We start from the raw sequence: 57671 nt of genomic DNA, 5'->3' as shown, positions 1-57671 counted from the left end.
CAGACTGATGAGGATGGTGATGCGCGAGCCGAGTTTCTGATCGAGCCGTCCGGCAGCAAAGCAGCCTGCGATGGCGACGACATTGAGCAGAATGCCGAAGAGGCCGATTTCCATCGTCGCCCAGCCGAACATGCCGGCGGCGAAGGCTCCCCCCAGAATGAGAACACCATTGACGCCATCCTGATAGAGCATGCGTGCTACCAGAAACCGCAACAGCAAGGGGCGGTATCGCAGTTCGCGCAGCGTGATCTTCAGTTCCCCCAATCCCGAGCGGATGGCGGCTGCAAAGGGAAGGCCCTTTTCAGCGTCAGGGGTTAACAGGAACATCGGCAGAATGAAGACGAGATACCAGAGTGCGGCAAGTGGGCCGGTTATTCTGGCATCCTCGCCGGTGGTCGGGTCTAGACCGAAAAGCGGCTTGATGCCGGCGATGGTCAGTCCCGTCTGCGGGTTGGCAGCCAGAAGCGTTACCACGACGATCAGCACTACCATGCCGCCGAGATACCCCAGCCCCCAGGCGAGATTGGAGATGCGTCCGACATTTTGCGGATTGGTCAGCCGCGGCATCATGGAATCGTTGAAGACAATCGAAAATTCCGCCGCGATGGAGGCGAGGATCATGCAGATTACGGGCAAGATGATCGGCGAACCGGGTGCGGCAAACCAGAGAAAAAAGAGGCTGGTGATCTTGATGATCGCAAAAAAGGCAATCCATGGTTTGCGCGCGCCGGATTGATCGGCGATGGAGCCGAGAATGGGGGAGAAGAGGGCGATGATGATCGACGACACCGTCGCCATGTTGCTCCATGTCGCCTGCGCCGAAATAGGGTCATCGGTGAGGCGGGCAACGAAATAGGGGCCGAAAATGAAGGTGGTGACAACAGTGAAGAAGGGCTGCGCCGCCCAGTCGAACATAATCCATCCCCATATGCCGCGTTTGGCAACCACTGTTTCCGCGTTCGGGGAAGGGGCAGTCATTTAGACTCCTATCGGTAGATAGTAGAGATTTGGCATGTGCGGAGACGGTAGCGTATCGGAATTTTTGCCGCCACCCGGAAGATATGCACCGGGTGGCGATTAACTTTATCGATCAACGTGCCTGAACGATATCGGAAAGCAGCCCGGCCGCCACGGTAAGGCGGGCAAGGTTGGTGTCGCCACTTTCGCTGAGCGCGCCGAGTTCGGAAACGATGCGGTTGACGCGCACGCGGTCAGCCGCATACCAGGCCTGAACCGGGTCCTTTTCCTTGGCATACTCGGTAAGGGCCGAGATGACGATGCGGCGTCTCGACGAGGAGATCTGGTCCTGGCTGCGCAGGAGAGCCAGACTCTCATAATGGTCCGCCGGTGTGATGCGCTGGCTTGCATCCAGCAGACGCGCGACGCGGAAGGTCGAGGAGACGGTGGCATAGCTTTCGGCGGCGCGCGCAAGCGTGGTGCCCGCGCTTTCGGCGATGCGCATGATTTCAGGCACATAGACGAGCAGGGAAAGCGTATCCAGCTCCTCGAGAAGAGCGGAGGGCACACCCGCTATTTCCGTGAAGCCAAGTTCGCGGCGATATTTCGCCGCTGCCGGCGACAGCGTCTTGATCGCGGTTTTCAGACGATCGATCTCGCTCGCCATATCACCTGTCGCCGCGCCCGCGCTGCCGGTTTGCAGGTAAAGCCTGCTTGCGTCGGAAAAGATGCGGGTGATGGTGGCGTAAAGTCCGTTCTGGATCTCGCCGCCAATCTTGCCGTCAAGCGCATCGACCTCGCCCCACAGGCGTTTAAGGCCGAAACCATCCTCGACGATCACCGCCGCCTTCACGACGTCGGCGGCAAGCAGACCGCTCGCATCGGCAAGTTTCTGCACAAAGCCAGGACCACCGCGGTTGACCACGGCATTGGCGAGCGCGGTTGCGACGATTTCGCGGTGCAGGCGATGCCCCTTGATATCGTCCGCATAGTTCTTCTGCATCTTGGCTGGGAAATAATCTACCAGCAGATGCTGGAGATAAGGCTCATCCGGTAGTGGGCTTGCCACCAGCGCATCAAACAGGGTCAGCTTCGCATAGGAGAGGAGCACGCCGATTTCCGGCCGTGTCAGCGGTTTGCCGGTGGCATATCTTTCGCTGAATTCGGCATTGTTCGGCAGGGTTTCCACCTTGCGGTTCAGTTGTCCGGTCGCCTCCAGCGCGCTCATCAGGCGGCCGAGTTCTTCGCGGTTCGAAAGGCCCAGCCGCTCCGTCAGCGAGATCGCCAGCGATTGCAGGTAGTTGTTGCGCAGTACCAGCTGCGCCACTTCCGGTGTCATGGAAGCGAGAAGCTGGTTGCGCTTTGGCATCGTCAGGCGGCCGCTATTCACGGCGGAGGCGAGCGCGATCTTGATATTGACCTCGACGTCGGAGGAGTTCACCCCGGCCGAATTGTCGATGGCGTCGGAGTTGCATCGCCCACCCGCAAGCGCATAGGCGATGCGCCCCTTCTGGGTGATTCCGAGATTGGCGCCTTCGCCGATGACCTTGGCGCGCAGTTCCGTTGCATTGACGCGGATGGGGTCATTGGCCCTATCACCCACTTCGGCATTAGTCTCCACCGCCGCCTTGATGTAGGTGCCGATGCCGCCGAACCAGAGGAGATCGGTCGGCGCCTTCAGGATTGCAGTCATGATCTCGAAGGGCGTGGCGACTGACTTGTCGAGGCCGATGGCGGCCACGGCTTCCGGCGTCAGCGTCACCGATTTTTCGGAACGCGAGATGATCATTGCGCCGGCCGAGAGGGTTGAGCGATCATAATCCTGCCAGCTGGAGCGTGGCAGTTCGAAAAGCCGCTTGCGCTCGGCAAAGGACTTGTCCGTATCGGGATCCGGGTCGATGAAGATGTCGCGATGATCGAAGGCGGCGATCAGCCTGATCTTTTCCGAAAGCAGCATGCCGTTGCCAAAAACGTCGCCGGACATGTCGCCCACGCCCGCCACGGTGAAGGGCGTGGTCTGAATGTCGGTGTCCATTTCGCGGAAATGGCGCTTTACCGTTTCCCAGGCGCCGCGGGCGGTGATGCCCATCTTCTTGTGGTCGTAACCGGCGGACCCACCCGATGCAAAGGCATCGTCCAGCCAGAAGCCAGCCTCATGGGCGAGGCCGTTTGCGGTATCGGAGAAGGTGGCCGTTCCCTTGTCGGCGGCAACGACGAAATAGGGGTCGTCGCCGTCAAGCCGCAATGTATCGGCCGGCGGCACAATGGCGTCGTCAACGATATTATCGGTGATCGAGAGCAGCGTGCGGATGTAGGTCTTGTAGGCCTCCCGGCCAGCATTGAACACCTCGTCGCGGGAGCCGCCGGCAGGCAGGTTCTTCGGGAAGAAACCGCCCTTGGCGCCGACAGGCACGATGACCGCATTCTTCACCTGCTGCGCCTTGACGAGGCCGAGCACTTCGGTGCGATAATCCTGGCCGCGATCCGACCAGCGCAAACCGCCGCGGGCCACCTTGCCAAAGCGCAGATGCACGCCTTCGACCTCGGTGCCGTAAACGAAGATTTCGCGGAAGGGGCGGGGATCGGGCAGGCCGTCCAGATGTTTCGGATCGAACTTGAATGCCAGAAGGTCACGCGGGGTGCCGTCGGCATTTTTCTGGAAGTAGTTGGTGCGCAGCGTCGCATCGATTGCGTTGACGTAGCGCCGCAGCGTGCGGTCCTCGTCGAGATTGGGAACGCCGCTCAGCGCGGCTTCGATGGCCTTGTGAATCTCCGCGAGTTTCTTCAGCCGCTTCTTCTCTTCGATCGACGGATCGAAGCCGGCCTTGAACAGCGCGAAAATATTCCGGGAGATATCAGGATATTTATAGAGGGTTTCGGAAATATGCTCCTGCGAATAGACGATACCGGTCTGGCGCAGATAACGGGCATAGGCGCGCAGCACGGAGACTTCGCGCACATTGAGGCCGCAGGCCAGGATCAGGCGGTTGAAGTTGTCGTTGTCCACCTTGCCGGAGAACGCGGCGAGGAAAGCCTCCTCGAGTTTCGGTCCGTAGTGCGGCAGATCGAGCGTCGTGCCGGCTGCGACTGATAGTTCCATGTCATGCAGCACGATGTCGCGCTTTTCGCCTTCCGAAACGACACCAATATCGAAGGTTCGTTCGCTGATGACGTTAAAACCCAGATTTTCGAGCAGTGGCACACGGCGTGAAAGCGGCAGGTGGCCGTCACGGTGGAAGATTTTCAACGACAGCGTATCGGCTGACTGGCCCTCCTGCTGGTAGAACTCGATGCGGACCGGTTCACCCTTTGCCGCGCCCAGAATGTCAGGCATATCGCCGATCGCCTCTTCGGGCGTGAAGGCTTCCTGATAGGCCTGATCGACCTCCAGCACCGGCGCGCCCGGTTCGGAGAGAGCGACGAAATGATCTATCCAGCGTGCCGCGATATCACTGACGGCATCTTCAAGCTTGTCCTGCGCGATGCGCGGCGTCTTGCCTTCGGTGCGGCCGACGATGAAGTGGACGCGGGCGACGGCGCCTTCGGGAAAGGCGGGGTAATAGGCGGAAATATGCCCGTCATAGACCCTGCTCAGATAATCGCCGATCTTCTCGCGCACATAGGAATTATACTCTTCGCGGGGCACGAAAATTATGGCGGAAACGAAGCGGTCGAAACGGTCGATACGTGCAAGGACACGCACGCGCGGACGGTCGCTCAGTTCCATGATCTGCTCGATGAAGCGGATCAGGAGATCCGTCTCGATCTGGAAGAGATCGTCACGCGGATAGGCTTCCAGCGTGTTCTGCAGAATGCGGCCGGAGTGGCTGTTGGGGTCGAAGCCGAAATGCCGTTCGACATCCGCGACCTTGGCGCGGAGCAGCGGTATCTGTTTCACCGAACGTGTATAAGCAGTCGCGGTGAAAAGGCCGACGATGCGCAGCTCACCAACGACATTGCCGTCCTCGTCGAAGCGCTTGATGCCGATGTAATCCATATAGGCGCGGCGATGGACGATGGACTTCACATTCGCCTTGGTGACGATGAGGAAGTCCGGGCCGTCAAGGAAGGCTAGAATTTCCGGCGTCGTCGTCACCGCATTCTTGCCGAGGCGCAATACGCGCACATCGGGGTCGCTGAGGCTGCCGAGGCCGACGCCGTCACCGCGCTCGATCTTGGCGTTTTTGCCCTTACCGGAATAGGTGTAGTCACGCATGCCGAGGAAGGTGAAATTGTCGTTGCGAAGCCAGTTCAGGAACTCGACGGCCTCCGCGCGTTCGCTCTTACGCCGTGGAGATCCGCGTTTCGACAATTCATCCAATGCCTCGTCGAGTTTTGTAAGCATTGGCCGCCAGTCGCGATAGGCGGATTCTACCTGCTTCAGCACAAAGCGCAGCCGCTCTTCCAGCGCTGAAGCCGCCTGCTGCGAAAGCGGCGCGATATGCAGCTGGATGAGGCTGATGTTTTCGGCAGGATCATCCTCGGGCTCTGCCAGCCGGTAACCACCCTTTGTCTCGCTATCACGCACGAGAATAGGGTGCACGGCAAGGTAAAGGCCGCGATAGGTGCTGGTGACTTCGCCCATGACGGAATCATAGAGGAAGGGCATGTTGCGACCAATGATGGTCAGAATCGTTACGGGAACATCCCGTGGCGAAACGCCTTCCGCCTGGGAAATGCTGATATGAGGAGCCTCTCCGGTCCACTGCGAAAGCGCCTGGAAACTGTGGGCGGCACTCGCTGCCAGCATCTCCGCGGAATAATATTCTATATCGTCGGCACTTGCCCTTCCATAAAGAATACCGGGATCAAGAAATTCGACATTTTCGGCAATTGCCTGCTGGCGCGCTTTTTCGATCTGTTTTTCGCGTTTTGGATTGTTTCTGTAGCCCATTTGACGTGGATTCCTCCAAAAATCACACTTTAATATAAAAAAGCATCGCCAATTTGCGGATTTTGCCTTTTCGGTCGAATCGGATATTGGCGTGGAATTACGAAGAGTTTAAGAGGCTATCGTGTTTCTTCACTCGGTAAGTGAAATTTTTTTGCTTCTTTTATCGTAAGGCTCGGTCTAGAAGCAGACGACAGTATTTTTGCGGCTAATTTTTAGGCGGTTCTTGGACCGCCATGTGATGTTGCGGCCACGGTTGAAGCAAATTATTGATTTGCGCCTATTTTTGTGGTACACCAACGACACTGATCCACAGCGTGGCATTTGTGTGCCCAAAAACACCACGAAAGCAACACCTCTTTTGCACGCGGTTTCCGTGACATATCGAGCGTTTACGTTATCGAACCCCGCAAGACGGGTAGGTGTGTTTTTGCGTGCACGGCTGGACCAGTGCGGAGTCACCTGACGGTTCCCCCGTCTCATCAGGGCCTGACCGACCCAACCCCGGCATCCCCGGGTATGTAACAGGGAGTTTTTAGAACGAATGACGACCCAGCAGAAGAAATCTCCAGCACATCACGGCTTTAAAACCGGTGAAGCGATTGTGTATCCCGCTCATGGTGTCGGTACCATTTCTGCCATCGAGGAACAAGAAGTCGCCGGCATGAAGCTTGAGCTTTTTGTCATTGATTTCGAAAAAGACAAGATGCGTCTTAAAGTTCCCGTCGCTAAAGCTGTCAGCATCGGCATGCGCAAGCTTTCCGAAGGCGATTTTGTCGAGCGGGCGCTGAAAGTGGTGCAGGGCAAGGCACGTGTGAAGCGGACCATGTGGTCTCGCCGCGCGCAGGAATATGATGCGAAGATCAATTCCGGCGATCTCATCGCGATTGCGGAAGTTGTGCGCGATCTCTACCGTGCGGAAAACCAGCCGGAGCAGTCCTATTCCGAGCGTCAGCTTTATGAAGCTGCTCTCGACCGCATGGCGCGCGAAATCGCCGCCGTCAACAAGATGTCGGAAACCGAGGCTGTTCGCCTGGTGGAAGTCAACCTTGCCAAAGGCCCCAAGCGTGGCAAGGCTGTCGAAGAAGACGATTCTCAGGATGAAGCCGCTTAATAGGGGCCTTTTCCTTCTAAAAAAACCCGCCTTGATGGCGGGTTTTTTGTTGCCTGATTGGCTGCATTGTCCATCACAGAATACGGATTTTCGTACCCTTGTGAATATGGGGCAGGATGCGCCTCATGTCGCGCGGGTGGACCGCAACGCAGCCTGCGGTTGGCTCGTATCCCGGCCGGATCAAATGCATGAAGATCGCCGAGCCGCGGTTGCGGCTTCTCGAGGTGATGTTCCAGTCCAGAACCAGACAGACGTCATAGAGGCCGTCCTTGCGCATCATTTCTTCATGGCTTGGTGTAAAGGGCGCCTTGACCAGCCTATTATAATTGGGATTACGAGGTTCGTCGCACCATAGCATGGACTTCAGCGTTCGTTGCATCGGCAACGCCGTCGCAATGGCGGAAATGCGATCGCCGCGATAAAATCCTTGCAGCAGGCGGGTGACGGAAATCGGTGATTTACCGTCTCCCTCGCGTTTCAGCACGGTGCGGCCATGACGCCCAATGGCGGCGGGAAAAGTGAGATGTCCAAGTTGCACGATCGCGCGGCTGATTTTCATGGGAGCCGGCCGAACCATGAGTGTCGATACGCGTTTACGTTGTTCCGTGGGGCGTTTGCTCATGTTTTTCACGAGATTTTGCTTTGCAGGTTATTTAACGTGAAGTCATAGCACTTCATCATATGATGGCAATGGGTTGACCTTTTACCGGCAAATCGCTGAATTGGCTGACGATTAAAGTAAGAAAGGCTGAGAATCCGAATGACGGCTCGCACTATCCTTCTGGTGGACGATGACGACGATCTTCGGGAGACGCTGACCGAGCAATTGTCTCCCTATGAGGAATTCTCGCTCTTGAGCGGTGCGAATGCCGCGCAGGCGATGCAGACTGCCAAAAACGCTCAGGTCGATCTTCTGATCATGGATGTAGGCCTGCCGGACATGGACGGCCGTGAAGCGGTGAAGCTTTTGCGTAAGGGCGGCTTCAAGGCGCCGATCATTATGCTGACCGGGCACGACACCGATTCCGATACGATCCTTGGGCTCGAAGCGGGCGCCAATGATTACGTGACAAAGCCCTTCCGCTTTGCCGTGCTTCTTGCGCGCATCCGGGCGCAGCTGCGCCAGTATGAACAGAGCGAGGACGCGGTTTTCACCGTTGGTCCTTATCAGTTCAAGCCCAGCCAGAAGCTGCTGACAACGGAAGACGGCAAGAAAATCCGTTTGACGGAAAAGGAAGCGGCGATCATCCGTTATCTCTACCGTGCCGGCAGCACGGTGGTAACGCGCGATGTTTTGCTCGAAGAGGTCTGGGGTTACAATTCCGGTGTGACGACGCATACGCTCGAAACGCATGTCTATCGACTGCGCCAGAAGATCGAACGGGATCCGTCAAACGCCGAAATCCTGGTGACCGAGAACGGTGGTTACAAGATCGTTCCCTGAGCCACGCTGCCGTTTATGTCATGTTTGACAGCTCACGCCGCGTGTCGACAAAGACGCGCGGCGTTCTAACATCTTGTATTTTGAGGACCGATATTGGAAAACCGCTATAGTGATGCAGGCGGTTTTCCGGAGTAGTGATCGACATGGCCTTGACGGACGATATCATTCTGCTGGGGCAAGTGCCGTTGTTCGCAGGTTTCAGCGACGATCAGCTGCGGCTTATCGCCTTTGGTGCTGAACGTCGCCGCGTGTCGGCCGGGCAGACATTGTTCCGGGAACATTCGCCGGCCGAATGCGCCTTTGCCGTGACATCGGGTCATTTTGAACTGTTTACTGCCGGGCGGGATGGCAAACCCCTGTTGCAGGCGACGCCCGGCAAGGGTGCGCTGCTTTCGGAGCTGGCGCTTTTCACTCTCTGTGAAAGGAAGTTCACCGCCGTCGCCGCTGAAGATTCCGAAGTCATCCGGATAACGCGTATCCTCTTTCACCGGCTGGTGGAGGAGTTTCCGGAGGTTGCCGAGATCGTATCGGCGCGCATTCGTGACAATATTTCGTCGCTGGCGGCGGGTGCCGCCCGTTTGCAGAACCGCTTCGTCTGACGCCAGCGCCGTTATTCAGAAGCGAAAATGAGCCGTGACGGGGACGTGGTCCGACGGCCGGTTCCAGCCGCGGGCTTCACGCAATATCTCGATTTTTTCAAGCGAGGAACCGAGATCCTGCGAGGACCAGATATGATCGAGACGGCGGCCGCGATCAGCCGCTTCCCAATCCTTGGCGCGGTAGCTCCACCAGGTATAGATCTTTTCCGTCTCCGGTACGTTCAGGCGCATCAGATCGAGCCAGTTGCCCTGCTTCATTATATCAAGCATGCCCTCGGTTTCGACAGGCGTATGGCTGACGATCTTCAGAAGCTGCTTGTGCGACCAGACGTCATTTTCGAGTGGCGCGATGTTGAGATCGCCGACGAGAATGGACGATGTGCCGGGCACGCCATCGGCGCGCAGCGCCTTCATTTCCTCGATGAAATCGAGCTTGTGGCCGAATTTCGGGTTGATCGATCGATCCGGCTCGTCGCCGCCGGCCGGCACGTAAAAATTATGCAGCCGCACGCGGCGCGATCCGACCTGGAAAATCGCGGAGATATGCCGTGCATCGCCGACGCCACAATAATCCTGCCGGTGATCTTCGATCAGTGGGATTTTCGAAGCGATCGCCACACCGTGATAGCCCTTCTGGCCATGGATGATGACGTGTTCGTAACCGAGTGCCTTCAGCGGCTTCATCGGAAACTCGCCATTCGGGCATTTCGTTTCCTGCAGGCAGAGGATGTCAGGCTTGTAACGCACCAGAAACTGCTCGACGATCGGCATTCTGAGCCTGACCGAGTTGATGTTCCAGGTAGTTATCGAAAACGACATGCATGTGCTCCGCTTTTGCCGCCACGAACCGCGTGGCCGTGACATGTTTCCGGGGCGCAGGCTTATAACATCGCGACGAAAACGGGAACGTATTTTAGCGGCAAAATGAAAAAGGCGACCTGAGAGCCGCCTTCCGAAGAGCTTGCAGGGGCGAGGAATGTCAGCCGCCTCTGCGCACTTCCTCATAATTGATGTTGAAGACCCGCTCATCAAGGTTCACGCCGGTCTGGACGTTAAAAATCATGACGGTCGTATCCTTGTTCTGGGCGTCGGTCGTGGTCCATTGCCTCAGATCGAAGGTCTTCGGATCGAACATCAGCGTAATGGTGGAGTCGCCGAAAACGCTTTTGTCACCCAGCACGATGGTGGTCAGGTCCGATTCTTCCTTCACGTTCCGGACCTTCTGGTTGCTGAGATCGATCTTGTCGGAGAGAAGCAGGCTGAGCGGGGTCTTCGATAGCGGATAAAGATCCCATGTCTTCAGTTTCATGTTGCCGATGACGACATTCCTGCCATCGGAGATGACGCGCATGGGCGAGGGATCTTCATAATTAAAGCGAAGCTTGCCCGGCCGTTCGATGTAAAATTTGCCACCGGTTTGTTCGCCGCGGGGGCCGAACTGCACGAATTCACCCATCATGGTTTTGACCGAAGAGAAGTGATTGGCAATTTTTTGCGCCGTCGCGGTATTACTGGCCGCCTGGGCAAATGCGTCGAGTGGCGAAAGGCCGGCGATAACCGCAGCCATGGAAAACGCCGTCAGCACGCCACGTCGCGTCATGCCGTTTTGTGTGGCGTTTGCGGTGGCCGTGTCGCCGGTGGTGAGGTCGTTCATTCTATTCTCCTTCATCGCAGCGATTGTCCGCATAAAAGGCGGCGGCTTCATGACGTTGAAAGCGTGTAATAACGCTTCTTCGCCCTGCTTGGTTGCGGACTTACCGCTCGATGATATCTGCTTCTGTCGGTACGAGGATTTCGCGTTTTCCGGCGTGGTTGGCGGGACCGATAATGCCCTCCTGCTCCATCCGTTCGATCAGCGAGGCGGCGCGGTTGTAGCCGATACCGAGACGGCGCTGCACATAGGAGGTTGAGGCTTTGCCATCCCGAAGTACGACGGCCACGGCCTGATCGTAGGGGTCTTCGGAATCAGAGAAGCTGCCACCGCCGGCCGGGCTCGCGCCTGCACCGTCCTCGTCTTCTTCTTCGGTGATTGCTTCCAGATACTCAGGCGACCCTTGTGTCTTCAGATAGGAAACGATTTCTTCGACCTCGTTGTCGGAAACGAAGGGTCCGTGCACGCGCTGGATGCGTCCGCCGCCCGCCATATAGAGCATGTCGCCCATGCCGAGCAGCTGTTCGGCGCCCTGCTCTCCAAGGATCGTGCGGCTGTCAATCTTGGAGGTGACCTGGAACGAGATGCGGGTCGGGAAATTGGCCTTGATCGTGCCGGTGATGACGTCGACCGAAGGACGCTGGGTGGCCATGATGACGTGGATACCGGCCGCACGGGCCATCTGCGCCAGGCGCTGTACCGCGCCCTCGATGTCCTTGCCGGCGACCATCATCAGGTCGGCCATTTCGTCGATGATGACGACGATATAGGGTAGGGGTTTCAGATCGAATTCTTCTGTCTCGTAGATCGCCTCGCCGGTCTGGCGGTCGAAGCCGGTCTGTACCGTGCGGGTGAGGATTTCGCCCTTGTCGAGCGCCTGCTGCACGCGGCTGTTGAAGCCGTCAATATTGCGAACACCGATCTTGGACATTTTCTTGTAGCGCTCTTCCATCTCGCGCACTGTCCATTTGAGAGCCACGACGGCCTTTTTCGGATCGGTGACGACGGGGGAGAGCAGATGCGGAATGCCGTCATAAATCGACAGTTCCAGCATTTTCGGGTCGATCATGATCAGGCGGCACTGTTCCGGTGACATGCGGTAAAGCAGCGACAGGATCATGGTGTTGATGGCAACGGATTTGCCCGAACCGGTGGTGCCGGCAACGAGCAGGTGCGGCATCTTGGCGAGATCGGCGATGACGGGTTCGCCGCCGATGGTCTTGCCGAGCGCCATGGCGAGCTTGGCCTTGCTGTTTTCGAAGTCGCGGCTGCCAATCAGTTCTCGCAGGAACACGGTTTCGCGCGTCTGGTTCGGCAGTTCGATGCCGATGGCATTGCGACCGGGGACGACCGCGACGCGTGCGGCGATCGCGCTCATGGAGCGGGCGATGTCATCGGCAAGGCCGATGACGCGCGACGATTTGATGCCGGGTGCCGGTTCCAGTTCGTAAAGTGTGACGACAGGGCCGGGGCGGACATGGATGATTTCGCCCTTGACGCCGAAATCCTCGAGAACGCCTTCCAGAAGGCGGGCATTCTGTTCCAGCACTTCTTCGCTCAGCATGTTGTCGCGCACGACATTTTTCGGTTCTGCAAGAAGATGGACGGTGGGCAGCTGAAAACCATCGGCGGCGATGAAGGAGGTCTGCGCCTCCCTTGCAACCCGCTCGCTCGGCTTCGGGCGGGCGGAAGCAGCGGTTATTCTGGGCTGTCCACGTCCAGGGGCCTGACGCGGGATGAATTTCTCGTCGGATTCGTCGTCAGACAGAATGCCGTTCGGCAGGCGGCGTCCGTCCGCATCGAAAGGCGGCTCGTCATCAATGTCGCCGTCATGATCGAGCGCGATGGAGGGAGGCGACATTTGCCGGCGTGATGCGGCGCGCTCTTCGAAAGACGGTTCCGCACGCTGGTCGAGGCGATTGATCGCAGTCTTCAGGCGAGAGGGTTCGTTCAGCGTACCGAATTCATATTCGTTGAAGTCGTAGGGATGTTCGAATTCCTCATGCAGGGATTTCGACTTCAGGCCGAACAGGCGGCGGAAGCGTGCCTGGGTGATGTACCAGTAATGCGCCATGGCGCCGAAGGCGAGCATGTTGGCGAAGAAGCCTTCACCATCGTCTTCATCATCCTCTTCGGCTTGCCGGGCGGCGCGAGCCTTGCTGGTGGCGACCGGGGCGGCTTCTTCCCGCTCCAGTTCGTCGTCTAAACCGCCGACGATACCGGCGGCAAACAGCATCAGCCAAGCGGCAGGTGCGGCGAAAATCACGCCAAGTACCGTCGCGACGGTGCCTGTGGGGTAGGCGCCGATGAAAAGCGCGGGGAAGCGCAGAATCATGTCGCCGATGACGCCGCCGATGCCGTTCGGCAGTGGCCATGTGACAGGCGCCGGGAAGCAGCCGAGCGATGCGGCGCAGATGATGGCGCCCGCAACCCAGGCTACGAGGCGGGCGGGTATGCGATTGAACTTGCGTCCGGCGATGAGCGCGATTGCCCAGGCGATGATGGGCAGGAACGAGATGATTGCGGAAAGCCCAAGGAACTGCATCACGATATCGGCAAAGATCGCGCCGCTATAACCCAGAAGATTGGTGGGCTGGTTTCCCGTGGCGTAGGAGAGGCTCGGATCCGCCACATTCCATGTGGCGAGCGCGGCAATGCCCAGCGCAATCGTGGCTAAAAGGGCAAAACCGGCGAGAGCCATGATCTGACGCACGAAAAATGCCGTCAACACGAAACGCGTGTGACGACCATCGAATGTCGGAGAATGCATTCTGCCCATGTCCCTGAACCCGTTGCTTTTCTTGGTTTCGGCAAGATTCGGCTGGTGACCCAATCCCGGATTGACAGGGAAAACTAACCGGTTGCTGGTTAATGTCGTGTTAACCATGCGGTTTTTTGCGGCCGCATCCGGATTTACGGCAAAGAAAAGGCCCGCCGAAGCGGGCCTTCTTTTGGGTAAGGGGATGGAGAACCCCTTTTCCCTGATCTTAGGAGTGGTAAGCGGCTTCGCCGTGGGTAGCGAGGTCGAGACCTTCGCGTTCTGCCTCGACCGGGACGCGCAGACCAACGATCACGTCGACGATCTTGTAAAGGATAGCCGAGACGATGGCGCACCAGACGATGGTGATGGCCACGGCAACGAACTGCGTCCAGAGCTGCGAGGCGATGGAGAATTCAGGCTTGCCGGTGCCGCCGAGCAGCGGCGAGGTGAAGATGCCGGTGCCGAGAGCGCCGATGATGCCGCCGATGCCGTGAACGCCGAAGACGTCAGCCGTGTCGTCGTAACCGAACTTGTTCTTCACCACGGAGACGAAGAAGTAGCAGATTGGCGAGACGATGAGGCCGAGAACGATGGCGCCCATAGGGCCGACGGAGCCGGCAGCAGGCGTGACGGCGACGAGGCCGGCGATCATGCCCGAAGCGGCGCCCAGCATGGAGGCCTTGCCACGGGTGAAGCTTTCAACCAGCGACCAGGAAACGATCGCTGCAGCGGTTGCGAGGAAGGTGTTCATGGTTGCGAGAACCGCACCGCCAGATGCTTCGAGGTTGGAGCCGGCGTTGAAGCCGAACCAGCCGAACCACAGCATGGCTGCACCCACGAGCGTCAGGGTCATGGAGTGGGGGGCCATCATGTCCTTGCCGAAGCCAGTACGCTTGCCAACCATGATCGCGCCGATCAGACCGGCGATACCGGCATTGATGTGAACGACGGTGCCGCCAGCGAAGTCGAGGGCGCCCATGCCGAAGATCAGGCCGTTTGCATCCCAGACCATGTGAGCGATCGGGAAATACACGAAGGTGGCCCACAGGATTGTGAAGAGAATGACGGCGGAGAACTTCACGCGTTCTGCGAAGGCACCGATGATCAGCGCCGGCGTGATGGCGGCAAAGGTCATCTGGAAGGCGATGAAGGTGTATTCGTAGATCACGACGCCCTGCGAGAAGGTTGCAGACGTGCTGTCAAGCGAAACGCCCGACAGGAACAGCTTGCCGAAACCACCGAAATAGGGGCCGGTGCCGCCGCCGAAGGCGAAGGAGTAGCCGTAGATGACCCAGACCAGCATCATGACCGCGCCGATGACCGTGCACTGCATGAGAACGGAGAGCATGTTCTTGGTGCGGACAAGACCGCCGTAAAACAGGGCCAGACCCGGAATGATCATGAACAGCACGAGGATTGTCGCGACATACATGAAGGCGGTATCGGCTTTTTCTGGAACGGGAGCGGCCGCGGCCACTGCCGGCGCTGCATCCTGGGCAAAGGCGATGGCCGGTGCCATCAGGGCCGTCGCTGCGGCGCCCAGCTTGCCGAGCGTCAAAAACTTGTTGAGTTGCATGTTTGTAAAACTCCCCTGTCAGCCGTGCTTCAAAGCGCTTCTGTGTTGGTTTCGCCGGTACGGATGCGCACGGCCTGTTCGATAGAGTAGACAAAGATCTTGCCGTCACCGATCTGCCCGGTCTTAGCCGCAGATGCGATCGCCTCAACGGCCTTATCGACCACGTCGGATGGAACCGCGATCTCGATCTTCAGCTTGGGAAGGAAGCTCACCGCATATTCCGTGCCGCGATAAATCTCGGTATGTCCCTTCTGGCGCCCGTAACCCTTTACCTCGGTCACGGTCAGGCCCTGGATGCCGACGCCGGTGAGCGCTTCGCGCACTTCATCCAGCTTGAACGGCTTGATAATGGCCATCACAATTTTCATCTGGTTTCCCATCCTTTGTTTTGTCCTCGGCACGGAGCCGAACCTCCTGCCGCTGGCAGATCAGTAACAGCGACTGCGGACATACATTCAAAGGGCGTGCCAGTTTTGAGTGTGTATCTAACTTATTGAAATATAAAACTTATATGAAGGACGTCTGAAAAAGGGGCATTTGTTGCCAAAAAAAGCGTCCATTAAATATGCGATTTTTACAAAAAGCATAATTTTTAATCATTTGCCCTTTTGCGGATCAAACCTTCCTGCGCCACTGATGCGACGAGTTCGCCCTGTCTGGTGAAAATATTACCACGGGTCAAACCGCGTGCGCCGGACGCACTGGGGCTGTCCTGCGTGTAGAGCAGCCAGTCATCCAATCGGCAGGGGCGATGAAACCACATGGCGTGATCGAGGCTCGCCACCTGAATGGACGGATCGAAGATGGTTGTTCCATGGGCATAGAGTGAGGTGTCGAGCAGCGTCATGTCAGAGAGATAAGCGAGGATGGCCGATTGCAGGCGCGGATCGTCAGGCACGTCACCGACGGCGCGGACCCAGATATCCTGCTGTGGTTCGAGCTTTTCCTTCGAAATATAATGGGTCAGCGAAACCGGCCTTATTTCGATCGGCCGCTTATTGCTCCAGTATTTGCGGATCGAAGCGGGCGCGTTGGCAAGGAAGGCCGCCTGCATCTGCTCTTCGCTCATCAGTTTTTCGGGCGGCGTCACATCAGGCATCCTGATCTGATGGTTGAAGCCGTCCTCGAATATCTGAAACGACGCCGACATGGAAAAAATTGCCTTGCCGTGCTGGATGGCCACGACCCGGCGGGTGCAGAAACTTGCACCATCGCGGATGGGCTCCACCTGGTAGACGATAGGCACCAGCGGGTCGCCGGGACGCATGAAATAGGCATGCAGCGAATGTACGAAACGGTCGTCGTCAACGGTCCGTTGGGCGGCAATCAGGGCCTGTGCGATGACCTGACCGCCAAAAACACGTTGCCAGCCGATCTGCGGGCTTTCGCCGCGATAAAGGTTCTCTTCCAGCTTTTCGAGATCGAGCGTGGCGATGAGATTTGCCATCGGGTCTGACGATTGCAAGGGATGCGACATTTTTTCGGCCTGCTCCGGCTGTAGGAAGACGTCACATGGTCTATAGTGCGCCGATGATGCGTGCACAAGATTTGAGGAGAAGCGCGATGCTGGACGTGGTAGTTGCAGGTGGCGGATATGTCGGTCTTTCCGCTGCTGTGGCAATCAAGCAGGCTGCTCCGCACCTCAATGTACAGGTGATTGAAGCCGCCCCTGATGATGTCTGGAAGAAGGACGTCCGCGCCTCCGCCGTCATTGCGGCGGCCACGCGCATGCTCGATGTTTTTGGCATATGGAACGAGATCGAGCCGGAGGCGCAGCCGATCCACAAGATGATCGTCACTGATTCGAAGACCGCCGATCCCGTCCGACCGGTCTTTCTCACCTTTGACGGCGCCGTGGAGGAAGGCAGGCCTTTCGCCCATATGGTTCCGAACGTTGCGATGGTGGGCGCGCTACGCGGTCTTTGCGAGCGTCTTGGTATTGAAATCCGTCACGGTCTCAGCGTTTCCGGTTTTGCCGTGGGGCCGCAATCGACAGTCATCACCCTTTCCGACGGTTCATCGCTGGAAGCGCGATTGCTCATTGCCTGCGACGGTGTTCGCTCGGCTCTGCGGGATATGGCTGGCATCAAGACGGTGCATTGGGCCTATGACCAGTCCGGTATCGTCACGACCGTGGAACACGAACGGCCGCATGAGGGGTGCGCGGAAGAGCATTTCCTTCCATCCGGCCCCTTTGCCATCCTGCCATTGAAGGGAAACCGCTCCTCGCTTGTCTGGACCGAGCGCACGGCCGATGCCGACAGGTTGGTCGCCTCCGACGATCTTGTATTCGAGGAAGAGCTGGAGCGCCGGTTTGGCCACAAGCTTGGTCCCGTCCGTCCCGTCGGTCCCCGGCGCGCCTTTCCGCTGGGGCTAACGCTGGCGCGCTCCTTCGTCGCGCCACGGTTTGCGCTTGCCGGCGACGCGGCGCACGGCATTCACCCGATCTCCGGACAGGGCCTCAATCTCGGCTTCAAGGATGTGGCGGCACTTGCCGAAACCGTGGTCGAGGCAGACCGTCTCGGTCTTGATATCGGCTCTCTCAATGTGCTCGAGCGATATCAATCCTGGCGGCGTTTCGACACGTTGCGCATGGGTGTAACGACGGATGTCCTGAACCGGCTTTTCTCCAACGATGTTGGCCCCATTCGCATCATGCGCGATTTCGGTCTCGGAGTTGTTGATCGTTTGCCGGGTCTCAAGTCCTATTTCATCGGTCAGGCCGCTGGCACGACGGATGCGAATGCGCCACGCCTTCTTGCTGGCGAGGCGCTTTGACCGAAACCCTTCACCAAGGGGTGAACATCACCCTCTGCAATTGCCGCTTGACAGTCCATTACGGTATTTCCCGATAGTGGAAAGCTGAATCCGGGCAAGGACTTACCCGGATTCACAATCTGGTATGCGTCGCGAATTCTCCAACCAGATGTTGCGGAGAACAAAAACAGAATCGCAACGAGTCAGCGATTCGTATTCGATTCGTTCGCAGACTGTTCCGTAACCGAATCGATTGCATTTTTGCCGGATTCTTTTTGGCGCCTCAAGTATCAGAATATTAATGGAAAATTCGCCTGATAAACCCACTTCCGCTACTTTGCGGGCGAGGCCTATTGCCTTTGTCGGCGGGCGTTGCCATGTGTGGTGCGTGTGCGGCCCTCATCAGGAATGGCGGGCGGTACAGCAAGCAGATGAAGTCGATTCGCGGATGCTACGTTGAATTTTCGCCCCATGATCCTGAGCGGCCGCGGTGTCACGGCCGTTCTCGGCCCCACCAATACCGGCAAGACCCATTACGCGATCGAGCGTATGGTCGCGCATGGCAGCGGTGTCATTGGCCTGCCGCTGCGTCTGCTGGCGCGGGAGGTCTATACCCGTCTGGTCGAAAAGGTGGGCGCGCCCAATGTGGCGCTGATAACAGGCGAAGAAAAAATTGCGCCTCCCAAGGCCAAATATTCCGTATGCACGGTCGAAGCCATGCCGCGCGAGACGATGGCCGCTTTCGTCGCGATCGATGAGGTGCAACTTGCCGGCGATCTTGAACGTGGCCATATCTTCACCGATAGGGTGCTTCATCTGCGCGGGCGGGAGGAAACGCTCCTGCTCGGCGCTGGCACGATGCGCCCTATCCTCGAAAAGCTGTTGCCGGGAATTACAGTGGTGGAGCGGCCGCGCCTGTCGCAGCTTTTTTATGCCGGCCAGAAGAAAATCACCCGCCTGCCGCAGCGAACCGCGATTGTCGCCTTTTCCGCAGACGAGGTTTATGCCATCGCCGAGCTCGTCCGGCGTCAACGCGGTGGTGCGGCCGTGGTGCTGGGCGCGCTTTCGCCGCGCACGCGCAATGCGCAGGTGGGTCTCTACCAGTCGGGCGATGTAGAATATCTTGTCGCGACTGATGCCATCGGCATGGGCCTCAACCTCGATGTCGATCACGTCGCCTTCGCGCAGGACCGCAAATTCGACGGTTACCAGTTCCGAAATCTCAATCCCGGTGAAATCGGCCAGATTGCCGGCCGCGCTGGCCGCCATCTTCGCGATGGTACGTTTGGCGTGACGGGGCGTGTCGATCCGTTCGACGACGAATTGGTGGAGCGGATCGAAACCCACCAGTTCGACGCGGTGAAGGTGCTGCAATGGCGAACGAAAAATTTCGATTTTTCCTCCATCGCCAATCTGCGCGCGAGCCTTGACGCCGCGCCGACGATCCAAGGGCTTTCGCGCGCTCTGCCGGCTATCGACCAGCAAGCGCTTGAATATCTGTCGCGGTATCCTGAAATCATCGACGTGACCACGACGGATGTGCGGGTAGAAAAACTCTGGGAAGCCTGCGCGCTGCCCGATTATCGCCGCATCGCCCCCGCACAGCATGCAGACCTCATTTCCACGCTCTATTTCGATCTCGTCAAGCGCGGGGCGGTGAACGAGGATTTCATGGCCGAGCAGGTGCGCCGCGCCGACCGCACGGATGGAGAAATCGATACCTTGTCTGCGAGGATTGCGCAGATCAGAACATGGACTTATGTATCGAACCGCCCAGGATGGCTTGCCGATCCGACACACTGGCAAGAAAAGACGCGGGAAATCGAGGATCGATTGTCCGATGCGCTACATGAAAGGTTGACGAAACGCTTTGTTGATCGCAGGACATCTGTGCTCATGAGGCGCCTGAGAGAGAATGCGATGCTTGAAGCTGAAATCAGTGTAAATGGTGATGTCTTCGTAGAAGGTCATCACGTCGGCCAATTGGCCGGATTCCGGTTCACGCCGGTGTCGGGAATGGAAGGGCCGGATCAGAAGGCCGTGCAGGCTGCGTCGCAGAAGGCGCTGGCGCTCGAATATGAGGCGCGCGCCGCGCGTCTGCATGCGAGTGGCAACGGCGATCTCGCTTTGAGCTCCGATGGTCTGGTTCGCTGGCTTGGCGAGCCGGTTGCCCGCCTTGCGGCTGGTGACAATATCATGAAGCCGCGGGTGATCATGCTTGCCGACGAGCAGTTGAGCGGTAATGCCCGTGATCACGCGCTCGCGCGGATCGAGCGTTTCGTCAATCATCAGATCGCGACCGTGCTAAAGCCGCTGGATGATATTTCCCGCGCCGAAGACCTTCAGGGTCTGGCGAAGGGTCTGGCCTTCCAGCTCGTCGAAAATCTTGGCGTCCTGTTTCGCCGCGACGTCGCCGAGGACGTGAAGTCTCTCGATCAGGATGCGCGTGCTTCCATGCGCCGTTATGGTGTGCGTTTTGGCGCCTATCATGTCTTCCTGCCTGCGCTTCTCAAGCCCGCTCCGGCGGAGCTCGTCACGCTGCTCTGGGCGCTGAAGAATGATGGCCTCGGCAAGCCGGGCTATGGCGATCTCATTCCGGTTCTGGCCGCAGGCCGCACCTCGGTCGTCACGGATGCCAGCTTCGAGCGGATGTTCTACAAGCTCGCCGGTTTCCGTTTCCTCGGAAAGCGCGCCGTGCGTATCGACATTCTCGAGCGCCTGGCCGATCTCATTCGTCCGCTGCTGCAGTGGAAGCCCGGCCAGCAGCCGCGTCCTGAAGGCGCTTATGACGGCCGCCGTTTTACCACGACGACCGCGATGCTTTCCATTCTTGGCGCGACGCTCGATGACATGGAGGAAATCCTCAAGGGCCTTGGTTACCGTGCCGACCAAGTGACGGCGGAAGAGGCGCAGGCCTTCCTTGCCAGCCACACAGGCGCTGCCGCTCCAGTCGCCGCAGAAGCGGTGACGGGCGAAGAGGAAAGCGCTGAGACCGAGCAGGATGAGTCGGCTTCCGAAGAGCAGGAAACGGTTGCTGTTGCCGAGGGCGACGCTTCTGAGGCGCCGGTTGTGGAAACTGTCGGTGAAGAGGTTGCCGCAGGCGAGAGCGTGACTGCCGAAGGTGTGGAGCCTTCGGAGCCGAAGCCGGTTCTTCTGTGGCGTCCGGGTGGTCGCAACGAAAATCAGCGTAGCGAAAACCGTCGTCCCGGCCATCGCGGTCCGGCTCGTGAAGGCGCACGCGAGCAGGGTGAGCGTCGTGGCGAAGGCCGTCGCGAAAATCGTGGCGGTGAAAATCGCGAAGCAGCCAATCGTGGCGGCGATGGCGAGCGCAAGCGTGACGGCGGTCGTCCTGATCGCGGCAACAACCGCAACAATGATCGTCACGATCGTGGGGAGCGCAAGGACCGGCCGGAGCGTAACGACCGTGGCGGCAAGCCGCAGGGTCAGCAGCGCTTCGAAGCCAAGCCGCCGCGCAAGGAGAAGCCGATGGATCCGGATTCGCCCTTCGCAAAGCTGGCTGCGCTCAAGGAGCAGCTGAAGAAGTAAGCCTATGGGAAGCAACGAACAGCCACTGGAAAGCACGCGTCAGCGTCTCGATAAGTGGCTGTTCTTTGCCCGCATGGCCAAGTCCCGATCGCTGGCCCAGAGTTACATCCAGTCGGGCCACGTAAGGGTCAATGGCGTTGCCATCCGCCAGCCCAGCCACATGCTGAAGGCGGGGGACAGGCTGGAGATCGGCTTTGAGCGGATGGACAAGGTGCTCGTCGTCAAATCCGGTGGAGTGCGACGCGGACCCTATGAAGAAGCCAGACTTCTTTATGACGACCAGACGCCGCCGCGGGGGCCTTCCGACAGGCTGACCCCTCTCGAGCAGGCGCTACGTGAGCCCGGTAGCGGGCGTCCCACCAAAAAGGAGCGCAGGGCGCTCGACAGGTTTCTGTCGGACAGTGATGGAAGCAAAGATTAGAATAAACCTCCGGGTCGCTCTCGTTTTTCAGAATTGTTATCCTTGCTATCTGCAGGCAAAGGCATTACGTCACTTGCGAAATTGCCCTGTCTGAATTCCGGGCGACGGCTTGTGTTCCGAAGCCCAAAGACCCGGCCTGCATATTCTGGAGTTCTTCATGACATATGTCGTGACCGACAATTGCATCCGCTGCAAATATACCGATTGCGTTGAGGTCTGCCCCGTCGACTGCTTTTACGAGGGTGAAAATTTCCTCGCCATCAATCCCGATGAATGCATCGATTGCGGTGTGTGTGAACCGGAATGTCCTGCTGAGGCCATCAAACCCGATACGGAGCCGGGTCTCGACAAGTGGCTGAAGCTCAATGCCGAATATGCGGCCATCTGGCCGAATATCACGATCAAGCGCGATCCGATGCCGGAAGCCAAGGAAATGGACGGCGTTGAAGGCAAGCTGGAGCTTTATTTCTCTGCTGATCCCGGCAAGGGCGACTGACCTCAGATTTACGAAGTCCTGGACCCATATTTGAAAAGCCCTCGTTGCATCAGCGCGAGGGCTTTTGTTTATCCACCGCGGCCGGACTGAAGTGTGGTCGACAGCAATGTCAGAAGCGCCACGCTTTCCTCCAGGCTTTGTCGCTGACGGCTTTGCAGGATGGCTGCCTGCAGTCGGTTCATCTCGCGGGCGATCGCCGCCGGCTGCCATGTGCGCAGCGCTCTTTCGATGATCGGCTTCCTGCGGAAGTGGATATGGCGTCCGAGCGTCTGCGTGACCTGACCGGCCTGCTGCTTTTTCTCATCCATCTCCGCGCGCATCTGATCGAGTAGCTGGAATTGCTTGAGGCACCCCTGAAGCACGAGGAAGATCGGCGTTTTCGATGAAATGATCTTCTGAGTGGCGTGGAAAAAGGCGTTCCTGTCGCCTTTCAGAATGGCGTCGACGGCATCGTCGGCGGAAACGGTACTGGCATCACCGATGATGGCCAGAACGTCATCTTCCTCGATCACGTCGGTCCCAAGGCCATAGAGCGCGAGCTTGCGGATCTCGTTGCGCGAAGCAATACGGTCGCCGCCGAGCTGCTCGATCAGCCTTTGCCGCGCAGCCGGTGCAATGCGCAGATTATTCACGGAGAGTTCCTGATCTATCAATGCATTCAGAGAGCGCGCATCGTCCGCATAACAGGGGATTGCGGCAATCGAGCGTGCCGGCTCCGCAATCTTGCGCAGTCCTGTCCACTTTTTGATGTCGCCCGCCTCGATGATCAGGAAGCTTCCTTCCGGCGGTGTGTCCGCCAGAATCTGGAGGGCATCTACCAGAGCCTTTTCGGCTGAGGCTCCTTTGACCCAGACAAGTTTCTCGCCGCCGAAAAGGCCGATGGCGTTTACTTCATCGAGCAGCCGGCCGGGGTCACCCTGCAGATCGGATGCGGTCAGTTTCAGCGATGCGAAAGCGTCATCGGGATCGATACCCGTCTTTTTGGCGATGACGCCTGCCCGCTCCGATACCAGACCACGATCCGGTCCGTAGAGTACAAAAACGCGAAAGCGCTCCGCCGGATTTTCGGCGAAGCGCTCGAACTCATGGGACTTTATCTCCGTCACGGCCGCCGCTCTCAGCGGCCGAGGGTGGCGGCGATATCGGTGCGGATGATTTCGGCAAGTTCGCGCGCCGCACGGTTTTCGGCGTCGCGGGTTGCCCGGATCTTGGCGAATTCCTGCTGCGGCAGATCCACCTGCGCCGTGACGCTGCGGCGCGCGGAGCGCAGGATCTGACCGTCGGAAATGCGCGTCAGCACGTATTGGCCGCTCATGATAACACGGCCCGGATACGGCCCGTCGTAATTGTTGTTCGTCCGTGTCGTCAGATCGTAGTTCTGCACCTCTGTCGAGGAAGCGCTCGAGCTGACCGAAACCTTGACGTTATATTGCGCCGTCGTCGGCTGTCCAGCGCCGCCGGCCAGAAGGAAAATCAGCTGGTTGCGAACTTCCTGTCCAACCCTGCCGCCGATATCGGAGACGCTGACGGCGGCAAGCCTTTCCTTGTTGCCGGAAGCCTCGCCATAGAGCGGGCGCACCTGGCAGCCCGCCAGAAGACCAGCCATCATCACGACGGAAATTGCTGCCGCGACGCGGCTCCATCTCGAAAAAACGTCAGACAACAATGTTCACAATCCTCTGCGGAACCACGATGACTTTCTTGGGCTCGCCGCCGGCAAGAAGAGATTTGACGGCATCCAGAGCAAGGGCAGCCGCGCGGACCGCATCTTGATCCGCATCGCGCGCGATTGTCAATTCGCCGCGCTTCTTGCCATTGACCTGCACGGGCATGACCACGTCGTTTTCCTCGACCAGCGATGGCACGAAAGTTGGCCATGGCGTCTCAGCCACCAGGCCTTCATTGCCCAGTGCCGCCCAGCATTCTTCCGCCAGATGTGGCGTCATGGGGGCGATGATGCGGATCAGGATTTCGACGGCGTCACGCGCTGCCGCCTTGACGTCATCGGACTTTCCGCCCGCAGCGACATCCGCAAGCGGACCGGCGAGTGCATTGACCAGTTCATAGATGCGGGCAATGGCCTTGTTGAAGGCGAGCTTGTCCAGATCTTCCTGAACGGCCTTCAGCGTCTTGTGAGCCGCCTTGGAGGCCGCCAGCCCTTCACCCTCGGTCGCCGGCTTCGGCTTCACGCCCTTCAGCTGTTCGGCAGCCTCGCCGATGATGCGCCAGACGCGCTGGACGAATCGGTTTGCGCCTTCTACGCCCGATTCGGACCAGATCACATCGCGATCGGGTGGAGAGTCCGACAGCACAAAGAACCGCGCGGTATCGGCGCCGTAGGATGCGATGATATCGTCAGGATCGACCACGTTCTTTTTCGACTTCGACATCTTCTCGATCGAGCCGATCTTCACCTCTTCGCCGGACGAGAGCAGGAAGGCGCGGCGTGTGCCGTCGGTTTCTTCAATCCGCAGGTCTGCAGGCGGCACCCACTCGCGCGCCGTGCCTTCACCGCGGCTGTAGGTCTCATGGACCACCATGCCCTGGGTGAACAGACCCTTGAAGGGTTCCTTGACGTCCACATGACCTGTTTCGCGCATCGCACGGGTGAAGAAGCGAGAATAGAGCAGATGCAGGATAGCGTGCTCGATGCCACCGATATATTGATCGACCGGCAGCCAGTGGTTGGCGACCTGCGGATCGGTCGGTGCGTCTTCCCACGGCGCGGTGAAGCGCGTGTAATACCAGCTGGAATCGACGAAGGTGTCCATCGTGTCGGTTTCGCGGCGCGCGTCATGGCCGCATTGCGGGCAGGAGACATGGCGCCAGGTAGGGTGCCGGTCCAGCGGGTTGCCGGGCACGTCGAACGTCACGTCGTCGGGCAGCTTGACCGGCAGGTCCTTTTTCGGAACCGGAACCACACCGCAGACTTCGCAATGGATGACCGGGATCGGGCAACCCCAATAACGCTGGCGGGAAATGCCCCAGTCGCGCAGGCGGAAATTGACCTTGCGCTCGGCCTGAGGCGCGTTGCCCAGCGTCTGTGCCGACAGCTTCTGCACGACTGCCTCGAAGGCATCCGTCGTTTTCATGCCATTCAGGAAGCCGGAGTTGATCATCACGCCGTCGTCGGTGTAGGCGGTGTCATCGACCGTGAAGGTCTCCGCATCAGGCCCTTCGGGGGCGACGACCGCCACGACCGGCAGACCGTATTTGCGCGCAAAGTCCAGGTCGCGCTGGTCGCCGGAGGGGCAACCGAAGATCGCGCCGGTGCCGTAATCCATCAACACGAAATTGGCGACGTAGACCGGCAATTCCCAGGTCGGATCCAGCGGATGGACGACCTTGACGCCGGTATCGATGCCCTTCTTTTCAGCCGTTTCCAGCGCGGCCAGAGACGTGCCATGGCGGCGGCATTCATCACAGAATTCGGCGATGGCGGGATTTTTTTCCGACAGCTCTTTCGCCAGCGGGTGGTCGGCGGCGATGGCCAGGAAGGAGGCGCCAAACAGCGTGTCGGGGCGCGTGGTATAGACTGTGATGTCAGAAAAGCCTTCCGGCGCCGTGTCCGCAACGGTCTGCCAGCGCAGCGACAGGCCTTCGGAGCGGCCGATCCAGTTCTTCTGCATCAGGCGCACTTTTTCCGGCCACTGATCCAGCGTGTCCAGCTCGTCCAGCAGGTCCTGGCTAAAATCGGTGATGCGGAAGAACCATTGCGTCAGCTCTCGCTGTTCGACCAGCGCGCCGGAGCGCCAGCCGCGGCCGTCGATGACCTGCTCGTTGGCCAGAACGGTATGGTCGACCGGGTCCCAATTGACCTTCGACTGCTTGCGGTAGACCAGACCCTTTTCCATGAAGTCCACGAAAAGCGCCTGCTGGCGATGATAATATTCCACATCGCAGGTCGCGAATTCGCGCGTCCAGTCGAGGGACAGGCCCATGGATTTCAGCTGACCACGCATGGTGGCGATATTCTGGTAGGTCCAATCCTTCGGGTGGACCTTGTTCTGCATGGCGGCGTTTTCGGCCGGCATGCCGAAAGCATCCCAACCCATCGGGTGCAGGACGTTAAAACCGCGGGCGCGCTTGTAGCGGGCGACGACGTCACCCATGGCATAGTTGCGGACATGGCCCATGTGGATGCGACCCGAAGGATAGGGAAACATCTCTAGAACGTAATATTTCTCACGCGGATCGCTGTTGTCTGTCACGAAGACCTTGTCTTCGTTCCATTTCTGCTGCCAGCGCGGCTCGGCGTCGCGAGGATTGTAACGTTCGATGGCCATTGTCTAAAATTCCGGGTATCGAGGGGAAAAATGTGCGCTGACCTTCACCATGAAACGACCGGGGCGTCAAGTTTGGCGGGGCGTTCGGCGGTGCAATCTTGGCCAGCGTGCCTCAAATGGTGCTAAAGGCGCTTGGCATCAAGGGATTCGGCGTCTAGTTAGCGGTTCGAACGGTTAAAAAAGGTCTTGTGATGGAAATCGAAGCACGTCTTCAGGATGTCAGGCAGCGCATTGCGGATGTGGCGGAAAAATCCGGCCGCAAGGCGGCAGATGTTGCCCTCGTCGCGGTATCGAAGACCTTCGAGGCGGAAGCGATCCAGCCGGTCATCGATGCCGGCCAGCGTGTGTTCGGGGAGAACCGCGTGCAGGAAGCGCAGGGCAAGTGGCCGGCACTGAAAGAGAAGACTGATGGCATAGAACTGCATCTGATCGGCCCGTTGCAGTCCAACAAGGCTGCGGACGCCGTGGCATTGTTTGATGTCGTCGAGAGCGTCGACCGCGAAAAGATCGCCCGCGCGCTTGCCGAGGAATGCGGCAAACAGGGCCGCAGCCTTCGTTTTTATGTGCAGGTCAATACCGGGCTTGAGCCGCAAAAGGCGGGCATCGATCCGCGTGAGACCGTCGCTTTCGTGGCTCTTTGCCGGGATGAGTTGAAATTGCCGGTCGAGGGGCTGATGTGCATTCCGCCGGCAGATGAAAATCCCGGTCCACATTTTGCGCTGCTGGCGAAGCTTGCCAAGCAATGTGGCCTGGAAAAACTCTCCATGGGCATGTCCGGTGATTTCGAAACGGCCGTCGAATTCGGCGCGACCAGTGTTCGTGTGGGCTCGGCGATCTTCGGCACGCGATAAGGCCATAAACAAAAAACCCGGCACTGAGGCCGGGTTTTAAGCATTCGAAAACGTCGATCAGTACTGATCGTCCTCGTCTTCGTCCTTCTGAGTGGATTTCAGCGAGGAGAGCTTCTTGAAGACCGCATCGGCGTCGATCTGGTCGTCTTCCTCACGCTGGAAGTTGTAATCCAGGCCTTCGGTGACGGCCGCGGGCTGCAGCGTGTTATCCAGTTCTTCGGCGGTCGGCAGCGGACGGCCGCGCGAGGCGCGCTCGACTTCGAGGTCGAGATCGATCTGGCTGCAGAGGCCGAGTGTGACCGGGTCCATCGGCGTCAGGTTGGCCGAGTTCCAGTGCGTGCGGTCGCGGATTTGCTCGATGGTCGACTTCGTGGTCCCGACGAGACGCGAAATCTGCGCATCCTTCAGTTCCGGGTGGTTGCGAACGAGCCACAGAATGGCGTTCGGACGATCCTGACGCTTGGAAACCGGCGTGTAACGCGGGCCGCGACGCTTGGATTCCGGCACGCGCACCTTCGGCTCGGAAAGCTTCAGCTTGTGGTTCGGGTTGCCTTCGGCGCGGGCGATTTCATCGCGGGAAAGCTGTCCGGTCGCGATCGGGTCAAGGCCCTTGATGCCCTGCGCGGCTTCACCGTCGGCAATTGCCTTGACTTCAAGCGGATGCAGTTTGCAGAACGTGGCGATCTGATCGAACGACAGCGCGGTGTTGTCAACCAGCCATACAGCCGTTGCCTTTGGCATGAGCAATTGTTGAGCCATAGATACAGTCCTTCTGTCCGTCCGCGCCGGTGTCGCGGGCGTGGTATCAACCACTGATTTCCGGGATATTGCCGCTCTATAACCGGATTGCATCATAATTGCAATTCTTTGCGAAACAAATGACCTTTGTCTAATTGCCGTGCGCAATTGACCTGCTATGAATTCAACACATGCCTGAGGTGGGAGTCTCGGGCCGCGTCAGAAGCCATACCCGGTTCCAGGAGGAGTTCATGTCTGCCAAAATCTACCCGGTGCTCAAGTCGGCGAAAGCCCGCACGCTCATCGACAATGAGCGTTACCAGAAATGGTACCAGGAGAGCGTCGAGGATCCTGAAAAGTTCTGGGACAAGCACGGCCGGCGGATTGACTGGTTCAAGCCCTATACCAAGGTCAAGAACACGTCCTTCAGGGGTAGGGTGCCGATCAAGTGGTTCGAGGATGGCCTGACCAACGTCTCCTACAACTGTATCGATCGCCATCTGAAGACGCATGGCGAGCGCACGGCCATCATCTGGGAAGGTGATAACCCCTACATCGACAAGAAGATCACCTATAACCAGCTTTATGATTATGTCTGCCGTCTGGCCAACGTGCTGAAAAAGCACGGAGTCAAAAAGGGTGATCGTGTCACCATCTACATGCCGATGATTCCCGAAGCGGCTTACGCGATGCTTGCCTGCGCGCGCATCGGCGCAGTGCATTCCGTCGTGTTTGGCGGCTTCTCGCCCGAAGCGCTGGCAGGCCGTATTGTCGACTGCGAATCGACCTTCGTCATCACCTGCGATGAAGGCGTACGTGGCGGCAAGCCTATCCCGCTCAAGGAAAACACCGACAAGGCGATCGATATCGCTGCCAAGCAATATGTCATCGTCAACAAGGTTCTGGTGGTGCGCCGCACCGGCGGCAAGACCGGCTGGGCGCCGGGCCGCGACATCTGGTACCATCAGGAAATCGCCACCGTGAAACCGGATTGCCCGCCGGTAAAGATGCGCGCGGAAGACCCGCTGTTCATCCTCTACACGTCGGGCTCGACCGGTAAGCCCAAGGGCGTGTTGCATACCACGGGCGGCTACCTCGTTTATACGTCTATGACGCACGAGTATGTCTTCGACTACAAGGACGGCGAGGTTTACTGGTGTACGGCCGACGTCGGCTGGGTCACCGGCCATTCCTACATCGTCTACGGGCCGCTCGCGAATTGCGCGACGACACTCATGTTCGAAGGCGTGCCCAACTTCCCGGATCAGGGCCGCTTCTGGGAAGTCATCGACAAACACAAGGTCAATATCTTCTATACGGCGCCGACAGCGCTCAGATCGTTGATGGGTGCTGGCGACCAGTTCGTGAAGCGCTCCTCGCGCAGCAGCCTGCGCCTGCTCGGCACGGTGGGTGAGCCGATCAATCCGGAAGCATGGGAATGGTATTACCATGTGGTCGGCGAGGACAAGAGCCCGATCGTCGACACATGGTGGCAGACGGAAACCGGCGGCATTCTCATCTCGCCGCTGCCGGGCGCGACCGATCTGAAACCCGGCTCGGCGACAAGGCCGTTCTTCGGTGTGCAGCCGCAGCTCGTCGATGCCGAAGGCAATGTGCTGGAGGGGCCGGCGGACGGCAACCTCTGCATCATCGACAGCTGGCCGGGCCAGTCGCGCTCGGTCTATGGCGATCATCAGCGCTTCATCGACACTTACTTCTCCACCTACAAGGGCAAGTACTTCACCGGCGATGGCTGCCGTCGTGATGAGGACGGTTATTACTGGATCACCGGCCGCGTCGATGACGTGCTGAACGTTTCCGGTCATCGTCTCGGCACGGCCGAGGTGGAATCGGCGCTGGTGTCGCATCATCAGGTCTCGGAAGCGGCTGTGGTCGGTTATCCGCATCCGATCAAGGGCCAGGGCATTTATTGTTATGTCACGCTGATGGCAGGCCAGAACGGAGACTATGCGCTGCGCGAAGAGTTGGTGAAACACGTGCGCAACGAAATCGGGCCGGTTGCGACACCTGACAAGATCCAGTTTGCGCCGGGCCTGCCCAAGACCCGTTCCGGCAAGATCATGCGGCGTATCCTGCGCAAGATCGCTGAGGACGACTTCGGCGCGCTGGGAGATACGTCAACGCTCGCCGATCCGGCTGTTGTCGACGACCTCATCGCCAACCGGCAGAACCGTACGGCGTGATCTTTTTAGAGGCTGCTTCGGCAGCCTTTTTCCTGTTGGCTGTTTTCCCAAACAAAAACACCCGGAGGCGGAACCTCCGGGTGTTTTTTAGTTCTATTCAGTAGGGCTTACTGGCCGCGGATTTTCTTCAGGTCCGCCAGAACGGCGTCAACGACGTCGGCGCCGATTTCAGCCTTGTGCTTTTCATAAACGACCATCGACTTTTCGCGGATACGTGCCTGCTCTTCAGGAGACAGCGTGTTCACTTCGAGGCCGGCAGCCTTGATCTTTTCCAGCGACTTCTGGTTCAGTTCGCGGATGACCTTGCGTTCTTCATCACGACCCACAACCGCGCATTCGCGCAGGGCTGCCTGTTCTTCCGGCGTGTAGCTGTCGAAGATCGGCTTGGAGAAGAGGAAGAGGAACGGCGTGTAGGCGTGGTTCGTCTCGGTGATGTACTTCTGCACCTCGTAGAACTTGGAGGTGTCGATCGTCACATAGGGGTTTTCCTGCGCGTCGATCGCGTTGGTTTCAAGCGCCGAGAACACTTCGCCGAAGGCCATCGGCGTCGCGTTGGCGCCGAGGTTCTGGAAGGTGTCGAGGAAGATGTTGTTCTGCATCACGCGGACCTTGAGGCCCGAGAAATCTTCCCACTTGTTGACGGCATGCTTGGAGTTCGACAGGTTGCGGAAGCCGTTTTCCCAGTAGGCCAGGTTTACGAGGCCCTGTTCTTCCAGCTTCTTGTTCATCATGTCGCCGAAAGCGCCGTCCATGACAGCGTCAGCTTCCTTGTCGTTCGCAAAGAGGAACGGCAGGTCGAAGACGCCGAGCGACGGGATGAGACCGACGAGCGGCGACGAGGACGTTACAACGGCTTCCTGAACGCCGGAGCGCAGTGCCTGTGTCGCCTGAAGGTCACCGCCGAGGGCGCCGCCCCAGAATGCCGTCAGCTTCAGCTTGCCGCCCGACTTGTCGTCGAGGCAGGCCTGCATGGCCTTGATGCCGTTGCCAACAGGGTGATCCTGGTTGATGCCGTTCGAAACGCGTATGTTGCGGCTGTTAAATTCGGCCATTGCCGGCGCTGCCGCGCTGACGGCGAAAGCGATTGCCGTGGTGGTCAGAAGAAGCTTTCTCATAATATCCTCCCTTGGATTGTGGTCGAGAAAAAGTTTCGATTAACGAAGGTACTGCAACGGTACGAGGACGATGTCCGGGAAAATCACCAGCAACGCCAGGACGATGGTTTCGGCAACGAGGAACGGCCAGACACCGATCGTGACCTTGCCGAGCGGGATGCGGCCGACGCCGCTGACAACGTTGAGCACCACGCCGACCGGCGGGGTAATCAGGCCGATGGCGTTGTTGATGATGAAGAGGACACCGAAATAGACCGGGTCGATGCCCGCCTGCTTGACGATCGGCATCAGGACAGGTGTCAGGATCAGGATGGTCGGCGTCAGGTCGAGCGCGGTGCCGACGACGAAGACCAGCACCATGATGACAGCCATCAGCAGCATCGGGCGGTCGATCAACGGCTCGATATAACCGGCAACTTCGTTCGGAATGTTCGCAGCTGTGATAAGCCATGCGGAGACGAGCGCCGCGCAGACCAGGAACATGATGATCGAGGTGCTTTTGGCGGCGCGCAGGAGCACGTGGAACAGGTCCGCCGGCTTCAGTTCGCGATAGATCACCATGCCGACGAAAAGGGCATAGGCGGCAGCCACGACGGCGGCTTCCGTCGGCGTCATGATGCCGGCCTTGATGCCGCCGAGGATGATGACGGGCATGCCGAGAGCCCAGCCGGCGCGAGCCGTGGCTGTAACGCGTTCCTTGGCCGTGGTTCTCGGCAGGGGCTTGACGTCATCCTTGCGCACCACGATCAGCCAGGCGACGATCAGCGAGATGCCCATCAGAATACCGGGTACGATACCGGCAAGGAAAAGCTGGGTGATCGAGACGTTAGCGGCGACACCGAAGACGATGAAGGCCATGGACGGCGGAATGACCGGGGCGATGATACCGCCAGCGGCGATCAGGCCGCCGGAGCGCGGAATATTGTAACCGGCCTTCGCCATCATCGGGATGAGGATTGCAGCAAGCGCTGCGGTATCGGCTGCGGCCGAGCCGGAAATACTGGCCATGATGATGGCAGCGACGATGGCCACGATGCCGAGGCCGCCCCTGATATGGCCGACCAGCGCGATCGCAAAGTCGATGATGCGGCGGGAAAGGCCGCCGGAATTCATCAGTTCGCCGGCCAGGATGAAGAAGGGGATGGCAAGCAGGGTGAAGGTGTCTGCGCCCGAGATCATGTTCTGCGCGATGATCGCGGTGTTGAACATGCCCATGTACCACATGAGCACGACGCCACAGAACATCAGCGAGAAAGCGACGGGAACGCCAATCGCCATGGCTCCCAGAAGAGAGCCGACAAAAACAAAAAGTGTCATGGTATCAGCGCTCCGAAAGCTGTTCGATCGTCAGATTCTCGCCCGCGAACTGGGCGATTTCGTCTTCCGTGACGCGGCCGGTCAATTGCCGGTAGAGACGTTCCAGCGCGATGACGAACATCAGGCCACCCGTGAACATGCCGATGCCATAGACCCAGATCATGGAGAGCTTGGTGACCGGCGCGTGCATGCTGGCGTTGATGCCGGACTGTTTCCATGTGCCCCAGAAGAAGATGGCGGAACAGGCCAGAATGATGATGTTCGAGATGATCATGCAGACGATGCGGGCGCGGCGCGACAGAAACATCACGAGCGTTTCAATGCCCATATGGCTGTTCTCGCGGAAGGTCAGCACGGCGCCCAGGAAGGTCAGCCATACGAAGAAGTAGCGTGACAGCTCTTCAGAGACATTGATGCCGGAATTCATCGTGTAACGCATGACGACGTTGACGAAGACCATGATCGACATGCCAGCAAGCAGCGCGACGAGAATGATTTCGAGAATCCGGTAAAAGAGATTGATAGTCTTTTGCATTTTCCCCTCCCGAAGAAATATCTAGAGCAGCCCTCGTTTCGCCAGGTTGCGCATCAGGGCCGCGGTGCCGAACGTCCATTCCGGGCATTCGTCAGTCGTCGTGACCCAGTTGATCAGCTTACCGAGCTTGGGCGTGGAGATTTCGACACGGTCACCCTTTGAATGGGTGAAACCGAGACCAGGGCCGTGGCGGTCCTTGACCGGCGCAAACATGGTGCCAAGGAAAAAGACCGCGCCGTCAGGATATTGATGGTTACGGTTCAAAAGCTGAGAGCTAAGATTTTCCGGCGTGCGGCTGATTGCTTCCATGGGGCTGACGCCCGTCATGGTGAAGCCGTCTTCGCCCTCGACCAGCAGCGAAATCTGCGACTTCTTCACATCCTCAAGGGTGAAGTTGCCGTCGAACAGGCGGATGAAAGGACCGATCGCGCAGGAGGCATTATTGTCCTTCGCCTTGCTGAGCAGCAGGGCGGAACGGCCTTCGAAGTCGCGCAGGTTGACGTCGTTGCCAAGCGTCGCGCCAACGATACGGCCGTCGGAGGTGATGGCCAGCACCACTTCCGGCTCCGGATTGTTCCATTGTGATTTCGGATGAACGCCGATCAGTGCGCCGCAGCCGACCGAGGCCATGGCCTGCGCCTTGGAGAAGATTTCCGCATCCGGGCCGATGCCCACTTCCAGATATTGCGACCAGAGGCCCATTTCCTGGAGCAGTTTCTTCACTTCGGCAGCTTTTTCGGAGCCGGCCTCAAGTCCTTTGAGATTGTCGCCGAGAACAGGCGCCAGCCGTCCGCGAATTTCCTGCGCACGCATCGGATCGCCTTTGGCCTGTTCCTCGATCACGCGTTCCAGCATGCTGTCGGCGAAGGTAACGCCGGCGGCCTTGACGGCCTGAATGTCATTGGGCGCAAGGAGTTCGCCGGCGGAACCGTCCAGAAACGCTTCGAGTGCTCCGAGTGCGACGAAGGTGCCGGTGTCAGCGAGCCGTTCGACCAGATCCGCCTTCTCCAGAAGTTCGGACATGATGGGGGAAATCGACGTAAGGTCATAAAGCACGCCGCCCTTGAGCAGCACGGGGCAGGGGCCGCCTTCGCTTTTCGACCAGACGCGGCCGACGAGCAGAGCGTTTTCGAAATCTTCAGGCAAAATTGCGATAGCGTCGATGGACCTTCTACCGGTCATGTAGTCCTCCCCTTCAGCACCCGACATACCGCCTCCTGCGGTCTTATTGTCTGGATGTCTGACAACCTAATCCCATTCTTCTTAGTATGACTTTTGCAGGGAGTCTAGCGGTACATTAGACAAAAATTCGCCTTATTCGCCATCGCCATCCAACAAATGCGGTCAAGCTGTCCTATAGCTTCAATACCCGACGGGAGCCGAAGATCAGAAGATGTCGAGATCGATGTTCAGCCGCCGAGCAGCGCCTAAAATGTGCTGGCGCATGGCATCTCGCGCCAGCGCAACGTTTCGCGATGCAATCGCGTCTCGCAGTACGACGTGCTCGTTGATGGTGATTTCCAGGATTTCGCCGTAAACGGCACGCGAAAAAGCGGTGTTGATTGCCGAACTGATGCGCTGGGCAATGAAGCCAAGAAAAATCAGGAAATATTCATTACCGGTGGCTTCCGCCATGGTGCGATGGAAATCGAGATCAGCCTCAACCCCGTCTTTGGACCATTCTATGGCGTTGCGCATGCCGTAGATGGCCTTGTCGAACTTTTCCAGATGTTCGGGTTTGTGATGCAACGCCGCAAGGCCGGCAGCATCGATCTCCAGCGACATTCGAAGCTGCATCAGATCCCTGAAGTTTTCGGGATCGTTGAGGGTGGATTGCTCGATCCGGATCGACAGTCGTTGCCGCGGATCGGTAACGAAGGCGCCTACGCCCTGCCGGGTTTCAACGAAACCTTCGTTGCGCAATTGCGCGATCGCCTCACGGATAACAGAGCGGCTGACGCCGAAGGTTTTCGCAAGAACATGTTCCGTCGGCAGCCTGTCGCCTGGCCCGAGTTTCGAATCATTGATCTCGCGAGCGATCTCCACGGCGATACGGCCGGGCAGATGATCGTTGCGATGTATCTGATTGAACTCCAACGTCATGATTGCTCCCGTTCCAAAGAAACGATTGGTTCGTTTTTCCGCGGCAACGACTTCCTCCTTCGCTGCCAGCGGGTTTTCAAAGGCGGTGTGTTCAACCGCCTTTGTCATTTCTCGATTAGCTATCCGCTTGCAGGCTTATCTGGCAACCGGGATTCATCCGCAAATCAGGGTCGAAGGTGTTTTTCAGGCCAGTGATCATCCGCCGCTGCACATCAGATAGCCGGCTTTCGAAATCGGAGCGTTTTAGGCGACCAATGCCGTGCTCGGCGCTGATGCTGCCGACGTAGCGGTCGATGACCTCGTTCACGAGTGTCTTGGACTTGTAGATGAAGGCCTCACGCTCTTCGGGTGTTGTGCCGTCGGGTGGCAGTACGTTGAGATGGACATTGCCGTCTCCGACATGGCCGTATGAAACCGCCAGGCATTGCGGCAGTTTTTCCGCCAGTTCGGCCTCGGCTTCGGCCACGAAGGCTGCGAGTTTTGACAGCGGCACGGAAATATCGGTGCGCATATGGCTGCCGCGCAGCGCCTGGCCTTCGTTCATGCCCTCGCGGAACAGCCATAGCGATTGCGCCTGCGCACGGGAGGAGGCGATGACGCCGTCCAGAACCAGCCCGTCTTCCATGACGCCTTCGAGGAAGCGCCCCATCAGGTCCGCCGTGTCGACCAGGCCGGAGCCTGAAATTTCCATCAGTACATAGGCCGGGTAATCACCGGCGATCGGCATTTTGAGATCGGGGATTGCCTCGATCGCCAGAGTGAAGGCGACCGGCGGCATGAATTCGAAGGCGGACATGAGGTCGCAGCATTCGCGGCGGGCGCGGCGGTAAAGCTTGATGGCATCATCAAGCGAATTAAGGCCGAGCAGGGCCGTTTCGACGTGCTCTGGATTGGGATAAAGCTTGACCGCAACGGCGGTAATGATGCCGAGTGTTCCTTCTGCACCGATGAAAAGCTGCTTCAGGTCGATGCCGCGATTATCCTTGCGCAGGGTCGACAGGCCGTTCCAGATGGTGCCATCTGGTAGAACCACTTCCAGACCCAGCACCAGTTCGCGGGTCATGCCATAACGCAGGACATTGATGCCGCCGGCATTGGTGGACACATTGCCTCCGATGCGGCAGCTGCCCTGCGCGCCAAGCGACAGCGGGAAGAACATGCCCTTGTCCTGAACCGCATCCTTGAATTCCGAGAGGATACAGCCGGCTTCGACCACGGCTGAAAAATCGTCGCCATCGATGGTGCGGATCGCATTCATGCGCTCAAGGCTCAGCACAATCTGATGTTTGGGCGCATCGGGAATGCCGCCGAGCACAAGTCCGGTATTGCCACCCTGGGGGATGATGGCGAGGCCGAGTTCGGCGCAGGCGAGCACGGTATCGGACACTTCCTTGGTTGAGCGGGGGCGGACCACGGCTACGGCCGAGCTGGTAACGTCGCCGTGCCAGTCACGGCAATAACGCAGCATGTCTTCCTGCGATGTCAACAGCAGGCCCTCGCCCAGCCTGTTCTTCAGCGAAAACCGCAATTCCTCGATATCGTGTTCGCTCAATTCCACCCTCTCCGTCCAATCCGCCCTAAAATACCCGGGCAAGAGTCTTTCGCCCTTGCTTTTACCGGTTCTTGAAAAATAGTATTTTCAATTGGATCATATAAGGTTATCAGACAACCTTACAAGCTAATTTATCGGTCGGTTGGCCGATGATGTTTTTTCGGTCTCGGGAGAATGACCGGGACAAAGAGGAGGAAGACATGCATATCGCAATCATCGGTGCCGCTGGCATGGTGGGCCGCAAGCTGACACAGCGTCTCGTCAAGGATGGATCACTTGGCGGCAGGCCGGTTGAGAAGTTTACTCTTATCGACGTGTTCCAGCCTGAAGCTCCCACGGGTTTTTCCGGTGCAGTCGATGCGCGTGCGGCCGATCTCTCGGCGCCGGGCGAAGCCGAAAAGCTGGTCGAAGCCCGTCCGGACGTCATCTTCCACCTTGCGGCCATCGTCTCCGGCGAAGCCGAACTCGATTTCGACAAAGGGTACCGCATCAATCTCGACGGCACACGTTATCTCTTCGACGCCATCCGCATTGCCAACGGCAAGGATGGTTACAAGCCACGCGTGGTCTTTACCTCCTCGATTGCCGTCTTCGGCGCGCCGCTTCCCTATCCGATCCCGGATGAATTCCACACCACGCCGCTGACCAGCTACGGCACGCAGAAGGCGATCTGCGAGCTGCTGCTGTCCGATTATAGCCGTCGCGGTTTCTTCGACGGCATCGGCATTCGCCTGCCAACGATCTGCATTCGCCCCGGTAAGCCGAATGCAGCTGCCTCCGGCTTCTTCTCCAACATTCTGCGCGAGCCGCTGGTTGGGCAGGAAGCGGTTCTGCCGGTGCCGGAAAATATTCGCCACTGGCATGCCTCGCCGCGTTCCGCCGTCGGTTTCCTCATCCACGGCGCCACTATCGATGTCGAAAAGGTCGGTCCGCGCCGGAACCTGTCGATGCCGGGCCTCAGCGCCACCGTTGGCGAACAGATCGAAGCGCTGCGGAAGGTCGCGGGCGAAAAGGCCGTTGCCCTCATTCGCCGTGAGCCGAACGAGATGATCATGCGCATGTGCGAGGGTTGGGCACCCGGTTTCGAAGCGAAACGCGCCCGCGAGCTTGGCTTCACGGCCGAAAGCTCCTTCGAAGAGATCATTCAGGTTCACATCGAGGACGAGCTGGGAGGTTCCCTGAAATGAGTGTCAGCGGGGAGGAGAAGAAGCGGTCAATCGCCTTTATCGGCACCGGCCTGATGGGCGGGCCTATGGCGCGGCGTTTGCTCGGTGCCGGCTTTTTGGTGACGGTCTGGAACCGTAGCGCCGATAAGGCCGAAGCCCTTGTCGCTGACGGTGCGGTTGTCGCGGCATCTCCGGCAGAGGCCGCGAAGAATGCCGATATCGTCATCACCATGCTGAGCGACGGCAATGCTGTGGGCGAGGTGCTGTTTGAGGCGGGTGTAGCAGAGGCGCTTGCCAAGGGTGCCATCGTGATCGATAGCAGTTCGATTGCGCCGCCGATTGCGCGGGAGCATTCGTCGCGCCTCCAGGCGCTCGGCATTCATCATGTCGACGCACCGGTTTCTGGTGGTGTCCCCGGCGCAACGGCCGGGACGCTTGCCATCATGGCGGGTGGTGACGAGGCTCTGGTCGCCGGACTTGCGGATGTCTTCGCGCCGATGGGACGGTTGACTTATGTCGGCCCCTCGGGTGCGGGCCAGCTCTGCAAGCTCGCCAATCAGCAGATCGTCGCCATTACAATCGGCGCGGTTGCTGAAGCGATGATGTTGGTGGAAGCGGGAGGAGCCTCCCGCGAAGGTTTCCGCAACGCCATACGCGGCGGTTTTGCCGAAAGCCGGATTCTTGAACTGCATGGCGAGCGCATGGTGAACCGCAATTTCGTGCCGGGTGGTCCCTCCAAGTTCCAGCTCAAGGACCTGAACGGCGTGCTGGCAACGGCGAAGGATCTGTCGCTTAACCTGCCGCTTACCCAGCAGGTCACGCGGGAATTCGATGACTTCGTTGGCGACGGCGGGGCCGATATCGACCATAGCGGCATCCTGCTTTATCTCGAAAAACTCAACAACCGCGAACGGGGCTGAAGCGATCTCATGAGCGATAAGACACCCATACGCCGCCTGCGATCCCAGGACTGGTTCGACAATCCTGATCATCTCGACATGACGGCGCTCTATCTGGAGCGCTTCATGAATTATGGCGTGACCCCGGAAGAACTGCGGTCCGGCAAGCCGGTCATCGGCATCGCCCAGAGCGGCAGCGACCTGACGCCCTGTAACCGTGTCCATGTGGAACTGGTCAAGCGGGTGCGGGACGGCATCCGCGATGCGGGCGGTATTCCGATCGAGTTTCCGACGCATCCGATGTTCGAAAACTGCAAGCGCCCGACGGCGGCGCTTGACCGCAATCTCGCCTATCTCAGCCTCGTGGAGGTGCTTTACGGTTACCCCCTCGATGGTGTCGTTCTGACCACCGGTTGCGACAAGACCACGCCTTCGGCGCTGATGGCGGCGAGCACGGTCGATATTCCGGCCATCGTGCTTTCCGGCGGGCCTATGCTCGATGGTTATCATGACGGCGATCTGGTTGGTTCCGGCACCGTCATCTGGCGCATGCGCCGCAAATACGGTGCGGGCGAAATCACCCGTGAGGAGTTTTTGCAGGCAGCGCTGGAATCGGCTCCTTCGGTTGGCCACTGCAACACCATGGGCACGGCCTCCACCATGAATGCCATGGCGGAAGCGCTCGGCATGTCGCTCACCGGCTGCGGTGCGATCCCTGCGGCTTACCGCGAACGCGGTCAGATGGCCTATCGTACCGGCCGACGCGCCGTGGAACTGGTGATCGAGAATATCAAGCCTTCGGACATCATGACGCGCGAAGCCTTCCTGAACGCGATCCGCGTCAACTCGGCGATTGGCGGGTCCACCAATGCGCAGCCGCATCTGGCGGCCATGGCGAAACATGCGGGTGTCGAGCTTCGCGAAGAGGACTGGCATGCTCACGGCTACGATATTCCGCTGCTGGCGAATGTTCAGCCGGCCGGTAAGTGGCTGGGCGAAAAATATCATCGCGCCGGCGGAACGCCCGCCATCATGTGGGAGCTTCTGCAGGCCGGTAAGCTCGACGGCAGCTGTCCGACCGTGACCGGCAAGACGATGGCGGAAAATCTGGACGGGCGTGAATCGACCGACCGCAACGTGATCCTGCCCTATGACAAACCGCTCAAGGAACGGGCCGGTTTCCTGGTTCTCAAGGGCAATCTCTTCGATTTCGCCATCATGAAGACGAGCGTGATCTCGGCGGAATTCCGCCAGCGTTATCTCAGCGAGCCGGGCCGCGAGGGGATATTCGAGGGCAAGTGCGTCGTATTCGACGGTTCGGAGGATTATCACGCCCGTATCAACGATCCCTCACTTGATATTGATGAGCGCACCATTCTCGTCATTCGAGGTGCGGGGCCGCTCGGCTGGCCAGGTTCGGCCGAGGTCGTCAACATGCAGCCACCGGACGCGCTGTTGAAAAAAGGCATTACCAGCCTGCCGACGATCGGCGACGGCCGGCAATCGGGAACGGCGGATAGCCCGTCGATCCTCAACGCTTCCCCTGAAAGTGCGGCGGGTGGCGGTCTCGCATGGCTTCGCACCGGCGACGTCATCCGCATCGACTTCAACAAGGGGGAGTGCAACGCGCTGGTGCCGGATGAGGAGCTCAACGCCCGTAAGGCTGACGGCATTCCCGCCGTTCCTGCGGATGCGACACCCTGGCAACGCATCTATCGTCAATCGGTGACCCAGCTTTCGGATGGCGCGGTTCTAGAAGGGGCTGCGGATTTCCGCCGGATCGCCGAAAAGATGCCTCGGCACAATCATTGATCACATAGGACAAAATCCCCGCCACGTCCGGGGATTTTTCTTTTCCGGGCGGTTTCACAATTGATTGCAACCTCTTAATGTACCCGCAAATCCGCATCACAGGGGCACGACATGACAGATATTTCGATGATAGAGGCCGCGCGTGGGCGCATCGGCAGCCATGCGGTTCGCACACCGCTTCTCTCATCGCCTTTTCTGGACGAGATTGCCGGGCGGAAGCTGTTCGTAAAGGCCGAATGCCTGCAGAGAACGGGTTCCTTCAAGTTTCGCGGCGGCTGGTCGGCCGTCTCCGGCCTTCCGGCGGAGGTGCGCGCCAAGGGCGTGATCGCCTTTTCCTCCGGCAACCATGCGCAGGGCGTGGCGCTTGCCGCCCGGCTGCACAATGTTCCCGCCGTCATCATCATGCCGTCGGATGCGCCGAAGATCAAAATCGACAACACCCTGGCCTATGGCGCGGAGGTGGTGCTCTATGACCGTGCTAACGAAGATCGCGACGCCATCGGTGATCGCATTTCGCGTGAGCGTGGGCTGACGCTGATCAGGCCCTATGACGAACCGCTGGTCATTGCCGGGCAGGGGACAGTGGGGCTGGAGATTGCCGAACAGGGCGCGGAGCTGGGCATCGGTGGGGCCGAGGTTCTGGTGCCCTGCGGTGGCGGTGGCCTCACCTCCGGCATCTCCCTGGCACTCGCAGCAAAAGCGCCGAACTACAAGGTCAGGACGTCGGAACCGGCGCGGTTCGACGATGTGGCGCGCTCCCTTGCTGCGGGTAAGATCGAGCGTAACGCGACGACCTCGGGCTCGATCTGCGATGCGATCGTCACGCCGCAGCCCGGCAACATTACTTTCCCCATCATGGCCGGGCTCTGCGGAAAAGGCATTGCCGTGACCGAGGAGGAAGCGCTGCGGGCTATGGTTCTCGCTTTTAACCGGCTGAAGATCGTTGTCGAACCAGGCGGTGCGGTGGCGCTGGCGGCGGCCCTCTTCCACGGCGATGAACTGGAAAGCGGAACGGTGATCGCAGTCGCTTCCGGCGGCAATGTCGATCTGGAGATCATGGCCGGCGCCCTGTCCCGTTTCGGCTGAGGTTAAGGTTAGGCTTCTAGCCGTGCGGCAACCTCATCGGCAATTGCCAGCGAGGCGGTGAGGCCGGGGCTTTCTATGCCGAACAGATTGACGAGGCCGGCGAGGCCATGCATTTCCGGCCCATCAATGCGGAAGTCCATGGCCGGTTCGTCCGGGCCAGAAATCTTCGGCCGAATCCCGGAATAGGCTGGAATCAGCGCATGGTCCGGAAGGCCCGGCCAATAGCGTCTTATGGCGTCGCTGAAACCCTCCGTGCGGCGAGGATCGACGGCATAGTCGATGGTATCAACCCATTCCACATCCGGGCCGAACCGGGCCTGACCTGCGAGATCGAGCGTCAGGTGCACGCCAAGGCCGTGGGCGTGTGGTGCGGGATAGATCAACCGAGAAAAAGGCGATTTGCCTGTCAGTGAAAAATAGCTGCCCTTGGCGAAATGCGCCTGCGGGATCGACTCTGACGGCAGCCCTTCTATCATTGCTGCCACCATCGGCGCGACCAGGCCGGCGGAATTGACGAGCAGTCGGCATGTGAGGCTGACAGGCTCCTTTCCGCCGACATGAACTCGGAAACCGTCGCCCAGCGCTTCCGCCCTTTCGAATGGTGCGTCGAGCGCAAGGGCCGCGCCATGGTCCTCCGCCTCGCCCAGCAGCGCCAGCATATAGCCATGGCTGTCGATGATGCCCGTCGACGGCGAGAGCAGGGCTGAGCTGCAGGCGATGGCAGGCTCAAGTGAAAGTGCCTGTCGCTGGTCAATCAACTCCAGATCGTTGCAGCCATTGGCTTTGCCTTTTGCGCCAAGCGCAGCGAGCAGGGGTGTTTCGTTCTCGCATGTGGCGACGATGAGTTTACCGCAGCGGCGGTGCGCAACGCCGTGGCTCCGGCAGAATTCATAAAGCCGCTCCTTACCCTCGAAACAGAGCCTCGCCTTCAGGCTTCCGGCTGGATAATAGAGCCCCGCATGAATGACCTCGCTGTTGCGGGAAGAAGTTGCGGAGCCGAATTCCTTCTCGCTTTCCAGAACGATGACCAAGAGGCCGCGCATTGACAATTCGCGGGCCGTCGCAAGTCCGATCACGCCCGCTCCGATGATGATGGCGTCGATGTCAGTCATGTCTTCCTGTCCATGGAGAGGTCGTTTGAACAAACTCCGTCCCGCCGCGTTAATAGTCCGCGATGGGTAGATTGATGCTTGTTGGGAGGCAAGTGACGACCCCTATTTTTCCCAATTGGCGCCTCTTATGGAATTTTATCTCTACTGAAACAGTGGGGAATAAAGCTATTCTCTACTCGAAGTAAGCAATGCCCGTTTGAAGGGCCGAGCAGGAAGGGAGTGTACAATGTCTTATTCCAAGGCAGGAAAAGTAAAAGACTTTGTTTCGCAGCCCCAGTCGCCACGCAACTGGAAAGATTCGGTTCATGCGGCTCTTGTCGGCGTGTGCATGGCTTTCGTCGCTGCCGTCATATTTGGTCTCGTTCCCTGATCCTCCCGAATTTTCAGGCAACTTGAGAATAAAGGCCGGTCGCTCCTCCGACCGGCCTTTTTATGTTTATCACGCCTTCAGATAATCCTCTGCCAGATCCACCCAGAACGCGGTTCCGATCGGCAGGATTTCATCGTTGAAATCGAATTTCGGATGATGTAGCGGCGGGTCGTTTTCGGTGCGCGCCGTGCCGAGGAAGAAATAGCAGCCAGGCTGCTTCTCCAGCATATAGGCGAAATCTTCCGCGCCCATTGACGGGCGCTGCATCTCGGCCACCTTCTCCGGCCCGGCAAAACGGCGGGCGAGATCGGCGATATAATCCGTTTCCGCCTTGTGGTTTACAGTTGCGTTATAACCGCGCTCGTAATCGATGATGACACTCATGCCGTAGCTTGCCGCCTGGCCTTCGGCGATGGCCCGGATACGCTTTTCCAGCTCGTCACGCACGCCCGGATCGAAGGAGCGGATGGTCAGCAGCATCTCCGCCGTTTCGGGAATGACGTTGCTGGCAGCGCCAGCATGGAATGCACCCACGGTGACGACGGCCGACAGTTGCGGATGGATGTTGCGGGACACCACGGTCTGCAATGCCATGATGATGCTTGCGCCGGCAACGATGGGATCGGCGGCATCCTGCGGTTCGGCGCCGTGGCCCCCATAACCCTTGACGGTGATCCTGCATTCGTCGACGGCGGCAAGGATCGGCCCGTCGCGCAGCACGAATTGTCCGAAGGGCAGGCCGGGATCATTATGCAGAGCAAAGACCGCATCGCAGGGGAACCGCTCGAACAGGCCATCCTCGATCATGATGCGGGCGCCGCCGAAATTTTCCTCCGCAGGCTGGAAGATCAAATGCAGGGTCCCGTCGAAATTCCTGCGTTCGGCAATGATTTTCGCTGCTCCCAGCAGCATGGCGGTATGGCCGTCATGACCGCAGGCGTGCATCACGCCTTGATGGGTGCTTGCATAGTCCGCCCCGGTTTCTTCGTGGATCGGCAGCGCGTCAATGTCGGCGCGAATGCCGAGCGTGCGGCTGCTGTCACCATTTCGGAGCGTCGCCACAATGCCGGTTCCGGCGAGCCCGCGTGTCACCTCGTAGCCCATTTCCACCAGCTGTTCGGCAATGAAATCCGATGTCTTGAATTCCGATAGGCCGATCTCGGGATGACGATGCAGATGACGGCGGATCGCCACAACGTCAGGCATATGGTTGGCAAAGGAGGCGATGTTTGCGGTCTGTCTGGTCATTTTCGAAGTCCCTGGTTACGCCGCTTTTTTTCGGCGTCTTTTGCAAATGGCATAGCAGTATAAGTGCCCGCATGTAAGAGGTGTCGGGGGAGCCGGAAGCCCTTGAAATTCAGCGCTTGCATCGCATCGCGACAGGTGGCATGGAACTATTGACGTCCTGGGGCATTAGCTTCTTTCGGATGTAGCGCAGGCCCTGTCGGCCTCGCGTTGCCCTTCAGGTGTCAAGGGGGACGATCGGACGTTGCGCGAACAATTTTCGCCGTGGGGGAAGGTGAGACATCCGTTTGGAACGGCTTTGCCGGGCCGGAGGACAAAATTTTCCTGTCGTCGAAACCACCTTGCTCGCACCAATCTCCGGCTTCGCAAGGATATGCGGTGGACCGCGCCGCAAAATGCCATGCCCGAAGATATGCACCGTTTGACGATCCGCTTCCTGCGGCGGCTCACCCGGTTCACCGAAGGTTCAGGATAAGTCAGAAATATAGCGTGGCCCCATTTCGTGCGCGTTCCCGCCGTAAACGAAATGCCGGTCAAGTCGAACAGGTTTCCATACAGTTCAGAATACGAGCCCGATGTCATTTCATATCACCCCGACCGCCGCCGCCCGTGATTCCGAGACGAAGCAGATCGATCACAACGATTCGATCCGCTCGTCCTATATGACGATCGAGGAATTGCATGATGCCGGTGCCGCGCTTTCCCGCGATGGTGCCGACAGTCTTCCCGGCTTCATGGAATTCGATTTCTTCGAGCGCCACCGCGAGAATGAGAAGGAAATCTTGCGGGTCTACCGCACGACGGCTGTTGATGCGGAAAATGGCGCGACGATCACGCCGGCGGCGGAATGGCTGCTCGACAATCACTACGTCATCGAAGAGGCGATCCAGGAAGTCCGTCGCGATTTTCCGCGCAAGTTCTATCGCCAGCTGCCGACGATGACCGTGGGCGGGGTGACGATTCCGCGGGTCATGGCGCTCGGCTGGCTTTACGTCGCCCACACCCACAGCACGGTTTCGCGCGAGAACATGACGGCGCTGGTGGATGGCTACCAGACCTCGAAGACGCTGCAGATCGGCGAATTGTGGGCGCTGCCGTCGATCATCCGTTTCGTCCTCATCGAAAATCTCCGCCGCATCTCCATTCGCGTGGAGCGTTCGCGCCGCATGCGCCAGAAGGCGAATGAGGTCGTCGATGAGATCATCCGTCTCAACGATGCCGAAGCCTCGGCAGCACTGCTCAAGCAGGTCGATACGTTGGTTGACGATCCGACCTTTGCAACGCAGTTCCTCTACCGCCTCAGAAACGGCTCGCAGACATCGGGTTTTGCCGTGGCTTGGCTTGAAGAACGCCTGCATGCCGCCGGTACCGACGCTGAAAACGTCATGATGTCGGAACATAATCGCCTTGCCTCCGGCAACGTGACGATGGGCAACATCGTCAAGAGCCTGCGTGAAATCGATGACACCGAATGGTCGGTGTGGTTCGAGGAAGTCAGTCATATCGACAAGGTCCTGCGCGAAGAGACCGATTACGAAGTTCTCGATTTCGGTTCGCGCAACACCTATCGCAACACGATCGAGCTTCTGGCCCGCCGCTCGCCCAAAACCGAAGTGGAGGTGGCGCGTGCCGCCGTCGAAATGGCGCGGTCCGATCTGCCTGCGGGCACTGACGAAAATCATCGCGTCAATGTCGGCTCGGTGCTCGTCGGTCAGCGCCGCTTCGAGCTTGAAAAGACGCTTGGCTATCGACCGCTTGTATCGCAGCATATCGTCCGCTCGATGCGCAAGTTCAACTGGCTCGCAATCGCGGCGCCGGTGCTCCTTATTACGGCGGTCGCCATGCTCGCGGTCGGCTGGTTCCTGGCAAAAGCCGGCATGCCCTGGTATGTCGTGACCGCGTTCCTGCTGATGTTTGCATTGCCGGCCTCCGAGGGCGCGACCGGGCTTTTCAACACGCTCGTAACCTTCTTCGTGAAGCCGTTCCGGCTCGTTGGATACGAATTCAAGAACGGCATTCCTGAGGATGCCCGCACCCTGGTCGCCGTGCCCTGCATGCTGACCAGCCGCGACAGCGTCGATGAGATGATGCGCAATATCGAGGTGCATTATCTTGCTAACCCGCATGGCGAGATTTATTTCTCGCTGGTGAGCGACTGGCGTGATGCGCAGTATGAGCAGTCCGACGACGACCTTGAAATTCTCGACTATGCCAAGCGCGAGCTTGCAGCGCTGAACAGCCGTTATGCGTTTGACGGCAAGACGCGCTTTTACCTGCTGCATCGCCGCCGCATCTATAATCCGGCGGAAGGCTGCTGGATGGGCTGGGAGCGCAAGCGCGGCAAGCTGCATGAGTTGAACATGTTGCTGCGCGGCGACAAGGATACGACCTTCCTCGGCGGCGCGAACATCGTGCCGGCTGACGTCAAATATGTCATGACGCTGGATGCCGATACGCGCCTGATGCGTGATGCGGTCACCAAACTCGTCGGCAAGATGCACCACCCGATCAACCGCCCCAAGATCGATCCGGTATCCGGTCGTGTCGTGGAAGGTTACGGCCTTTTGCAGCCGCGTGTCACGCCTTCGCTGACGACCGGCAAGGACGCTTCCGTGTTCCAGCGCGTCTTTTCGATCAATCGCGGTATCGATCCCTACGTCTTCACCGTTTCCGACGTCTATCAGGACCTGACGTCTGAAGGCACCTTTACCGGCAAGGGTCTTTATGACGTGGATGCCTTTGAAGCGGCGCTGAAGGGCCGTATCGAAGAGAATTCCATCCTCAGCCACGATCTGCTCGAAGGCTCCTTCGCGCGCTGCGCGCTGGTGACCGATGTGGAACTGGTCGAGGATTTCCCGACCCGCTACGAGGTTGAAGTCTCGCGCCAGCATCGCTGGGCCCGTGGTGACTGGCAGCTGCTTCCCTTCATCCTTGACCGTGCCCGTGGCGTTACCGCTATCGGCCGCTGGAAGATGGTCGACAATCTGCGTCGTTCGCTGACGCCGATTGCCTGGTTCTTCGCCTCGATCCTCGGCTGGTATTTCATGGACCCGCTCGGCGCGCTGATCTGGCAGATCCTGCTGATCTTCTCGCTGTTCGTCGCGCCCACGCTTTCGTTGCTTTCCGGCCTCGTGCCGCGCTCCACCGACATTGTGCCGCAGGCGCATTTCCACACCATCTGGTCGGAAATCCGCGCCACCAATGCGCAGGTTGCACTGCGCATCGTCTTCATTGCCGATGCCGCCTGCATGATGACGGATGCGATTGTCCGTTCGCTTTATCGCCTGCTGGTCAGCCACAAGCTGATGCTGGAATGGCGCACGGCCGCCAGCATGCAGTCCAGCGCACAGGGCAGCATCATCGACTATTATCGCCAGATGTGGCATGCGCCCGTCGTGGCCATGCTTGGCCTGCTGTTTGCGGCGCTGCCGGGCGACAATGCTTTCCTGATCGGCATTCCCTTCACGCTGCTCTGGGTTCTGTCTCCCGCCGTCGCCTGGTATGTCAGTCAGTCGGCTGAAACCGAAGACCGGCTGTTCGTTTCCGAGCACGTTTCCTTCGAGTTGCGCAAGATCGCGCGCCGCACCTGGCGTTATTACGAGGCTTTCGTAACACCGCAGGAAAATCACCTGCCGCCGGACAATTTCCAGGAAACGCCGGAACCGATCGTGGCGTCGCGTACATCGCCGACCAATATCGGTGTCTATCTGCTCTCCGTCATCTCGGCGCGTCAGTTCGGCTGGATCAGCTTTGCCGATACGCTGGAGCGGATCGAGAACACGATCCAGACTGTCGAGAAGATGGAAAAATATCGTGGCCATCTCTACAACTGGTATCACACCGACACCTTGCAGACGCTTGGGCCGCGTTACGTTTCGGCGGTGGACAGCGGCAACCTCGCCGGCCATCTGATTGCGGTTTCGTCTGCCTGCCGTGACTGGGCGGAAGCGCCGTCGGCCCACCTTCAGGGCAATCTGGATGGTATCGGCGATGTCGCCGGTATTCTGCGCGAAACGCTGAAGGCGCTACCGGACAATCGCAAGAACCTCCGTCCGCTGCATCGCCGCCTCGAAGAGCGCATCATCGGCTTCTCGAACGCGCTCGCCTCCGTCAAGCGTGAGCACGAATTCGCCTCGATCCGTGTCATCAATCTCGCCGTGCTGGCACGCGATATCCAGAAGCTCGCAACCAATGTCGATCATGAGGTGAAGTCGGCGCAGAGCGCGGAAGTAACGCGTTGGGCGCAGTTGCTGGTGGAATCCTGCGAAGCGCATATTTCCGATAGCGCCATCGACCTCACAAACATGGAGCCGTTGCGCCAGCGTCTCGCATCCCTGCGTGATCGCAGCCGCAACCTCGCTTTCTCCATGGATTTCACCTTCCTTTACCGCAAGGATCGCCGTCTTCTGTCGATTGGCTATCGCGTCGAAAGCAAGGAGCTGGATGAGGCCTGCTATGACCTTCTGGCCTCTGAATGCCGCCTGACCAGCCTCTTCGCCATCGCCAAGGGCGATCTGCCGACCGAGCACTGGTACCGTCTCGGCCGCCAGGTCGTGCCGATCGGCGCGCAGGGTGCGCTGGTCTCGTGGTCGGGTTCGATGTTCGAATATCTGATGCCGCCGCTCGTCATGCAGGAGCGTCAGGGTGGCATTCTCAACCAGACCAACAATCTGATCGTCAAGGAACAGATGAACCACGGCCGCCGTCTCGGCACGCCATGGGGCATTTCCGAAGCGGCATTTAATGCCCGCGATCACAACATGAACTACCAGTACACCAACTTCGGTGTGCCGACCCTTGGCCTCAAGCGTGGCCTTGGCCAGAATGCGGTGATCGCACCCTACGCATCGATCCTCGCCAGCCAGTATGATCCGGACGGTGCACTCGAAAACCTCGACAAGCTGCGCAAGCTTGGCGCACTTGGTCAGTATGGTTTCCACGATGCGGTCGATTTCACGCCGACCCGTGTGCCTGACGGCAAGGTCTGCGCGGTGGTCTACAACTATTATGCTCACCATCACGGCATGTCGATTGCGGCTGTCGCCAACGTGGCTTTCGATGGCGTGTTGCGCGAACTCTTCCATTCCGATCCGGTGATCGAGGCGGCCGAATTGCTGCTGCAGGAAAAGGCGCCGCGCGAAGTGCCAGTCATGAGCGCCAAATACGAGCCGGAAACCCCCGGCAAGGAACAGGCCGATCTGCTACGTGCGGAAGTGCGCTCCATTGCCGATCCGGCGGTGCGAGATCGCGAAGTGGTTTTCCTCTCGAACGGCCACTATTCGACCATGCTCACTTCCACGGGCGCGGGTTATTCGAAGTGGAACGGGCAGGCGATTTCCCGCTGGAAGGCCGATCCGACCGACGACCGCTGGGGAACCTTCATCTTCCTGCGCGACACCACCAATGGACAATGGTGGAGTGCGACAGCGGAGCCGCGTGTCTTCGAGGGTGAAAAGACCAAGACGGTCTTCACCGATGACAAGGCCGAATTCCACAAGACGACAGGCGATCTGCAGAGCGTGGTCGAATGCATCGTCGCCACCGAGCACGATGCCGAAGGCCGCCGCGTCACCCTGCTCAATGTCGGTTCCGAGGATCGCTATATCGAAGTGACATCCTATATGGAGCCAGTCATCGCGTCTGAAGATGACGACAACGCCCATCCGCTCTTCTCGCGCATGTTCGTGCAGACGGAGATCGGCCGCCGCGGCGACGTCATCCGTGCGTGGCGCAACCGTCGCAGCCCGAATGAGCCGGGCACTGTCATTGCGCATCTGGCCGCCGACAATGCCGGCCCGTCGCGCCCGACGGAGTTCGAGACCGATCGCGCCAAGTTCATCGGTCGCGGACGGTCGCTGCGTGAAGCGGCGGCATTCGATGCCGGCGCGACGCTCTCCAGCACCGATGGTTTCACGCTTGATCCGATCCTGTCGCTGCGGCGTACCGTGCGCGTGCCGGCAGGCAAGAAGGTGAGCGTGATCTTCTGGACGATTGCTGCGCCAAGCCGTGAAGAAGTCGACAAGGCAATCGACCGTTATCGTCATCCGGATGCCTTCGCGCATGAACTCGTGCATGCTTGGACGCGTACGCAGGTACAGATGCGCCATGTGGGCGTTACCTCGCAGCAGGCGGCCGCCTTCCAGCATCTCGGTCGTTACCTGACCTACCCGGACATGCATCTGCGTGCGGATTCAGAAACGCTGAAAACGGGGCTGGCCTCGCAGCGCGCCTTGTGGCCGCTTGCGATTTCCGGCGATTTCCCGATCTTCAGCCTGCGCATCAACGACGACATGGACATGGATATCGCCCGCGAGGCGTTAAGTGCCCACGAATATCTGCGTTCGCGTGGCGTGATCTTCGATCTCGTCATTGTCAACGAAAGGGCTGCGTCCTATGCGCAGGATATGCAACATGCGCTCGATCATATTTCCGAGACGCAGCGCCGCATTAATCCTGCCGATGGCGGTCGCCCGCACGTCTTCTCCGTTCGCCGTGACCTGATGGACGAAGAGACCTGGAGCGCGCTTCTCGCCGCTTCCCGTGTCGTGCTGCACGTGCGCAACGGCAAGATTGTCGATCAGATCAACCGCGCGGTCTCGCTGTTTGCAGCCAATCGCGGTCCTGACGGCACTTCTGATGTTGCACAGGCCCGTCTGCCCGTGCCGGCCTTCCCGGTTGCGGAGCCGGTCGAGGATGCGGGCGATCTCGATTTCTGGAACGGTTTCGGCGGCTTTGCCAAAAACGGCCAGGAATATGTGGTGCGCCTGAATGGCGGGCAGTCCACGCCGCATCCATGGATCAACGTTATCTCGAACGAGAATTTCGGCTTCCATATTTCGGCCGAAGGCGCCGGTTTCAGCTGGAGCCGCAATTCGCGCGACTACCAGCTGACGCCCTGGACCAATGATCCCGTCATCAACCGGCCGGGTGAGGCCTTCTATGTCGCCGACGTGGAAACAGGAAAGCTCTATACGCCCTGTGCCGCGCTGTCGCGTGATCCAGACGCCATGTTCGAAACGCGCCATGGTCTTGGTTACTCCATCCTGACCGGCGTGGCGGATACGCTCGAAGTCGAACTGACCCAGACAGTTGACCGCGAAAAGCCGGTCAAGTTCTCGCAGGTCATCGTGCGCAACAAGGGTTCGAAAAGCCGTCGTCTCAAGGTCTATGCCTATGTGGAGTGGGTGCTCGGCAATAATGGCCAGAAATCCGCGCCGTTCATCCTGAGCAGGCATGATGCGGGCAACAACGCAATCTTCGCGTCGAACCCCTACAGCATCGACTACAGCGCCCGCACCTCGTTCCTGACGCTCGATAGTGAGGCCAGCGGCTTCACCACCAGCCGCCGGGAATTCATTGGCCGCTTCGGTTCAGCACAAGCCCCGCAGGGCCTCGTGTCCGGTGCGGCGCTTAGCGGCGGCACAGAGGTGGATGGTGATCCTTGCGCGGCGTTGATGCAGGAAATCCACCTGAAGCCCGGCGAAGAACGGCACATGACCTTCATTCTCGGCGATGCCGACAATGCGGAAGAAGCCGAGGCGCTGGTGAAAGATGCCCGCCAGGCGGACTTCCAGACGGTACTGGATGCGAGCAAGGCATTCTGGACGGGCTTTACCGGCCAGTTGCAGGTCTCCACGCCCGATGCCGGCTTCAACCATATGGTCAATAGCTGGCTGCCCTATCAGGCGCTGGCCTGCCGCATTCTGGCGCGTACCGCCTTTTACCAGTCGAGCGGCGCCTTCGGCTTCCGCGACCAGTTGCAGGATACGCTGGCCTTTCTGCTCTACCAGCCGGATCTCGCCCGCAAGCAGATCCTGCGCGCGGCTGGCCGCCAGTTTCCGGAAGGCGATGTGCAGCACTGGTGGCTGCCGCTGACGGGTGCTGGTGTCCGCACGACCATCTCGGACGACGTCGTCTGGCTCGCTTATGCGATCAACCAGTATGTCTCGGCCACGGGCGATGCCGCTATCCTCGATGAAAGCATTCCCTTCCTGAAGGGGCCGGCATTGATGCCCGGCCAGCATGATGCCTTCTTCCAGCCGGAGACGAGCGACAGGTCCGTCACACTTTACGAACATGCGGCGCTGGCGCTTGATCTCGCCATTCATCGCACCGGGGAGAACGGCCTGCCGCTCATCCTTGGCGGCGATTGGAACGATGGCATGAACCGCGTGGGCGTTGGTGGCAAGGGCACGAGTGTGTGGCTCGGCTGGTTCCTGTCAGGGGCCTTGCGCGATTTCATCGAGATTGCCGAGAAGCGTGGCGATACCGACCGGGTCGGCAAGTGGGCGGCGCATCGTGAAAAGCTGCGAAATGCTCTCGAAACAGCCGGCTGGGACGGCAGCTACTACCGTCGCGGTTACTTCGATGACGGCACACCGCTTGGTTCGGCCAGCAGCGAGGAATGCCAGATCGATTCGCTCGGCCAGAGCTGGAGCGTTCTCTCCGGCGAGGGTGAGGAAGGCCGATCGCGACAGGCTATGGATGCCGTCATGGAGCATCTGGTTGATGAAAAAACCGGTATCATCCGGCTGTTCACGCCGCCCTTCTCGCGTGCGCCGCACGATCCGGGTTACATCAAGGGATATCCGCCGGGTGTTCGCGAAAACGGCGGGCAATATACCCATGCTGCGACCTGGGTGGTTCTTGCGCTTGCCAAGCAGGGCCGTGCACAGGAAGCATGGAACTGCTTCCAGCTGCTCAACCCGGTCAACCATGCGCTGGATGCGGCATCGTCGGAAACCTATCGGGTTGAACCCTATGTGGTGACCGCGGATGTTTACGGTGAAGGCGCCTATGCGGGCCGCGGCGGCTGGAGCTGGTACACCGGCTCGGCCGGCTGGCTCTATCGTGCCGCCGTCGAGGGTATTCTCGGCATCACCCGCACCGATGGCAAGCTGCATATTTCGCCGTCGTTGCCGGAGGACTGGAGCGGTTTTTCGGTGAAGATCACGCTTGACGGTAAGGCAAGAGAGATTACCGTCAGCCGCAGGGCCGGCACGGCGGAAATTTCATTGTCCGTCGACGGCAAGGATCTGGCGGCCGGTGATGGGGTGATCCCCTTCGACTGAGACAGGCGGGCCTTCGGTTCGCTTTTTAAGTCGGGCTCCTGTGGTGACGCAGGGGCCCGAATTTCGTTGTGGGTTCTGCCCGCTTTCGATGCTTGTTTGGCGTCCTGGGTATGGCGCCTGTACAGCTATACAGAGCCAGCAAGAAAGCTCAACGCGCGGTCACTGAACGGTTAAGAATTTTTACCGTTATTGTTTTCGTAGCTGATCGGCGCTGACATGCTGAGAAGAATTGGGCTAATACGCCGTGCCAAGCGCATATTTGCAGCTGTTTTTGCGACGCAAATGGATGCTTCCGTTGGCGATCTTACGAAAAACGAATTGGTAAGAAATGAGCGGCGGAAGCAAGGGGACGATGGCAGCAAATCGAGACCGATAGACCATTTTGCATATTTTCCGACGCATGAAGGGCAGATGCAATACAGAGACTTCTTGGTCTCCCGTGGCTACAACATCACCCGTGAGGCGATGGATGCGTCGCAGAGAGCGCGGCGGGGCATAGAGTTTCCAAGCCGCTAGCTCCGAACGACATCGATAGAGAAATAGGGTTCGTCAGCACAACGGCTGCAAAATTCGGTGGTGAATATGACGGTTGGGGAACTGAGGCAGAAGGTTTGTGATGTCCCGACATTCTCGAAGCGAACGACGAAAAAGGGCGGACACGATAGTGCCCGCCCATTTTGCATTCCATTCGTTGAGCCTCAGGAGGCTATTGCTTTGGGCCGTGGCTGCTGGCCTTCGTCTTCCGTCAGCAGGCCGCTGGTGCGCAGCAGCGAGGTGAAGCGTCCGCCGCGCTGGCTCAGTTCGTCGAAGGTACCCTTTTCGATGATCCGGCCCTGATCGAGGAACAGGACGAGATCGGCATCGCGGACCGTGGAAAGGCGGTGGGCGATGATGAAGGTCGTGCGGTTCTTTCGCAGCGCGTCCACGGCGGCCTTCACGCGGGCTTCGGTTTCCACGTCAAGCGCACTTGTCGCCTCGTCGAGAACCAGAATGGGCGCGTTCTTCAGGATCGCACGGGCAATGGCGATACGCTGGCGCTCGCCGCCGGAGAGGCGGTTACCGCGCTCACCCACCTGCGTCAGGTAGCCGTTGATGCGGCTGTCGATGAAATCCGTCGCTGCCGCCGCCGCTGCTGCTTCCACCACTTCCGCATCGGTGGCCGATTCACGGCCGAGGCGGATGTTTTCGCGGATGGAGCGGTTCAGCAGGCCGGCGTCCTGGAACACGGTCGCGATGGAGTTGCGCAACGAGTTTTTCGTCACCGTCGAAATATCGGTGCCGTCGATCAGGATCTGCCCGGAATCAGGGTCGTAGACACGCTGCAGGAGGTTGATCAGCGTGGTCTTGCCGGCGCCGGTCGGTCCGACGATCGCGATTGTCTCGCCAGCCTTGGCTGTGAACGAGACGTCGTGAACGCCCTGCTTGGTGTTGGCGAAACCGAAATTGATGTTGCGGAACTCCACGGTGCCGGAGACATTCGACAATTCGCGGGCGTCGCCCGGTTCTTCCCGTTCCTTGACGGAATCCTCCAGAACGAAGAAATCCTCGAGCTTGGCGCGGGCTTCGAAAATCTGCGTCACGAATTGCCGCATCTGGTCCAGCCTGCCGATCAGGAGATTGGCGAAACCGATGAAGGCGATGACGTCACCGACGCGCAATTCGCCGTTCTTCACCAGCACTGTACCGATGACAAGAATGATCATCATCGAAACGGTGGAAGCCGTGCGATTGAGCGCGCTGGCGAAAGCCCACCAGTCGAGAACAGGATATTGGGCGCTCAGCAGTTTTTCGGTGAAGGATTTCAGCGCCTTCGTTTCCGCTTCGATACGGTTGTAGCTGTGCAGCACCGACACGTTGCTGATGGAATCGCTGACATGGGCAAAAACGCTGTGATAGTGCTCCTCGACCGAGGCCTGCCCATCCTTCGTGCGTCCCATCACCCACTTGCCGATGAACCAGTAGACGATGCCGAGGCCGATCAGCACGAAGCTGAGGCGCATATCCATAGACATCGCGGTCGGCACCAGCAAAACCAGTGCGACAAAGGTGGCCAGATGGGTGCGCATGAATTCCAGCCACAGGCCGAACAGAGTTTCGCTGGCGCGCAGCAAGGTGTGCAGGGCGTTGGACGTGCCGCGCGTATGATGCCATGAGAGCGGCATCGAAATGATGCGACCGAAGGCTTCCGTCAGCAGCGAAGCGCGCCGCCCATGCGCCAGCCGGTCAGCCTCACGGGCGACTGCGACATAAGCGACGGTGTTGAAGACGCCGAAGCCCGCCCACAGAATAAGGATGGGCGTAACATTGGTGCCGGAAGAAATGGCGTCGATGATACGGCCGAACAGTACGGGTTCGGCGATGGTGATCGCTGCAAGAATGACGTTGGCGATGACGACCACCGTCACCCGCCATTTATGAACGGTCAGATAGCGCAGAGCGCGTGTGTAAACCTGAAACAAGGTCAAATTTTCAATCCAGTCCGAGCGTCTTTATCGAGCGGTTGTTTGTTCGGCCTCAAGGCAAGTTATTTTAGCAAGGTTGCATGAGACGGCGAAATTTGTGTAATTATCGCTCTTTCTGTCTGAATGGCGGCTTAACAGATTAACCGCTCGTGCGAACCGAAAAACCGAACCCGATGTTTCCCGGGTGCCTGCCATCACTAGATTTCGCATCTTCGTTTCAGGGATTGCTAACGACGATATGTTCAATCTGAACCGACCGGCGCCCGAGTAACATGACGTCATTGCGGGACCATGTCCTTGTGTCATCCCCTCAAGCCAAGCCCGGATCCCCTGTCTTTATGCATGATATTCTTCACTTCATCTCTGCGTGTTCTCAAGCAGGAAGCGCCGACCGCGTTCGCTCAGAGTTTACCAAGCTCATTCGCGAATATGGCTTTGAATATTTTCTCGTCAGCAGGCGCATGACCGGGGAACTCGCCTTCGCCGGCCAGATTCTCGCCGAGCATCTTCCTGAAGGCTGGCTGGAGGTCTATAGGGCCAAGAAATACAATCTTGTTGATCCGGTCCGCAAGGTGATCGGCATGGTGCACAAGCCGTTTCAGTGGAAAGAAGCGCTTGATGGCCTGCCGCGTGCGATGCATCGAAAAAGAGCAAGCGTGTTTTTTCACGATGCCGGCCGATACGGTCTGCAGGGCGGTTATGCCTTTCCCGTGCATGGACGCGCGGGGTTCATCGGTGCGGTCTTCATTGGCGGCCAGGATCGGCAATTGCCCTCTTTGCAGGTCGAACTCCTCGATGCGGCCACCCGCGCCGTCTTCTGGCGGCTGCTCGATCTTTCCGGACAGGCCCACGGCTTCAGCAACGCACCTGATTTTTCCGCCCTCGAGCTCACGCGGCGCGAAATGGAGGTTCTGGCGCTGATGGCGGATGGCATGACCTCCACCGAAATCGGACGCCAGCTATCGATCTCGAACCATACGGTTGACTGGTACATCAACGGAATTCAGCGCCGCTTCAGTGCCAAGAACCGCCAGCACACTGTAGCACTTGCTTTTCGTCATGGCCTGTTAAGCTAACGCAAACAGGACAGTTCTCGCCGGAATTGCCCTTTCCAAGACTTGGTTTTGCTGCTTTATTCCGCACTGCAGCAGAATTTTGTTTTGGCGTGTGGGGAGACCGTCTTGAAGATATCGAAAATACTTGTTGCCAACCGTTCCGAAATTGCCATCCGCGTTTTCCGAGCAGCCAATGAGCTTGGTATCAAAACCGTTGCGATTTGGGCGGAGGAGGACAAGCTGTCCTTGCACCGTTTCAAGGCGGACGAATCCTATCAGGTTGGCAGGGGGCCGCATCTCGCCAAGGATATGGGGCCGATCGAGAGCTATCTTTCGATCGAGGAAGTTATTCGCGTGGCCAAGCTCTCCGGAGCGGACGCGATCCATCCCGGTTACGGTCTTCTGTCCGAAAGCCCTGAGTTCGTGGAGGCCTGCAACAAGGCCGGCATCACCTTCATCGGGCCGACGGCGGACACGAT

The 57671-nt window shown here is 59.0% G+C and carries 39 protein-coding genes (1 of these 39 running past the window's edge); 17 read left to right on the top strand and 22 right to left on the bottom strand.

Annotation, left to right across the window (positions count from 1 at the left end):
* Together ACFVTJ_RS21940 and ACFVTJ_RS21935 are read right to left on the bottom strand one after the other, a co-directional pair.
* On the bottom strand, positions 1-978 hold the 5' portion of the coding sequence (locus tag ACFVTJ_RS21940; RefSeq protein ID WP_386910699.1) for an MFS transporter. Its footprint begins 399 nt before the window's first position; the window shows 978 of its 1377 coding nt (coding positions 1-978); it begins with the start codon at positions 976-978; its stop codon lies beyond the left edge, outside the window.
* A 112-nt stretch (positions 979-1090) separates the two neighbouring features.
* Positions 1091-5851 (bottom strand): NAD-glutamate dehydrogenase, encoded by a 4761-nt coding sequence (locus ACFVTJ_RS21935; protein ID WP_386910698.1) that lies wholly within the window; start codon positions 5849-5851, stop codon positions 1091-1093.
* A 541-nt stretch (positions 5852-6392) separates the two neighbouring features.
* Here ACFVTJ_RS21935 and ACFVTJ_RS21930 point away from each other — a divergent pair.
* On the top strand, positions 6393-6962 hold the full coding sequence (locus ACFVTJ_RS21930) for a CarD family transcriptional regulator (RefSeq protein WP_004444078.1): 570 nt from the start codon (positions 6393-6395) through the stop codon (positions 6960-6962).
* Positions 6963-7035: 73 nt separating this feature from the next.
* Here the strand turns inward: ACFVTJ_RS21930 and ACFVTJ_RS21925 are convergent, their stop codons facing one another.
* Positions 7036-7539: a L,D-transpeptidase gene (locus ACFVTJ_RS21925; protein ID WP_386910795.1), complete on the bottom strand. Its 504-nt coding sequence runs from the start codon at positions 7537-7539 to the stop codon at positions 7036-7038.
* A 183-nt stretch (positions 7540-7722) separates the two neighbouring features.
* Between ACFVTJ_RS21925 and ACFVTJ_RS21920 the strand changes: the two genes are divergently transcribed.
* On the top strand, positions 7723-8406 hold the full coding sequence (locus ACFVTJ_RS21920) for a response regulator transcription factor (protein WP_386910697.1): 684 nt from the start codon (positions 7723-7725) through the stop codon (positions 8404-8406).
* 143 nt (positions 8407-8549) lie between these two features.
* Positions 8550-9005, top strand: coding sequence for a cyclic nucleotide-binding domain-containing protein (locus ACFVTJ_RS21915; protein ID WP_386910696.1), 456 nt, complete (start codon positions 8550-8552; stop codon positions 9003-9005).
* Between the two features lie 15 nt (positions 9006-9020).
* Here ACFVTJ_RS21915 and ACFVTJ_RS21910 read toward each other — a convergent pair whose 3' ends face one another.
* The 6 genes from ACFVTJ_RS21910 to tesB form a co-directional block, all read right to left on the bottom strand.
* Positions 9021-9824: an exodeoxyribonuclease III gene (locus ACFVTJ_RS21910; RefSeq protein WP_386910695.1), complete on the bottom strand. Its 804-nt coding sequence runs from the start codon at positions 9822-9824 to the stop codon at positions 9021-9023.
* A 160-nt stretch (positions 9825-9984) separates the two neighbouring features.
* Positions 9985-10710 carry an outer membrane lipoprotein carrier protein LolA gene (locus tag ACFVTJ_RS21905; RefSeq protein ID WP_386910694.1) on the bottom strand — a complete coding sequence of 242 codons (726 nt, stop codon included), beginning with the start codon at positions 10708-10710 and terminating at the stop codon, positions 9985-9987.
* Between the two features lie 49 nt (positions 10711-10759).
* Positions 10760-13426: a DNA translocase FtsK 4TM domain-containing protein gene (locus tag ACFVTJ_RS21900; RefSeq protein WP_386910693.1), complete on the bottom strand. Its 2667-nt coding sequence runs from the start codon at positions 13424-13426 to the stop codon at positions 10760-10762.
* A 217-nt stretch (positions 13427-13643) separates the two neighbouring features.
* Entirely contained in the window at positions 13644-14993 is a 1350-nt protein-coding gene (locus ACFVTJ_RS21895) for an ammonium transporter (protein WP_386910692.1), read from the bottom strand.
* A 29-nt stretch (positions 14994-15022) separates the two neighbouring features.
* On the bottom strand, positions 15023-15373 hold the full coding sequence (locus tag ACFVTJ_RS21890; protein ID WP_004444057.1) for a P-II family nitrogen regulator: 351 nt from the start codon (positions 15371-15373) through the stop codon (positions 15023-15025).
* A 212-nt stretch (positions 15374-15585) separates the two neighbouring features.
* A complete protein-coding gene (gene tesB / locus ACFVTJ_RS21885) occupies positions 15586-16470 on the bottom strand; it encodes an acyl-CoA thioesterase II (protein ID WP_386910691.1) in 885 nt (294 codons plus the stop codon).
* Between tesB and ACFVTJ_RS21880 the strand changes: the two genes are divergently transcribed.
* The 4 genes from ACFVTJ_RS21880 (at position 16434) to fdxA (ending at position 22213) form a co-directional block, all read left to right on the top strand.
* The gene (locus ACFVTJ_RS21880) at positions 16434-17771 is read left to right on the top strand and encodes a ubiquinone biosynthesis hydroxylase (RefSeq protein WP_386910690.1); all 1338 of its coding nucleotides are present in this window, start codon (positions 16434-16436) and stop codon (positions 17769-17771) included. The two genes, tesB and ACFVTJ_RS21880, sit on opposite strands and share 37 nt — an antisense overlap.
* A gap of 450 nt (positions 17772-18221) precedes the next feature.
* Positions 18222-21296 (top strand): helicase-related protein, encoded by a 3075-nt coding sequence (locus ACFVTJ_RS21875; RefSeq protein ID WP_386910794.1) that lies wholly within the window; start codon positions 18222-18224, stop codon positions 21294-21296.
* 4 nt (positions 21297-21300) lie between these two features.
* Complete coding sequence (locus ACFVTJ_RS21870; RefSeq protein WP_386910689.1) at positions 21301-21717, top strand: RNA-binding S4 domain-containing protein; 417 nt, start codon at positions 21301-21303, stop codon at positions 21715-21717.
* 157 nt (positions 21718-21874) lie between these two features.
* The gene (gene fdxA / locus ACFVTJ_RS21865; protein WP_220331597.1) at positions 21875-22213 is read left to right on the top strand and encodes a ferredoxin FdxA; all 339 of its coding nucleotides are present in this window, start codon (positions 21875-21877) and stop codon (positions 22211-22213) included.
* A 68-nt stretch (positions 22214-22281) separates the two neighbouring features.
* Here the strand turns inward: fdxA and holA are convergent, their stop codons facing one another.
* The 3 genes from holA to leuS are packed head-to-tail and all read right to left on the bottom strand — an operon-like array spanning position 22282 to position 26499.
* On the bottom strand, positions 22282-23319 hold the full coding sequence (holA, locus tag ACFVTJ_RS21860; protein WP_386910688.1) for a DNA polymerase III subunit delta: 1038 nt from the start codon (positions 23317-23319) through the stop codon (positions 22282-22284).
* 11 nt (positions 23320-23330) lie between these two features.
* Positions 23331-23876 carry an LPS assembly lipoprotein LptE gene (gene lptE / locus ACFVTJ_RS21855; protein WP_386910687.1) on the bottom strand — a complete coding sequence of 182 codons (546 nt, stop codon included), beginning with the start codon at positions 23874-23876 and terminating at the stop codon, positions 23331-23333.
* Positions 23869-26499: a leucine--tRNA ligase gene (leuS, locus tag ACFVTJ_RS21850; protein ID WP_386910686.1), complete on the bottom strand. Its 2631-nt coding sequence runs from the start codon at positions 26497-26499 to the stop codon at positions 23869-23871. The genes lptE and leuS overlap by 8 nt, the downstream gene beginning before the upstream one ends.
* 191 nt (positions 26500-26690) lie before the next feature.
* Here leuS and ACFVTJ_RS21845 point away from each other — a divergent pair, with 191 nt between their 5' ends.
* Positions 26691-27350: a YggS family pyridoxal phosphate-dependent enzyme gene (locus tag ACFVTJ_RS21845; protein WP_220331594.1), complete on the top strand. Its 660-nt coding sequence runs from the start codon at positions 26691-26693 to the stop codon at positions 27348-27350.
* A gap of 57 nt (positions 27351-27407) precedes the next feature.
* Here ACFVTJ_RS21845 and ACFVTJ_RS21840 read toward each other — a convergent pair whose 3' ends face one another.
* Positions 27408-28109: a DUF1013 domain-containing protein gene (locus tag ACFVTJ_RS21840; RefSeq protein WP_386910685.1), complete on the bottom strand. Its 702-nt coding sequence runs from the start codon at positions 28107-28109 to the stop codon at positions 27408-27410.
* A 230-nt stretch (positions 28110-28339) separates the two neighbouring features.
* On the opposite strand from ACFVTJ_RS21840, the gene acs reads away from it, so the two are divergent.
* Entirely contained in the window at positions 28340-30292 is a 1953-nt protein-coding gene (gene acs / locus ACFVTJ_RS21835) for an acetate--CoA ligase (protein WP_386910684.1), read from the top strand.
* A 107-nt stretch (positions 30293-30399) separates the two neighbouring features.
* Here the strand turns inward: acs and ACFVTJ_RS21830 are convergent, their stop codons facing one another.
* The 6 genes from ACFVTJ_RS21830 to ACFVTJ_RS21805 all read right to left on the bottom strand — a co-directional run bounded on the left by ACFVTJ_RS21830 (position 30400) and on the right by ACFVTJ_RS21805 (position 36920).
* Positions 30400-31407, bottom strand: a complete 1008-nt coding sequence (locus tag ACFVTJ_RS21830) for a TRAP transporter substrate-binding protein (protein ID WP_386910683.1) — start codon at positions 31405-31407, stop codon at positions 30400-30402.
* A 39-nt stretch (positions 31408-31446) separates the two neighbouring features.
* Positions 31447-32724: a TRAP transporter large permease gene (locus tag ACFVTJ_RS21825; protein ID WP_386910682.1), complete on the bottom strand. Its 1278-nt coding sequence runs from the start codon at positions 32722-32724 to the stop codon at positions 31447-31449.
* Positions 32725-32728: 4 nt separating this feature from the next.
* Positions 32729-33259 (bottom strand): TRAP transporter small permease, encoded by a 531-nt coding sequence (locus tag ACFVTJ_RS21820; protein WP_063951481.1) that lies wholly within the window; start codon positions 33257-33259, stop codon positions 32729-32731.
* Between the two features lie 21 nt (positions 33260-33280).
* Positions 33281-34441 carry a fumarylacetoacetate hydrolase family protein gene (locus tag ACFVTJ_RS21815; RefSeq protein WP_386910681.1) on the bottom strand — a complete coding sequence of 387 codons (1161 nt, stop codon included), beginning with the start codon at positions 34439-34441 and terminating at the stop codon, positions 33281-33283.
* Between the two features lie 204 nt (positions 34442-34645).
* Entirely contained in the window at positions 34646-35362 is a 717-nt protein-coding gene (locus ACFVTJ_RS21810) for a FadR/GntR family transcriptional regulator (RefSeq protein WP_386910793.1), read from the bottom strand.
* Between the two features lie 115 nt (positions 35363-35477).
* Positions 35478-36920 (bottom strand): FAD-binding oxidoreductase, encoded by a 1443-nt coding sequence (locus ACFVTJ_RS21805; RefSeq protein ID WP_386910680.1) that lies wholly within the window; start codon positions 36918-36920, stop codon positions 35478-35480.
* Between the two features lie 194 nt (positions 36921-37114).
* Here ACFVTJ_RS21805 and denD point away from each other — a divergent pair, with 194 nt between their 5' ends.
* The 4 genes from denD (at position 37115) to ACFVTJ_RS21785 (ending at position 41877) form a co-directional block, all read left to right on the top strand.
* Positions 37115-38101 (top strand): D-erythronate dehydrogenase, encoded by a 987-nt coding sequence (denD, locus tag ACFVTJ_RS21800; protein WP_386910679.1) that lies wholly within the window; start codon positions 37115-37117, stop codon positions 38099-38101.
* The gene (locus ACFVTJ_RS21795) at positions 38098-39000 is read left to right on the top strand and encodes an NAD(P)-dependent oxidoreductase (protein ID WP_386910678.1); all 903 of its coding nucleotides are present in this window, start codon (positions 38098-38100) and stop codon (positions 38998-39000) included. Before denD ends, ACFVTJ_RS21795 begins: the two co-directional genes overlap by 4 nt.
* Before the next feature lie 9 nt (positions 39001-39009).
* Positions 39010-40791 carry an IlvD/Edd family dehydratase gene (locus ACFVTJ_RS21790; RefSeq protein ID WP_386910677.1) on the top strand — a complete coding sequence of 594 codons (1782 nt, stop codon included), beginning with the start codon at positions 39010-39012 and terminating at the stop codon, positions 40789-40791.
* A gap of 111 nt (positions 40792-40902) precedes the next feature.
* Complete coding sequence (locus ACFVTJ_RS21785; protein WP_386910676.1) at positions 40903-41877, top strand: threonine/serine dehydratase; 975 nt, start codon at positions 40903-40905, stop codon at positions 41875-41877.
* An 8-nt stretch (positions 41878-41885) separates the two neighbouring features.
* Here ACFVTJ_RS21785 and ACFVTJ_RS21780 read toward each other — a convergent pair whose 3' ends face one another.
* The gene (locus ACFVTJ_RS21780; RefSeq protein WP_386910675.1) at positions 41886-42989 is read right to left on the bottom strand and encodes an NAD(P)/FAD-dependent oxidoreductase; all 1104 of its coding nucleotides are present in this window, start codon (positions 42987-42989) and stop codon (positions 41886-41888) included.
* Between the two features lie 226 nt (positions 42990-43215).
* On the opposite strand from ACFVTJ_RS21780, the gene ACFVTJ_RS21775 reads away from it, so the two are divergent.
* Positions 43216-43359 carry a hypothetical protein gene (locus tag ACFVTJ_RS21775; RefSeq protein ID WP_004443999.1) on the top strand — a complete coding sequence of 48 codons (144 nt, stop codon included), beginning with the start codon at positions 43216-43218 and terminating at the stop codon, positions 43357-43359.
* Positions 43360-43428: 69 nt separating this feature from the next.
* Here the strand turns inward: ACFVTJ_RS21775 and ACFVTJ_RS21770 are convergent, their stop codons facing one another.
* The gene (locus tag ACFVTJ_RS21770) at positions 43429-44607 is read right to left on the bottom strand and encodes a M20 aminoacylase family protein (protein ID WP_386910674.1); all 1179 of its coding nucleotides are present in this window, start codon (positions 44605-44607) and stop codon (positions 43429-43431) included.
* A gap of 572 nt (positions 44608-45179) precedes the next feature.
* On the opposite strand from ACFVTJ_RS21770, the gene ACFVTJ_RS21765 reads away from it, so the two are divergent.
* Complete coding sequence (locus ACFVTJ_RS21765) at positions 45180-53675, top strand: GH36-type glycosyl hydrolase domain-containing protein (protein ID WP_386910673.1); 8496 nt, start codon at positions 45180-45182, stop codon at positions 53673-53675.
* A gap of 698 nt (positions 53676-54373) precedes the next feature.
* Here ACFVTJ_RS21765 and ACFVTJ_RS21760 read toward each other — a convergent pair.
* Positions 54374-56140, bottom strand: coding sequence for a glucan ABC transporter ATP-binding protein/ permease (locus tag ACFVTJ_RS21760; RefSeq protein WP_386910672.1), 1767 nt, complete (start codon positions 56138-56140; stop codon positions 54374-54376).
* A 335-nt stretch (positions 56141-56475) separates the two neighbouring features.
* On the opposite strand from ACFVTJ_RS21760, the gene ACFVTJ_RS21755 reads away from it, so the two are divergent.
* Both ACFVTJ_RS21755 and ACFVTJ_RS21750 read left to right on the top strand, forming a co-directional pair.
* A complete protein-coding gene (locus ACFVTJ_RS21755; protein WP_386910671.1) occupies positions 56476-57213 on the top strand; it encodes an autoinducer binding domain-containing protein in 738 nt (245 codons plus the stop codon).
* A gap of 105 nt (positions 57214-57318) precedes the next feature.
* On the top strand, positions 57319-57671 hold a 353-nt coding region (locus ACFVTJ_RS21750; protein WP_386910670.1), incomplete at its 3' end, for a biotin carboxylase N-terminal domain-containing protein.

The organism is Agrobacterium sp. NPDC058088, assembly GCF_042885035.1.
GTDB lineage: Bacteria > Pseudomonadota > Alphaproteobacteria > Rhizobiales > Rhizobiaceae > Agrobacterium.
This window is presented reverse-complemented; position numbering and strand designations above follow the sequence as displayed.

Excerpts from the sequence above, each read along its gene's own strand:
- ACFVTJ_RS21935 (WP_386910698.1), bottom strand. The coding sequence starts at position 5,851 with ATGGGCTACAGAAACAATCCAAAACGCGAAAAACAGATCGAAAAAGCG.
- ACFVTJ_RS21930 (WP_004444078.1), top strand. The coding sequence starts at position 6,393 with ATGACGACCCAGCAGAAGAAATCTCCAGCACATCACGGCTTTAAAACC.
- ACFVTJ_RS21925 (WP_386910795.1), bottom strand. The coding sequence starts at position 7,539 with ATGGTTCGGCCGGCTCCCATGAAAATCAGCCGCGCGATCGTGCAACTT.
- ACFVTJ_RS21920 (WP_386910697.1), top strand. The coding sequence starts at position 7,723 with ATGACGGCTCGCACTATCCTTCTGGTGGACGATGACGACGATCTTCGG.
- ACFVTJ_RS21915 (WP_386910696.1), top strand. The coding sequence starts at position 8,550 with ATGGCCTTGACGGACGATATCATTCTGCTGGGGCAAGTGCCGTTGTTC.
- ACFVTJ_RS21910 (WP_386910695.1), bottom strand. The coding sequence starts at position 9,824 with ATGTCGTTTTCGATAACTACCTGGAACATCAACTCGGTCAGGCTCAGA.
- ACFVTJ_RS21905 (WP_386910694.1), bottom strand. The coding sequence starts at position 10,710 with ATGAAGCCGCCGCCTTTTATGCGGACAATCGCTGCGATGAAGGAGAAT.
- ACFVTJ_RS21900 (WP_386910693.1), bottom strand. The coding sequence starts at position 13,426 with ATGCATTCTCCGACATTCGATGGTCGTCACACGCGTTTCGTGTTGACG.
- ACFVTJ_RS21895 (WP_386910692.1), bottom strand. The coding sequence starts at position 14,993 with ATGCAACTCAACAAGTTTTTGACGCTCGGCAAGCTGGGCGCCGCAGCG.
- ACFVTJ_RS21890 (WP_004444057.1), bottom strand. The coding sequence starts at position 15,373 with ATGGGAAACCAGATGAAAATTGTGATGGCCATTATCAAGCCGTTCAAG.
- tesB (WP_386910691.1), bottom strand. The coding sequence starts at position 16,470 with ATGTCGCATCCCTTGCAATCGTCAGACCCGATGGCAAATCTCATCGCC.
- ACFVTJ_RS21875 (WP_386910794.1), top strand. The coding sequence starts at position 18,222 with ATGATCCTGAGCGGCCGCGGTGTCACGGCCGTTCTCGGCCCCACCAAT.
- ACFVTJ_RS21870 (WP_386910689.1), top strand. The coding sequence starts at position 21,301 with ATGGGAAGCAACGAACAGCCACTGGAAAGCACGCGTCAGCGTCTCGAT.
- fdxA (WP_220331597.1), top strand. The coding sequence starts at position 21,875 with ATGACATATGTCGTGACCGACAATTGCATCCGCTGCAAATATACCGAT.
- leuS (WP_386910686.1), bottom strand. The coding sequence starts at position 26,499 with ATGGCCATCGAACGTTACAATCCTCGCGACGCCGAGCCGCGCTGGCAG.
- ACFVTJ_RS21845 (WP_220331594.1), top strand. The coding sequence starts at position 26,691 with ATGGAAATCGAAGCACGTCTTCAGGATGTCAGGCAGCGCATTGCGGAT.
- ACFVTJ_RS21840 (WP_386910685.1), bottom strand. The coding sequence starts at position 28,109 with ATGGCTCAACAATTGCTCATGCCAAAGGCAACGGCTGTATGGCTGGTT.
- acs (WP_386910684.1), top strand. The coding sequence starts at position 28,340 with ATGTCTGCCAAAATCTACCCGGTGCTCAAGTCGGCGAAAGCCCGCACG.
- ACFVTJ_RS21830 (WP_386910683.1), bottom strand. The coding sequence starts at position 31,407 with ATGAGAAAGCTTCTTCTGACCACCACGGCAATCGCTTTCGCCGTCAGC.
- ACFVTJ_RS21825 (WP_386910682.1), bottom strand. The coding sequence starts at position 32,724 with ATGACACTTTTTGTTTTTGTCGGCTCTCTTCTGGGAGCCATGGCGATT.
- ACFVTJ_RS21820 (WP_063951481.1), bottom strand. The coding sequence starts at position 33,259 with ATGCAAAAGACTATCAATCTCTTTTACCGGATTCTCGAAATCATTCTC.
- ACFVTJ_RS21815 (WP_386910681.1), bottom strand. The coding sequence starts at position 34,441 with ATGACCGGTAGAAGGTCCATCGACGCTATCGCAATTTTGCCTGAAGAT.
- ACFVTJ_RS21810 (WP_386910793.1), bottom strand. The coding sequence starts at position 35,362 with ATGACGTTGGAGTTCAATCAGATACATCGCAACGATCATCTGCCCGGC.
- denD (WP_386910679.1), top strand. The coding sequence starts at position 37,115 with ATGCATATCGCAATCATCGGTGCCGCTGGCATGGTGGGCCGCAAGCTG.
- ACFVTJ_RS21795 (WP_386910678.1), top strand. The coding sequence starts at position 38,098 with ATGAGTGTCAGCGGGGAGGAGAAGAAGCGGTCAATCGCCTTTATCGGC.
- ACFVTJ_RS21790 (WP_386910677.1), top strand. The coding sequence starts at position 39,010 with ATGAGCGATAAGACACCCATACGCCGCCTGCGATCCCAGGACTGGTTC.
- ACFVTJ_RS21785 (WP_386910676.1), top strand. The coding sequence starts at position 40,903 with ATGACAGATATTTCGATGATAGAGGCCGCGCGTGGGCGCATCGGCAGC.
- ACFVTJ_RS21780 (WP_386910675.1), bottom strand. The coding sequence starts at position 42,989 with ATGACTGACATCGACGCCATCATCATCGGAGCGGGCGTGATCGGACTT.
- ACFVTJ_RS21775 (WP_004443999.1), top strand. The coding sequence starts at position 43,216 with ATGTCTTATTCCAAGGCAGGAAAAGTAAAAGACTTTGTTTCGCAGCCC.
- ACFVTJ_RS21770 (WP_386910674.1), bottom strand. The coding sequence starts at position 44,607 with ATGACCAGACAGACCGCAAACATCGCCTCCTTTGCCAACCATATGCCT.
- ACFVTJ_RS21765 (WP_386910673.1), top strand. The coding sequence starts at position 45,180 with ATGTCATTTCATATCACCCCGACCGCCGCCGCCCGTGATTCCGAGACG.
- ACFVTJ_RS21755 (WP_386910671.1), top strand. The coding sequence starts at position 56,476 with ATGCATGATATTCTTCACTTCATCTCTGCGTGTTCTCAAGCAGGAAGC.